Genomic DNA, 42877 nt, shown 5'->3' on the forward strand with positions numbered 1-42877 from the left:
CATGTCGATGAGCGTGTCGGTGCCGTTGCCATCCGCGCGCCGGTCGGTGAGCGTGGTGCCGCCCGGGCTCAGCGTCAGCGTGTAGCTCGACTGGTCACCGGAATAGACGGCCATGTCCCTGCCCGCCCCGCCCTCAAGCAGATCATCGCCCGCGCCGCCGGTGAGGGTGTCGTCGCCGAAGGCGCCCATCAGGCGGTTGCCCTGGTCATTGCCTGTCAGGCTCAGATCGGCAGCGCCCAGAAGGCGCGCATCGGTTGCCCCGCCGCCCAAAACGAGATTGCCCGAGCTTTGCAGGATGGCCCCATCCACGAGATCGAGCTTTACGTTGCCCGAGGCCAAAGAGACGGTGGCGTTTATGGTCCCCGACATGCTGGTCACCGATACGGGTATCGATGCCAGCGCCGACATGGAGAGGCTGTATCCCCCGGCGTCCCATGTGATTGCCTGGCGGCCGTTCGCGGCGAATTCTATCCCGCCTGTTCCCTCGCCAAGATCGTAGACACCGTTGCGGTTGATGTCGTCATAGCTCACGCCCGTGAGGAAAATATCGCTGCCGGATTTCGCGAATTCCTGCGTCAGCATGGAGGTATTGTAGGTCGTGCCGCTGACGTAGAATGGCCCCGTGCTCACGCCGACCCCGGTTTCCCTTTGGAGATCGTCGAGAAGGTTTACGCGGTGTCCGGGGCTTTGAAACAGGGTCTTGTAATGCGTGACGATGGCAGCGTCCTCGTCAAGCACACCCGTCGTGCCCGTATAGGAAAGGTTCTCCGCCCACCTCCATGTGCCGTCGAACTCGTACCCGGCCGCGGCCATGCGTTCCCCGGGGGAACTGTTGATTGGGTATCCCGGCGTGCCGGGATAATCGGGATGCCCGCGAAATTGTGGATCGCCGGCATGGGAAAAGCTGTTTTGCGCCAGCATCCAGTCGGAATGGAGCAACGCCGCATCCTTCAGGGCGGCATTCGGAGCCAGCACCTGCATGGGCCCGGCATTTCTCAGATCGTAGCTGGTGCCATGCCCGGCATTGTAGGCCGCGATGCCGGCGTTCAGATCGCCGCCCAGAAGGCGATCCGCCTCGGCCTGGGGATTCAGCCTGAGCCTGTTGGTCATCTCGACGAAAAGCTGCTCGTGCCGTGTCAGCATACCCGCTCCTGTGGGGCACTTGATCGATAGACCCTATCTACCGCGACGCCGCCCCGGCTACATAGCATCATAAGCCCGCATGAGGACATCAGCGGGTCGAGACAATGTCGAGACTGGGGCAATACAACTACAACAATGGAAAGCCAACAACCTTGGTCATCACACATTTCATGCAGGGTCTCCGAGGTTGATTGCTGCCTGGTATCGAGGGGGGTTTCCTGCAGATCGAAGATCTGTTGCGGGGAGACGCTGCAGACGGCACTATGACCCTCGAATAGGGTCACTTGTAGGGTCACTTGGGAAAGGTTGGTTTTCAGAGATTCCCTATCTTATCGCTTCCAGGACAGCAGAATTTCACATGCTAATAGACCACCTGAAAAAGACCGATGACCGTGCGATAACCAAGTGGCACCATTACTTCCAAGTCTACGAACGCGAGATGGGACGTTTCTTGAAAAAGCCGATCTCCTTTTTGGAGATCGGGATATTCAAGGGCGGCTCCATTCCGATGTGGAAGGACTACTTCCCCGACGGCAGCAGGCTCACTTTCATCGACATTGATCCCGCCTGCAAAGCGTTTGAAATAGAAGGAACAAACGTACGGATCGGCAACCAGGCAGACCCGGAATTCCTGACCTCTCTGGCTGAAGAACTTGGCCCCTTTGATGTCGTGCTGGATGACGGCAGCCACGTCTGCGCCCATCAGATCGCCAGCTTCGAGAGCCTGTGGCAGCATTTGACGAACGGCGGGCTCTACATGGTGGAAGACTGCCACACCAGCTACTGGCCGGGCTTTGGCGGCGGCTACCGGAACGAAGCGAGTTTCATTGAATATTCCAAGAGGCTCATAGATACGATGCACTCTTGGTATACCGACCAGGACGCGTTGTTCCCCTTTCAGGACATGGCCAGAGAGCTCAACTCGGTGCGCTTTTATGATTCCATCGTTGCCATAGAAAAGCTGGAGCAAAAGGAGCCGCCCACGTCACTGGTCTCGAAAAACGGCAACGTCGAAGCCTCTCGCAGGGCGCTCCAGGTCCGGGGACGGACGTCGGTTTTTGCGGGCAAGGACGGGAACTGACGAACCGGTTGGCTCGGCAATAGTGCGCCTGCGGGGCGACCCAGTTATCTTGCGGGCATTGCCGCCCCCTCCCCCGCCGCCCGAAAGACCGGCGCTGCACGGCGTCGGTATTCTGTCGGTATCGCGTCGGTGGCGCGGACGGGTCGCCTTGAAAGACCCCGCCACGACGAAAAACGCCGGCCCCGCGAGGCCGGCGTTTCCCTGTTTGGATGTCCTCAATCGCGTCTTCACGCAAAAGGAAGAGCTGCGGGCCTTATGGCGCGCGACCCGGTCTCAGGATTGAGATGACGCCTGCCCCAGGACACGCCGCATCTTCTCTTTGGCGCGCTGGTGTGCGCCTGCAAGAATCTGCACGAGCATGTTCATGTCCGCTCCATACTGAGCCACCCGGAATTCTGCCACCTTTTCAGCGAAAACCACGCCGCATGCGAGCTCCGAAATCTCGTGTTCCCGACCCTTTTCCATCATTTGTGCGAGCTTGCGCGCCTCTGCCCGACTGAGGTGCGGGAAAAACAACGTTAACAGCTCTTCGCGGATCTCTGTTTGAGCCTCCTGAAAGGCTTCGCGGCGGCTATAGACATGGCTGGCCTCATGCCGGCGATAGCGAACCAATGGTTCCTGAATATTGGCAAAGCGGGCGCCTGCTTTCATCCAGTCGTTCCAGAACATCTGTCCTTCCCCGGCTCGGACGACACGGAAGAAGATGCTGTGCTCCAACAGGAAATCCCGTCGCATCAGCACTGTCGGCGAATGAATCCCCGAGCCGGTTGCGCGCAGGAAATGAGCCTTGATCACCCCGTCGTTGGCCGGCACCGGAACGAGGATATCCTCTTTGCCATCTTCGAACGTGATGTACTGTGATCCCAAAACATGAACATCCGGATGTTCATCGAGGAAGGCGACCTGTTTTTCCAACCGCTCCGGCACATTCACATCGTCGGCATCCATCATCATGATGTAATCGCCCCGGGCTTGCGAAAAGCCCAGGTTGCGCTTGATCGCGGCTTCGCAAACGAAGGGCAGCTCGGTCAGCGTGATCCGCGTATCATCGAAGCTCTTGATGATCTCGAGCGTGTCGTCGGTCGACGCGGAGTCGAAAATCAGGAATTCGAAATCCTCATATGTCTGCGCAAGGATTGTCTCCATGGTCTCTCGCAAGAATTTTCCGGCATTGTACGTCGGCAGAACGATGGACACTTTGGGCATGAGCAAGCTCCGTTAGCGCAAATTGTACAGCCACTTATCCGTCTCTGAAGCAGAGATGCAATGCGCCTGTTGCGGGCAACCTTGCACCGAGGCTAAACCGACACTGAATATCCATGGCATGTGCGGGGCAAACCGATGAAAGTCGGGATACTGGCAGGAGGGCGCGGTGAGCGCCTGTCGGAGGAAACGCACCTGCGTCCCAAACCGATGGTCACGATAGGTGGTGCGCCACTCTTGTGGCACATCATGTTCCATTATGCCGCTTATGACCACCGGGAGTTCGTCATCGCGCTGGGATATCTGGGAGATGTTGTTCGCGACTGGTGCGCCGAGATGGCCAACAACCGTGGTGGCACCTACCGTGCATACGGAAATGGGCACGCCGAGGTCCATCTGAAGCGGCCTGACTGGATCATCCACCTCGTCGAAACAGGTCCCGAGACCAACACGGGCGGCCGGATAAAGGCGCTTGGCCCGTGGCTCGGAGATAATACGTTCTTTCTCACTTGGGGGGACGGTGTATCGGACGTAGACCTTGATGCCCTGTACGCGTTTCACCAAGATCACGGTCAACCCGCCACACTGACCGCTGTGCACCCTCCCCCTCGCTTTGGGCATTTGGTACTGGACGGTAATCGGGTAATGAGTTTCCAAGAAAAACCAAAAGGCGCCGAAGGTTGGATCAACGGCGCGTTCTTTGTGCTCGACCCGGAAGTCCTGGATCGTATCGCCGGGCCAGACACTGCCTTTGAAGGAGAACCGATGCAATCGCTTGCCGCCGATGGGGCTCTGCGCGCCTATCGTCACGAAGGATTTTGGCACTGTGTCGATACACTGAGCGACAAGGCTCGGCTCGAGGCGTTATGGGCCGCTGGTACGAGGCCTTGGATTCCGCGAAATGTCGAAGGCTGGGAATAACATGAAATTGCTCGTCACCGGACATCGCGGCTATATTGGCACTATCTTGGTTCCCCGTCTGAAAGCGGCCGGACATCGCGTGGTGGGTGCGGATATCGATCTTTACCGGGGCTGCGACTTTACCCCCGGCCATGCCGATACCACTCCCTGGTGCGGCCCCCCTGACATTCGCGATATCACTCCCGAACACCTGGCGGATATCGACGCGGTGATCCACCTTGCCGGGTTATCCAACGATCCTCTGGGCAACATCGACCCAAGCCTAACCGATGCCATCAACCGTCGGGCGACGCTGGACCTGGCCAGGGCCGCAAAGGCTGCAGGTGTGTCGCGGTTTCTGTTTTCATCCAGCTGTTCCAATTACGGGGCTTCGGGCAGTGATGACTGGCTGGACGAGGAGGCGCCCTTGCGACCTGTCACGCCCTATGCGCGCTCCAAGGTCGACAGCGAGGCCGATCTGGCAAACTTGGCTGATGAAACTTTCAGTCCTGTCTTTCTGCGCAGCGCCACGGCATATGGAGTCTCCCCGCGTCTCCGGTTTGATCTCGTGCTCAATAATCTCACGGCGTGGGCGATGGCCACGGGGCAGATCAGGTTGAAATCTGATGGCAGTGCGTGGCGTCCTCTGGTTCATATCATTGATATCGCACAGGCGTTTGAACGGGTTCTCGCCGCTCCGAGAGAGGCGATTCACGCTCAGGCGTTCAATGTTGGTCACAACCGGGACTGCATGCGCGTGCGCGACCTGGCCGAAAAAATCCAAGCTGCCCTGCCAGAAACACGCATTACCTTTGCCAGTGGCGCGATCGCCGATACACGAACCTATCGTGTTGATTGCAGCAAGATCGCGGATATCGGGTTCGCGCCATGTTGGTCCGTCGAAGATGGCATAGCCGAGCTCCGCAATGCTCTTTCAAGATACCCTGTCACGCCGGAAGACTTCGAAGGCCCCCGGTTTGCGCGTGTGGCCCATCTGCGGATGTGCATGGATACGGGACGGCGGACACAGAGCCTGCGCGAGACGGACATGACCGTCGCATGATCACGACCGCTCCGCACCGGAGTATCACCGCCTGCCGCAGCTGCGGGGCCGGCCCGCTTGAAACGCTCATGGCGTTCGGCCAATCGCCGCTGGCCGACAGGCTGACCGTGCCCGGCGGATCAGACCCGGAGTATCGCGCGCCGCTCACCTTGTGCCATTGTCCAGCCTGCAGCCTGTGTCAGTTGCGCGAAACCGTAGAGCCAGACATCCTGTTCCATTCCGCCTATCCCTATTTTTCCTCGGTATCTCCTGCTCTCGTTGCCCATTTCACCGACAGTGCACAATGTCTGATAGACAGTTTTTCTCAGGCGTCGGATGTCTTTGTCGTCGAAGCGGCGTCCAATGACGGAACCATGCTTGCCCCGTTCCAGGCCGCTGGCCATCGTGTTCTGGGCATTGATCCGGCCGCGGCCCCCGTCGCCGAAGCCCGCCGCAAGGGCATTCCCACGGACCAGGTGTTTTTCACGGCAGGGCATGCACGGCACATTCGTGATCGGCACGGACCGGCGGATTTGTTCATTGCCAATAACGTTCTGGCCCATGTCGCGGATGTAAACGACTTCGTTGCAGGCATTGCCATCCTGCTGAAGGATCAGGGGTGCGCGGTGATCGAGGTCCCCTCGCTTATGGCGCTCGTTGATGACTGCGCCTTTGATACGATCTACCACCAGCATCTTCTTTATCTGTCACTAACCGCCCTGGCGCCGCTTTTTTCCCGTCACGGGTTGGTGTTGACAGATGCTGAAAAGGTCTGGGTACATGGCGGGTCTTTCCGGCTGCGGATTGCACGCCACGGCGCTCCCTCGGCCCGGCTCCTGGATCTGATGGCAGAAGAAGCCCGGCGCGATATGGGGACAAGAGCCTTCTTTGATCCCTTTCTGCAGCGCATTCGCACGCTGTGTGACGAGACACGCGCCGCCGTGACAGACCTCGCAAATCAGGGCATGCGGATCGCGGCTTACGGCGCGGCGGCAAAGGGCACAACGCTGTTGCATATGCTCGATCTGCCCGCCGGGGCACTGCGTCACGTCTATGACAAAAGCCCTTGGAAGGCTGGCAAGGCAATGCCCGGCTCCGGGTTGGTTATCCGGCCCGCATCCGAACTCAGCCGCGATGATGTAGATGCGGTGCTGTTGCTTGCCTGGAATTTCGCGGATGAAATCCTGTCCGAGAACCGGCGCTTTCTCGAGGCGGGTGGCCAGTTCCTGATCCCGGTTCCCAAACTGCGTCACGTCAGACGCCCTGCCCCATGACCCCCTGCCCCTGCTGCTCTGCCTCGCTCGATCCCCCCTTCTACACGGGGCCGCCTGTGCCGGTGCACTCCTGCCTCATGCTCGAGACCGCGGCCGAGGCCCGGGCTTTCGCGACCGGGCCGGTTGTCCTGGCCGCCTGCCCGGCCTGCGGATTTGTCACCAACACGGCGTTCGACCCCAAATGGTCAGCCTACGCACCGAATTACGAGGATCAGCAAAGCTTTTCACCGACCTTCTCGCGTTATGCGGTGGAGCTCGCCCGTGACCTGGTTTCCCGTCATGATCTCGTCGGCAAACGCGCGGTCGAGATCGGCTGTTCAAAGGGTGATTTCCTCTATCTTCTCGCGTCCGAGGGCCGGATGCGGGGCGTGGGCATTGATCCCTCTGCCCTGCCCGGTCGCGTCGCAAAACCACCGCAGGGGCGGTTCCGGCTGATCCAGGCCCTCTATGACGACACGCACCTGACGCTGCCGGCCGACCTTTTGTGCTGTCGGCACACGCTGGAGCATATCGGCCCCGTCGCGGCCATGCTGGACCGTATGCACCGGCACATGCGCCGGAACCCCGGCGCCGTTCTCTTTCTGGATATCCCGGACGCCATGCGGGTCTGGGCCGAGGGGGCGTTTGAGGATGTGTATTACGAGCATTGCTCGTATTTCAGTCCGGGGTCGCTGGGCCGGGCGTTGCGCGGGGCGGGCTTTGCCGTCACGGATCTGCGCCGGGACTATGGCGATCAGTATCTCTCGGTCGAGGCGGTCCTCGACCCGGCGCAGGACAGATCCTTCGCAATCGAAGAGCCCCCGGACGAGACGGCGCGCCTGATCGCCCGTTTCGCGGATGCGGCCGAGACGCAGAAGGCCCGATGGCGCGCCTGGTTGAACACCGCTTCCGCCACGGGCCGGCGGGTGGCGATCTGGGGGTCCGGCTCTAAATGTGTGTCGTTTATCAAGGCAGTAGCGGCTGATGGGCATCATCCGGCGCTTTGCGGGATCATCGACATAAACCCGCACCGGGCCGGGAAATACGCGCCGGGTCTGGGGCTGCCGATCTCTGCGCCGGAGGCCCTGCCGAGGCTGAAACCGGATACCATCGTGGTGATGAACCCGATCTACATGCAGGAGATCGCGGCCCGCTGCGCCGGCGAAGGCTGGCAGGCGGAGCTTTTGCCCCTGCGCTGAGCCCGGCGCCGCGCGGCGCCGGGACGGCGGATCGGGGCATGCTGTATCCTGTCGGTATCCTGTCGGTATTGCGTCGGTGGCGCGGGCGCGCGCGGGCAGTGTCCGAAAACTCACCCCAAAGACCCCACCCCAGAACGAAAAACGCCGGCCCCGAGAGGCCGGCGTTTCCCTGTTTCGTATGGCGGGGCGGCGGTGGCCGCCCCGAACCCCTGGATCAGATGAAGCTGATGTCGCTTGCGGACACATCACCGTTGATCCCGGTCAGATCAATCGTGATGTCGTCGCCGCTGGCATCCTGAACAACGAACCCGTTGAACGAGGTGTCGCCCGAGACGTCGAAGCGAAGAACGTTGTTGATGTCGTCCCAGATGAACGTACCAGCCAGCGTCGTTGCCGCCACTGCGTCGGTATTGTCGTTCGGGGCGTTCCCGTTCTCTTCGAACGTCCGGAAGGCAACGGTGCTACCATCACCCACACCAGCGACAAACACACCGGTCAGAGACCCGGAGGTGCCGTTAAGCGCCGCCGCCTCGAACTGGATGCTATCGCCCTCGAGTGCATCGAAGTCGTTGATGTCACCGATCTGCGTACCGGTCGCAAAGACGTTGGTGCCGTCATCCGTGAGGATGAAGGTATCCGCACCACCTAGTCCGGTCACATTCACCCCGGTGTTATCCAGCTCGAACGTGTCGTCATACTGGCTGCCATCCGGCGCGGAGAACGCGTTCCCGGTGAGCGACGTCAGACCATCATCCGAGGACCGGATGTTGAGCCCGATATGCAGGTGGCCATTCGCCGCCGACGGGTTTGCGTTCGTGTCGGTCAGGAACCCGGCACCGAGGTTGACGACGGGATCGATGGTCGAACCCATGTTCTCACCCGTCTGGATGGTGGTCTGACCCGCAGCCGACAGGTTCACAACGATCTGCGTGCCGCTGATCGTGACGCTGTCGATGTCGCCAGCCGCCAGAGCAGTACCGCCACCGCCAGTACCAGAAATAGAGATCTGGGTCGCGTCCACGGTGTCATTCGTATCGAACGTACCGTTGAACACGATGGTCCCGCTCCCGGTCGTACCGCCCGTGCTGCTGTAGAAGACGGTGTCAATGGTGTTGGTGCTCGGTGGGGTGGCATCCTTGACGATGTTGAAGGTGTTGGTGGCCGTGTTACCGGCCAGGTCCGACACCGAGACATCCACCGTCACCACACCGTCGAGCAGACCCGTCAGGTTGGCCGAGCCAGCCGCGCCCGTCGTCGTATCCCACACCCCCGAGGCATCACCATCGGCGACGTCCGAGCTCACGGTCACGAAGTTGGAGGCCGTGTCCGTGTAGGTGATCGTCACGGTCTGACCGTCCTCGACATCCGTCACGGTACCGGCGAGTTCGACACTGCCATCCTCTGCCGCGTTGACGATGTTATCGCCCTCGATCGGCGTGGTGATGCTGATCGACGCCAGCGTGTCCTTGGTGATCACGCGATCCACGGCATCAGCGGCGTTGCCCTGCTGGTCCGTCACGACCGCATCGACCGTGATGGCGCCATCGTTGAGCGTGCTGATATCGACCTCGTTACCCGAAAGCGTCCAGGCACCACCCGTGACAGTCACGTTCTGGTTGACGGTGTTGACACCGTCCGTGAAGGACACCGTCACCGTCTGGCCATCCTCGACACCTGTCGTGGTACCGCTCACCAGGACGTCCGTCTGCTCGGTCGAGTTGACGGTATCGTCACCTTCGATCACGGCAGCATTGATCGCAATGGTCGCCGTCGTGTCGATTTTCAGAACCTGGTTGGCCGCAGCGCTGACCTGAACGGTCCCGAAGTTATCGGTGATCGTGGCCGACATGGCGTAGTTGGCATCCGCAATCGGACCCGCCGGCAGCGTGAAGTCCACGAAGCCGTTGGCAATATCCGTTGCGTCCAGCACCTTCTGCTGCGCACCACCCGGAGCACCGGTGACATCCAGGATGTCGCCAACCCGGGCACCGGTTCCGTCGGTCGCGGTCGAGAAGGACACGCGAACCACCGGAGCGGTGTTGTCATTGGTGTCGAAGTCAGTGGCCGAACCGTTCGGTCCCGCGCTGTCCACCGTCACCGACGTGAAGGTCGGCGCATCCGGAATGGCGGTGTCGCTCAGCGTGACCTCGCCACCCGCGAAGGTGCCAGCAAAGCCTTCCAGCTCGATCTGGATGTCCTGCGCGTTCAGCGTGCCATCATCGTTGACGTCGATCCACAGGGTCGGCGCCTCGACCGCGTTGCCAGCCTGGAAGACATAGTCCGCCACACCGTCACCCGCCGTTGCGGCGATGGTGCCCTGCGCCTGCGCAAAGTTCGGCGCATTGCCCGCGAAGGCAACCGAGCTGGCGGCGCCACCGGCCTGGAACAACACGTTTTCATCGATATCGATGGTGTTGTTGCCATTGCCCCAGTCGGTGATCACGTCGTGATCCAGACCGCGCGAGTCGCTGATCTCGAAGAAGCGGAACGTGTCATTGCCGTCGCCACCGGTCATCCGGTCGCCCTGGTTCACCGCCGGGTTCGGCGTTTCCTCGTTGCCGCCGCCGATGATCAGGTCGTTGCCAGAGCCACCGTCGAGCACGTCGATGCCGGTCCCGCCGTTGACGGTATCGTCATTGGCGCCGCCGTTGACCGTGTCGTTGCCGGTGTTGCCGGTCAGGTTGTCATTGCCGTTGCCGCCATCGACGCTGTCATTGCCAGCACCCGCATCGACGGTGTCGTTGCCGTTGCCGCCATCGACCACGTCGTTGCCGCCATTGGTGGACACGTTGTCGTTGCCGTCAGCGGCATTGATGGTGTCGTTGAAGTTGCCGGTGTTGCTGGTGGTGATGTTACCAGTCGCACCGCCACCGCCGACCTGGCCGTTCAGCAGGATCGCACCGTTGTAGTTGGCACCGTTGACATTGAACGTCTCGCCATCCCACGGGTTTCCACCTTCGCTAAAGAAGCTGTTGAAGGAGGAGTTCTCGTTGATGGTCAGCAGGTTGTTGGCGTTGTCGTTGGTGGTGTTGCCCAGCACGAGCGTGAGGGTGCCGTTCGACGTTTCGGTGATGTTGACCACCTCGACACCGTTGGTGCCGGACAGGTCCACCGTGCCGGTGCCGTTGTTGTCCACCAGGATGCTGTCATTCGTGCCGGTCCCGCCGGTCAGGATGTCCGCAGCGGTGATGTCGTTGCTGCTGGACCGCCCGAAGAATGTCAGCGTCGAGCTGCTGGCCCCACCGTTGATGGTGTCATCGCCGCCCTGGCGGATATCCACCATCAGGTCGTTGGTGAAGGCCGCGTCGAGCAGGACGTTCTCGTTGAGGTTGGTGCCCAGGATACGGTCGATCCCGGCTGCCGCCGCGTTGGCGCCAAGCGTGGCGACCAGCGGGCTTTCCGCCGTCAGACCCTCGACATTGCTGACGTTGATGAAGTCGTCATCCGTCCAGCTCCCGCCCGTCTGGCTCAGCCAGTCGATGCCGGTGCCGCCGTCGATGGTGGTGGTTGCCCCGAGATCGCCGTCGTTGATGGCCACGGTATCGCTACCGGCGCCGCCGTCGAAGGTGATCTGGTTCGCCAGCCCGGCATTGGCCTTTTCAAGGCGGTCATTGCCCGCCGTGCCGGTGATGTTGAAGCGGTAGTCCACGTCCACGGTGTTGGCCAGGCCACCGTTGTCGACACCGTCGATCAGGATGGTCAGGCTGTCATCGGTGTCGGTGACGGTCGCGCCGTTGATGTTGATGTCGGTCACCGTGCCCACGGTGCCACCCTGGAAGGTCAGCGAGGCCGTATCGGTGAACCCGTCGTTCCCGTTGGTCAGGAAATCGTAGTTCTCGATACCCGTAACATTGTCGAGATTAACCACCGCGGCAATGTTGGTGCTGGCACCAAAGGTGTTTCTGAACACAACGCTGTCATCGCCACCGTTGTCGGTGATGGTGTCGTCGCCGGTCAGCTCGCCATTGTCGATACGGATCACATCATCCGCAGAGCCGGTGGTGATGTTGTCGTTACCACCGCTCAGTTCCAGCGTCAGAGGATCGCTGTTCGGCCCGAGAATGATGTTGTTGCCAGCCCCGTCGATGATGGTCAGCGGGCCGGGGAAGTTCGACGCGTCGATGGTGATGTCACCAGCCACGCCACTGGCATTCACGGTCGTGATGCCCGCATCAAAGGCCGCCTGGCCCAGCGTCACGGTGCCGCCAGCGCCGGTGTTGTTGAGAATCAGCGTCTCGACATTCGTCACGTTGGTGAAGTCGGCATCGGCGGTATTGCTGTCCGAGTCCACGCGCAGGGTGTCGTTCCCAGCCCCGCCGTCGATCGTGTCGCCGGCATCCAGCGTGTCACCCATGTTGAAGTTATCACCCAGCGCACCACCGGTGATCTGGATATCGACGTCGGCGCCTTTGCCTTCGCTCTGGTTGTTGTGGTTGACGGTCAACGTATTGTTGGTCAGCGCGCTGCCATCGACGTGCAGCGTCGTGCCGCCATTGGTGAAGTTATCGGTGATGTTCAGGATGAAGTTGCCAGAACCGTTCTGCTCGACCTCGATGGTCTCGATCCCGGTGACGTTGTTGTTGATCGTCGAGTTGCCGCCAAAGCTACGATCCTGGACGAGGATGCGGTCATTGCCGCTTCCGCCGCTGATCGTGTCACCGCCGTCCAGCTCGTAGGCATCGCCGAGGAAGGTGTCGGCACCGCCGTTACCGGTCAGGACATCGTTGCCACCGTTGCTGCCACCTTGGTCGCCGTCGCCGTTGATGGTGTCGTTACCCGAGCCACCGATCAGTGTGTCGTTGCCATCGCCACCGATCAGCGTGATCGCGCGCGACAGGGTCGAAGCGTTGAAGTTGACCGAGTCAGCGCCGGTCTTGCCAACATCCGAACCATCCACAACCACCGACGTGCTGTCGTTGTCGAAGGCCGAGTTGTTGTCGATGATATAGGTGTGGTTGCCGTCGTTGAGATCGATGTTCTCGAACTGGGTGACATCGTTCATGCCGTTGTCATTGGCATTGCTGGCACCGTTCGCCATCGTGACGATCAGCGTGTCGGTGTCGGCGCCGCCGGACAGGACGTCTTTCTTGTTGGAAAATGCGGGGTTCGCAATCGGGAACGGATCCGACCCCACCAGCTGCTCGCCGCGGGTATGGACGATGTCGTTGCCCGCGCCGCCATCGACGGTCTCGTTGGAGTTGTCCGAGGCATCGCCAGTCGAGATCGAGTCGTTGCCGTCACCGCCGACGAGGCTGTCATTGCCGTCTTCGCCGAAGATCAGGTCATTGCCCGCGTCACCGAAGAGCCGGTCGTTACCGGACCCGCCAAGCAGCGTATCCTGACCCTCGCCACCGCGCAGGGTGTCGTTGCCGGCAGCCGGCAGGGTGTCATCGTCACCCATCAGCAGGTCGTTGCCGTCCTGGCCGAGCAGGCTGTCACTGCCGCCTGCGCCGCTGAGCACGTCATTGCCCTCGCCGCCCGACAGGTTGTCGTTCAGCTGGCTGCCGAAGACGGTGTCATTGCCACCGTCAAAGGTGCCGGTCACACCCGAGGACCGGGCTGCCGTCGCGCTGTCGCCATCGTCCTGCAGGCTGAGCGCGACATCGCCGTCGCCCGAAGAGGTGACCGTGGTGATGGTGTTGCTGAGCGCGTTCTCAAAGCCGAAGAGGAGGCCGGTGGCCGTGCCAGCCGCGAGGTTGGTGGCCACCGTCGTCCCGACATTGCCCGGGATGTTCTCATCCCCGATGGTCAGGCCGGCCGCGCCGGGGCCGGTATCCGTGGCGATGTTCACCGTGGTGCCGCCGGGGGTGTTCAGATCGTTCAGGAACACGTTCAGCGGGCTGCCCATGACCGACAGGTCAAAGACCTCGATGCCGGAATTGGCCGTCCCCGGGGCATTCCCTTCGGTGTCGCCCGGCGTGCCGAAGAAGCTCAGCTCGCCGATATGAGCGTTGTTGTCGAGGTTCGTCATCAGGACGTTGGCCTCGTCATCACCGGCCACCACTTCCGCGGGGCGGGTGGTGAAGGTGGTCGCGGCGCCCTGCGTCACGTTGCGCAGTTCGACATCGAGCTGCGTGGTGCGGGTGTCCGCGTCGGGGCCATCGGGGTTCATGTTGACGCGGTCATAGGTCACGTCAGCCGTGCTGTTGGTGTTGATGAAGGTGTTGCCGGTGATTTCCGAGCCGGACATGTCGAAGACGGCGCCAGTGCCGGAGGGGCCATCGATCGTCGTCTGGAAGGTTTCGACATTGGCCACGAAGCCGGCGAAGGTGAGCAGCGACTCGAGGCCCATGTTCACGTTGACGATCAGCGTGTCCTCGCCATCGCCGCCCTCGATGCTGTCGCCAGCGTTGAGGGTGTTCTCGTTGCCGGTGACGATGTCGTCAGCCACGCTGCCCTGGAAGTTGTCCACGCCAGCGGTCAGCTCATCGGTGGCCGCCGCGACGGTGAGGGTCACGGTTGCCGTGGCGGTCGCACCCTGGCTGTCGGTCACGGTGTAGGTGAAGCTGTCGGTGCCGTTGAAGTTGGCATCCGGCGTGTACTCGAACGAGCCGTTCTGGTTCATGGTCACGCCGCCGTTCGACGGGCCGTCACCGGCCTCGACGCTGTAGGTCAGCGTGTCGCCACTGTCGACATCGGTGGCCACGGCCAGGCCGGCGATAACCGTATCCTCGACACCAGCAGCGGCCACGGCCTGCGCGACCGGCGCGTCATTGGTGCCGGTCACGGTCACGGTGATGGTGCCGGTGTCGCTCTTGCCGTTGGAGGTGGCGGTGTAGCCCGCGACCACGACCTGCGTCTGGCCCGCGGCCAGGCTCTGGTAGGCCGGAACGGTGGGGTCGAAGCTGTAGGTGCCATCGCCGTTCACGGTCAGGCCGGCCGGGGCCGCAGCGTTGAGCGCGTAGGTGATGTTGGCATTGTTGTTGTCGATGTCGTCGGCGTCGAGCTGGCCGTTCACGACAGCACCGTCCTCGGTGGCCGTGGCGGATTCGTCCTGCGCGACCGGCGCATCGTCGACCGGGTTGATGGTGATGTTCACCACCGCCGTGTCGGTGCCGCCGTTGCCGTCATTGACAGTGTAGGCAAAGCTGTCGGTGCCGTTGAAATCGGCATCCGGCGTGTAGGTGTAGGTGCCGTCCGGGTTCATGGTGACCGACCCGTTGGCAGGGCCCGAGGCCACGCTGTAGCTGGGCGCGCCACCGTCGACATCCGAAGAGGAGACAGAGCCGTTGACGGCGGTGTCTTCGGCGGTGGTGGAGACGATGCCGGCCTGCGCGACGGGCGCGTCGTTGATCGCGTTCACGGTCAGGAACACGGTGCCGGTGTCGGTGCCGCCATTGCCGTCATCGACGGTGTAGGTAAAGCTGTCGGTGCCGTTGAAATTGGCGTTCGGCGTGTAGGTATAGGTGCCGTCCGAGTTCATGCTGACGGTGCCGTTGGAGGGGCCATCGCCGGCCTCGACGGTGTGGGTCAGCGTGTCGCCATCGGCGTCGTCGGTCTTGTCGCTCACATCGCCATTGAGCGCGGTATCCTCGTTGGTGCTGTCGCTCTCGTTCGCCGCGGTCGGCGCCTCGTTGAAGTAAGCGTCGGTCGTGTCCTTGGCGTCGTTGACGCTTTGCTGGGTCTCGTCGACACCGTCGAGGATCGAGCGCGCCTCGGCCTCGTCCGCGGGGCCAAGGTTGAGCACGCCGTCGTCGATGGCGCTCTGGGTCCAGTCGCCGGCAACCTCGAGCTTGTTGTTGAGAACGTCGATGTCGGTCCCTTGGGCACCGGCAATGATCTTGAGCAGGGCTTCGGCAGGGCTGATGTTGCCGTTGTTGATGTTCTTGACCCAGTGGTTAAGACCATCCGTGTCGGGAAGGCGACCGAAGAGGTTGATATAGACCTGGGTGACGAAAACGCCGGGGTTGTTGCCATCGGCGATACCGTCGTTGTTGCTGTCGCCCAGGAAGTCCGGGTAGACCGCCTTGGATTCAGCCGCTGCGGCGAACTTGTCCGCGATTTGTCCAAGGCTCAGACCGGGATCGCCGTCATTGTCGTTCGCGAGGAACTCTTCCAGCCGGGCCGTCCAGAACGCGAGACCACCGGGATCGGGAGCGCGATCGTAATAGGCAATGTAGAGCGCCGTGATTTGCTCTTGCGGGGTCAGTGCGCTGATATCGTAAGCCATGGACGTTTATTCCCTCTTTGCTCAACCCTGTCGGGCCAATTGGATCTGTTTACAGCCTGCCAATTCTTCCACGCGTTATACCGCGCATACGATCCGCAGACGGATTCCCGCAGTGGATTACAGACTGTTCAGTGATTTTTCTACCCCTCAAAGGGGCGCGCAGCAAGGAAAAGATGTATAGTGAAACTTATACCCTGATGGGGAAGTGGCCTAACATGTTGTTTTGAAACGATAATTTTTCTTCCATGTCCCGGCCAAGTTGCGAATTCGCAACAGGTACACGCACAGGGAAATGGGCGGGCTCCACGCATGTTGCTTAAGGTCGCGCCACGACGGCGGCCCGCCAACATGACGCAGGCATCGAATGGGTCCGGCGGCCAGCGTTCGCTCCGAATCCGGAGGGACGCACCGCACCCTGCCCCGTCGAACCGGCTGGCTTTCAAGACCCCCAGTTGACAGCTGTCAACTCTGGCCCCCGGATCACGGCACCGCACCGTGTTGACAGCTGTCAACCGCGCGCCGGTCGGGGCTGAGAAGCGCCATGACCATCGGCCCGGGTGAGAAGGCCCCGTCCGCCGCCTTTCGTGTCAGGCTGCGCAAGTATCCGCCCGGGCTGCGGATATGCTGGATCCGCTGCAGGATGCAGACCAGGGCAATCGCCGCCGTGGGGCGCCCCATCGTTTGGATGGCCTCCTGCCAAGCGTCCGGTGACACGCCCATCATGCCACGCACGAAATCCGCAGCATGGCAGAGATCGGACCAGCGCCTTATGCCGTCCTCGGCATAATCGAGAATATCTGGGCACGCCTTGACCACCAGCATCAGTGGCAGCCTTGGCTCAATTGACTGGGGTGGCGCCGCACCCGCCGCCGCCCGTGCATTTTCCATACAGGGTTCAAGACAAGAAGAGTCTGGTTTTGAATTCTGATAGTGCCGCTCGGAATCGCTGTCATTGCCGCTCATATTTTCTGATTCAGAGGCCGCATTCGACGCGATCAAATCCCGGAGCTGCGCCAGGAATGCCTTGAGTTCGTCGCGAAGGGCATGGGCCGTCTCGATATCCGCCTTGTGGCGGGACCGGCGGTGCAGGTCGAGCAGGGTGGCGCCCAACCCGTCCCAATCCGGGCCTTTCAGCGTTTCGGTCCCATAATCCAGCAGCTTGATCGCATCCCGCTTGAGCAGGGTGATCTCTTCGCGCAGGCGGCGCTTGCGTTCCTCGGTCTCGCGCAGGGCCTGGGCGGCGCGGGCGATTTCCTCGGCCCGCACCAGGAGCGGGCGCAGGTCGAAGCCGAAGGCGCGGGCGATCGACCCGTCAGCGCCCCGCGCGGCGTAGCGTTTGCCGTTGGGGCTGTCATGGCGGCGAATCACGCCGGCCCGCACCAGCGCGGCCAGATGGCGCCGCAGGGTGCTCTCGGCCATGCCGTGGGCGCGCTGCGACAGGGCGGCGTTGGACGGGAACACGATCAGCGCGCCGGCATCCTCGAGATCCTTGCCGGGGTGAAAGGAGAGCAGGGCCGAGAGGACGGTGAGATCACGATCGCTCAGGCCAAAGGCCGTGCGGGCGGCGCAAAGCTCGCGAAACAGGCCCCATTTGTCGCTTTGGGGCAGGGGGGCGGGCGCCGTGGCGGCCGTTTCCTGTTTCAGCAGCTCATAGCTCATCCGCCGCGGCCCGAAGGGGGTCGTCGTCAGAATTTCCATGTTCAGTTTTCACAAGACAAAACTTTTCCGCCCGCCGGAAACCGACGCTTGTTGACAGCTGTCAACAGATGGCCCATGTTCTGAAGTGTGTAGATTCAGACGACCGTTTCGGTCATGGGCCTCTCGGGATACGTTCTCGGGGGGCTTTCTTTTTGCGTTCTGTCTGTCTGTGCCTCCTTGTGGTTTAAGGTTTCGTTAACCGGCCGCGCGCGGGGCGCGGACGGGCCTAGCCATCATCGCCGTCCTTCCAGCGATGGTGGAGCTCCGGCAGCGCCGCGATCAGCCACTCGGCAAATCCCGGCGCGCCCTTGTCCGACAGTTTGAGCAGCGTGGCGCCCGATTTGCGCCGCACCTGCCCGATGGGCTCGCCCGCCGCGCCCCTGAGTGGAGTGTCTGGCGGGGTATCGGGCGGGGTGTCGCTCCGCTGGCGCCCGGGCTTGCCACGGTGACGCCCGATCGCCGCGTAAAGCGCCTCGAACCGCGCGTCGGAACCGGTCCCGTCCCGCGCGAGATTGACCGTGGCGATGGCCTCGTCGAGCGAGAACACATCCGCCTCGATCCATTCGGCCAGGGTCAGCCAGCGCTCGCGCCCCACCGACGGTGCCGCCCCGATCACCTCGATCAGGTCGGGCGAGAGGCGATCAACAACGGAAAACATGCGTGAAATCAATGTCTTATCTATATGAAGCGCGGCGCAGATCGTGGCCCGGTCATAGCCGAGATCGCGCATCTGCCGGGCGAAATTCGCCTTCTCGATGAAGCTCAGATCGCGGCGGGCGGCGTTCTCCTGGCCCTGGGCGAGGATCAGTTCGCGGTCGTCGAGTTCGCGTACCAGCGCCTTGACCGGCTGGCCAAGATCGCGCAGCGCCAGAACCCGGCGGCGGCCATAGACCACCTGGTAGCGGTCCTTGCGGTCGGGATGGGGCCGCAGGAGCACCGGCACCTGCTGGCCGTGATCGCGGATCGAAACCATCAGCGCCCGGTGGTCGGCCTCGTCGAAATCCAGCCGGTCGCGCAGGCCGCCGGCCTCGATCTGGTCGGGATCGATCTCGAGCACGGAGCGCGATTTCAGCCCGGCGATGGACTGGCTGACCGCCCCGATCGCCCCGCCGGAATAGCGCGGCCGCCCGGTATCGACGCGGGCCCCCTCATTACGGGCCTCCCCATCCGCCCCGCCATCGGACCGCGGCACCTCCATGAGACCCTTGAGGAGATCCTTGCGCGCCATCCTCTACTCGCGCCCCCACGCCGCCTGTATGAGTCCCTCGATCTCGCCATTGACCGCGTTGAGGCTTTCCATCGCGCGCTCATAGGTGGTGCGGGTGAACTGGCTCTTGTCGATCTCGTAAAGCGTCTGCTTGGTGATCCCCGCATCCGAGATGGCGGTGGATTTCAGCACCGTGTGATTGAGCACGTGTTCGCCAAACATCGAGCGCATGAAGCTGACCATCTGGTTCTGCGGCCCGTCGCCGGGCTCGTAGCGGGTGATGACGTAGCGCATCCAGTCATAGGACATGCTGCCGCCCGCCTCCGAGACCACGCCCAGGAGATTGGAGGTCATCAGCAGGAACTGGCACATGCTCATCACGTCGAGCATCTGTGGATGCACCGTGACCAGCACCGCGGTCGCCGCCGAGAGCGCCGACATGGTCAGAAAGCCGAGTTGCGGCGGGCAGTCGATCACCACCACGTCGTAATCGCCCTCGACCTCGGCCAGCGCGTCGCCGACGCGGGTAAAGAACAGCGTACCGTCCCGCTCGGCCAGCGCGCGCGGGGTTTCGTGCTCGAATTCCATGACGTCGAGATTGCCCGGCACGATGTCGAGATTGGTGAAATAGCTGCGCCGGATCACCTGGCTGAGCGGCACCGGGTTTTCGTAGCGAATCGCGTCGTAGAGCGTGCCGCCGTCGAGCAGGTCGAATTCCGGCTGGAACCCGTGCAGCGCCGAGAAGCTGGCCTGCGGGTCGAGATCGATGCCCAGCACCCGGTAGCCGTCGAGCGCCATCTTCTGCGCCAGGTGCGCGGCGGTGGTGGTCTTGCCCGAGCCGCCCTTGAAATTGATCACCGTGATGACCTGCAGGTGGTCGCCCTCGCGCCGCCCCGGCAGGTAGGTGCCCGGGCTCTTGGCACCCGCCTCGAGCAGCTCGCGCAGGTTCTGGATGTCGGCGGTCGTGTAATAGCGCCGCCCGCCGGTGCGAATCTCGGGGGAGGGGCCCTTGCCATCGAGATGCAGCTTGCGCAGGTAGGCATCCTTGACGCCCAAGAGCCGCGCCGCCTCGCCGCTGGTGAACTTTCGCATCTCCTTGCGGGAATCGGGCGGGAAGAGCTGTGCCCGATGGGCCTGCAGCCGCTCCGAGAGCCTGAGCGCGTGCTCGCCGACAAGAAGGTCGATCCGCGTGCTGTTCATCATCCCTCACCCTGGGGCGCAGTCGTTAGTTACGGTTTGCCGCGCCACAACACCCTATAAGCGTAATGTTATGCCGGGACCGGCAAGGGCTGGCAAGTGATTCTGCAGGATATTGTGGGTCACATGCGGCGATACACTATAGAGGCCATCCAGTTTTTTGCCCGCGGGCCGGAACGGACGCGGAACATCATGCGCGTCGCCGCGATCCGCACCGGAACCGGAGCGAAATCCGCGCCGCGCGCCGAATCGTCTTGCCCACAAGATCGCCGCATCCGTCACGGGGACGCAAAGGCGCCGCACGGTTCGGTCATCCGACAAGGATCGTCACTCTGCCAGATCGTCCAGCATGACCCCGAGGGCGTGCGCCAGGGCGCGCAGTGTCGTGACAGACCCCTGCTTGCGACCGGTTTCGATCTCGGCAATCGTGACGCGGCTCACACCGGCCTCCTTGGCAAGCGCCGCCTGGGTCAGGCCGCGCAGATCGCGATAGACCCGCAGAGCGCTTTCGCCATTGAGCAGACGATTCACGTACTCTGCCGGGATCAGCTCATCCTCACCCGCGGCCAGGTCTGCCTTGGCACGATCATAGGCCTTGAGATCTGCCAGGTCTTCGGCAATGGCCCGAAGCCGGTCGTACTCCTCACGGGGGATGGTCACCATTTCGCTCATGTCATGTCCTCTCAATCGTAGATACCGCCACGGGGCCCGATATCCAGGATCGCCAGAATGTTGCCCTGGTCATCCATAATGACCCGCCAATCGCCCACTCGCAGCCTGATACCCTCTCGACCCTTCAGGGATTTCAGGTTGTTGGACTGCGAAGCCGGGTTCCGCGCATAAGCCTCGATCCTGCTCTGGATACGCCTGGCCGTGTTCGCAGGCATCCGGCGCAAGGCACGGATCGCGGCTTTCGTATAGCTGATCCGCTTCATGATGTCTCTTTAAGCTACATGCGCAGCCCGATCAACAGAAATGTCGCCCACAGCTACATGCGCGCCCGTTGGCAGTGACTTGCTGACCTGCCACGCGAGATTTGCCTCGGGAAAGCAAGTGAGGTATAGTGATCTACTAAACGTTTATGAGGCCGCAAGCCTCATTGACCTGAACCCCTCAAGACTGCTGCCCACGAGGATACCGAAATGTTGGCCGAACTTCACAAGACCTCACCCGAAGAGACCAAGGAACAAAGGGTCACGCTTGGCCTGTGGCTCCGTTCGCTCCGCGAAGAGCAGGGGCTGTCACAGCGCGAGCTGGCTGATATCCTGTCGCTCGATTACTACACGTTCATCTCCCAGCTGGAGAACGGCCGGGGCAAGATCCCCACGCATCGATATGTCGAGTGGGCCAATGCGCTGGGTCAGAATCCGCAGGATTTCGTTCGCATGCTGCTCAAGCATTACGAGCCGATGACATACAGGGTTCTGTTCGAAGACGAAGCGTCGTAATCAGGAGGCCGGCAGATCAGGCAAGCCGAATTCGCCCCGGTTTGAATCGAGAGAGCAAGAGCACCATCACCCATGGCCAACATCCTGAAATTTCCTGAAAACCATGCGGGAACGAAACGCCAGGCGTTTCTTCAGGACAGTGATGATACCCTGCATTTCGACGATCAAAGCGCCGCAGGCGACCACAGGTTCCCGCTGCCCACGAAAAAATCCTACCTCGAGTTTGGAAAACTCCGTGCCAAGGACTGGTCCAACCAGGAGCTCGCCAACCTCTTTCGGGTCAAGCGGCTTCTGGATGCGGCGGGCGTCCCGAACGAGATCGACCGGGGGATCACCGACGAGGGCGATCCCTGGTTTCTTTTCTGTGACGCCAATGGCGACGTCTTCATCCACCTTTGCCGCCTCGACGGTGTCTATGTCCTCGACAGCCCCAACATAAACGCCCCTTTGCGGGGCCGGGATTTCAATGCGCTGATCGAGGAATTTACCGCCCGGAAGGTGACCGGCGAGGCCGCCACATCGGATACTCAGCGCGTCGTCCGGCTGGAACGTAACGGAAAGGTGTTCCTGCATCCCTCCACGATGCTGGCGGCGCTTGTCTGGACCCTGTTCATGGCGGCCGAAGACCTCGTCGTCATCATGCCGGAAGAGGGCGCCGGGGCCTCCGAGCCCGACCTCTCGGACGACCTGGTGCCCGTCTCGGGGACCGGCGGCCAGGACACCGATTTCGATCCGCTGCAATTGGCCCTGCAAGACCGGGGCATGCAGGACGACGACGCGACGCCGGGCAGTTTCATGTCTCAGAATGCGAACGACATGGACGCATTCAACGAGGAAAAAATCGGCCAGAACACCTATGCGATCGGGTTGAGCGCCATTGCCATATCGCTCGGGTTCATGTCGGAAACGCAAGTCACGGACGTCGATGCGATAACGCTGGAGAGCATCCTTGCCATGATCTCCGGGCAAGACAATGCGGCTGAAGCGGGTATTGGTATTCTGGATGATTTCGGGCTTGTCCAGAATGGCGCCCAGGAATTCCTCGCGGCCCTGACACAGTTTTTCGATGAAGTCTCGCTTGCCGCCAGGGATGAGAAAGAACCGGGTGCCCTGGATCTGGACGCGCATCAGGGTCCTGACCTGATGAACCAGGTCCAGGCGTTTATCGACGGCATCGAAAACCAGGTCAGCGCATTCCTGCACGAGCAGGAACAGCCCCGGGACGCGCAGCCGTCGGTAGAGGTTTCCCAAACCGCTCTGGACACCGAGACCGTGCAGGAGACGCTCGCGGAGCAAACCGACGCCTCGGCCCAGGAAACGGTCCAAGTGGTTCAGATGCTCTCCAGGTTTGGCCTGGTGGATGTCTCCGGAAACCTCGAGACCAACGCGCGTGAGTACACGTTCGACAACAACACGGTGGTGGCGACCTTCGATGTGAACGCCCGTGATCTGGAGAAGGCTGCGGACCTGATCACCGGTTCACTGGAAGCAGGAGAGCCGGAGCAGGATGTCATCAACGTGGACCTCGGAGCCCCATCCGGTCAGCAAAACCAGTTCCAGGCGTATGACGATGCGGCATATGAGTTCATCACCTTCCTCATGTCGAAGGACAACGACCTGGAAATGATCGCGACCGGCAATGAGCTGATCCTGCTTGATCCCGAGGTCTTCAACGTTGCCACGGAAGATACCTTCACGGCATCCTGGACGCTGGAAAACGGCGACGTCATCTCCACGATCGGCCTGCGCAGCGATTACGAGGCGTATGATCTCGTAGGCTAGCGAACGCCTGGTCAATCCGTTTGACCGGGGGACTCATCGGCCACCCGGCAGGCGGTGTGAGGGCTCAAACAGAGCGTGTCGTGTTTAATCAGGTCTCTGTATCCTGCGGCTCTCGCCGGATGCTTGCGATGCAAGGGGACACGCGCCCTGATCGACGGCAAGCGTCGCGCCTAAACCCGAATGAGTTAGAGCGGGAAGCCTGCTTCCTTCTGGTGCCGGATTGCGAGGATCGTCACTGTCTCGTCGGCGATGTGATACCGGACGACATAACCGCTGTCGCCAAAGTCGATAAGCCATTCCCGAAACTGTTCGGGAAGGTCATCGGCCATCCGGCCGAGGCGGGGCTGTGTACCGAGGATTTTCACGCCCTGCCGGATCGCCTCACCAGCCCGCCGCGCAGCATCCGCGTTCTTCGGGCGCAGGAAGCCCCGCAGCCGTTGCAAGTCCCGGATCGCCGCCGGGGCGAATATCACTTGCGGCATTCGGGGGCAGGCCGTTCGTTTTCAGTCCCCCAGCTCTCCAGCCATTGATCGACCTCTTCAGCGGTCGCGTGCAGCCCGGTTTCCCGGAATTCTTCCCATGCCTTGAGGGTTTCCTGCCGCAGCGCCTCGCGCTTTTCTTCGCGCTCGACATACTGCGCAATGGCTTCGCGCATGATCCAGTGCGATGTACGTTTCCGGGCCTCGGCGAGATGCCGGACCCGCCCCTTCATGTCGTCATCCAGCTTGATGGACGTTGCCGATACCATGCGACCCTCCGAGCAAAAGGTAATACCTTGCACTACTATATGGCGTTTGCATCTGACTTGTCCATTGGCCCGCAACAGCGCGGCCAGAGCCTACGTCGTCAGGCAGGCCCGGATCGCGAGGGTAGGGGAACCGGGCGGACCCTATCGATGGCGCGGATGTCCCTCCCGACGGCGTCGCAATGTGCCAAGACTGGATCGCTCGAATTCCGGCCTATTTCTTACGGCTGGGGCAGCCTTCGTAGACTCGCTTGACGTCACGGGCGACATCCCCCCAGGTGCGCAGGCTGGCGGCGGCCGCCGCGATGCGCGCCCGAAGGTCTTCGACAAACTGGCGGTCGTTTTGCAGGCGCGCGATGATCTCGGCAAGCTCTCCGGGCTTGTTGGGGTCGAAATAGAGACCAAGCTCCCCACAGACCTCGTAGAGCACGGGCGCCGTTGAACAGATCGCCGGCGTTCCGTTCCACAAAGCTTCTCCTGCCGGCAATCCCCATCCCTCGATACGGCTTGGCAGGACCAGCGCCATGGCATTCCGGTAGAGCTGGTTGAGCTTGGTCTGGTTCGGGCTGGGCACCATATCGATGAAGGCGCGGATACGGTCGTAGCGATCCTTTTTCAGATAGTCCCGGACATGCTTGCGGGGCGCGCCCGCGAGGACAAGCCGCGGCAGGGGCGCGCCGGAGTCTTCCAGCAGGCACATCGCTTCGAAGACAGCTTCCAGGTTCTTGCGGCCGATCGTGGCCCCCACTGTCAGAAGATATGGCGTGTCCGGAATGTCGTCGGCCGCAGGTTCCGTGCCGTCACGGGATTCATGGCACAAGGGCACGGTAACGACCTCCGGCAAAGGCGGCAGAATGCCATCGCGGGAGAAGTTCTCGATGTCGGATTTCGTGAACCGGGAAATCGCGATGATCCTGGAGGCGCGGCTGATCACGCGACGATTGTCGCCGATGAAGTTCAAGGGAAACGGCTTGGGGTTCTGCGGCGAGAAATCATGCAGCGGGAACATGTCGTGCAACAGCGGAATGAACTCGTAGGACACACCGGCATTATCGAGCGCATTCAGAGCCGCGACCATGTGTTTCGGACGCCCCGTTGAAACGAGCGTCTTGCCGTTCATGTCCAGCTCTTCGAGCGACAGCTTCGCGCGTCGCCACCGGGACCGGTTGATCCCGCGAATGAGCATTTGCGCGAGCGGCAGCAGGGCGTCGCGGACCCGGTTCCTGGAATAGAACGTCTTGCGCAGGTGATGTATCTGCCTGACGCCTTTCGGGATGTTGAGCTCGACCCGGCCGCTTTCGGCGTCGATGCTCGGATGGACCTCGTAGAAGGTGTCATGCGCGTGCGAGAAGATCGCGAAGCGCAGATCCGGATCCGCCAGGTGAAGCTCGCGACCGATTTCCTCGACGACGCGAACGATGCCGTAATAAGGGTATTTCCCCGTGGAGGCCACGAACACTTCCGTCAGGTCATAGACGACATTGGCCATGGGGAATTTTCTGATCCTTCGTGTCCTCCGCTATCTGATACGGGATAGGAAGAAGGAGTTACAACCAATCGGGTGAGGGGTCGCGTCTTATCGGCTTAAATTCTCCTGCCCGGGTGACGGTCGAGGCTCGTCACCGGGGCGCATGACAATCCCGCCCGGTCAAGCGAGACAAACCTCATCCCAGAAGACATGCCGCCGGGGCGTCCTTCCCCCGTGACCGGCAACCGGTGCGCCGTTACTTGCACAGGTGCGCGGCCTTATCCGCCGACAGCCGGTATGCAAAGCTTCCAGCAGCAGAGCTGGCGGAGACGATTCCGATGACATCGCGTGAGCCCGTCAGCGTCACCGGCGCGCCGGATGTTCCCGGGGGCAGGGGGCAATCGAGCCGCATCAGGGTCTCTCCGGACATGGATTGAACCGAACAGGCGGTTTTCTGCAGCGCATGCGCCCTCGGCGCGCCGTATCCCTGCACCTCCACCCGTGTGCCCGGCGTCGGGGGCGCGTCGGTCAGGCGAAATCCGTCAGGATCGCCTTCGAAGCCGCACAGGGCGGCGATGTCGCGCCCCTTCATGATCCGGTAGGACGTGGCCGGTGTCCGGATATGTTGCTCTAGCCGACCGGTCTCGTATCCCAGCAGGATATGAACGGTATCGGTCCGTACTTTCGGCAGGCAATGCGCGGCCGTGACCACCTGTCCATCCCGCGTGGCGAACCCCGTGCAATACCCTCTCGTCTTGAAACCGGCATGATTCAGCCGGGCGATCCGGGGGTCGGGGGGGATGCGGGTCTCGCCCCACGCGCCGGGTCCGCCAACAAGGATCAGGGCCATGCAGACAAGGACCAAGCGGCGCACTGCTGGTGGCACGAGACGGGCTGTATTCAGGAAACGGATCGCTTTATTCCCTGGGCAATCTGTCATATGGCTCCCCCTTGTCAAAGGACACGCGAGCTTGAACGGGATCTGTGCGGGTTTGGCGGCGTAGCGGGCCTTCCGGTCCTTGATACAGGAACAAGATGGCATGGTTTTCAGCAGATTCCGCAAGGCCAAACCTCTCTTTTCCGAAAAGGACCGCGAGAACCTGCGCTGGTTCTGGGACAACTACCTGAAAAGCAAGTCCCCGTGGCTCCTGGTGGTGCTGGGCACAATCCTGGTCCAGGGCGTGGCCTACCAGCAATTCCTGGCCCTGACGGAAACCGGCCTGCGGGTGATTTTCGAAAGCGGCAGCGCCTGGGAGCTTGCCCGCGTTTGCGTCATCGTGTTCCTCCTGTTCGCCGTGCGCGGGGTGATGTCCTATCTCAGCCCGCGGCTGTCGGTCTGGCTGGCCAGCAACGCGGTGCTGGAGATGCGTGACGACATGATCGACCACCTCATGCGCCTGGACCTGGCGTTCTTCGAGCGGACAAAATCGGGGCATATCATTCTGCGGCTGGTAAACCAGGCGCAGGAGCTGAGCACCTTTGTCGGCCAGGCAACGGTCAACGCGATCCGGGATGCGGTGACGGTCCTGATCGTCTCGGGGTATCTCATCTATCTCGCACCACAGCTGTTCCTGGCGGCGGTCATGGTCATCCCGGTCATCATCATGATGATGATCCTGGTCTCGGAACGCATCAAGCATATCCAGGCAAACGCAGAAGCCGCCTTGGGAAATTACATGACCGGCATCGAGGAAATGGCCGGCGGGATGCGCACGGTAAAGATCGCCAGCCAGGAACCGAGCGAGAAATCCCGCATGCAGAAGGCGGCCCGGGATATCCGCAGCCTTTCGATCCGGCTGCAGGCGGCGCAGGCCCTGGTTCTGCCTTCGATCGATTTTTCGTCGGCGTTCGTCTACGTGCTCGTGATCGGGGGCGGGGGGTACATGGCGCTGCACGCCGAGTATGCCCTCGACAGCGCCGGCGTCATCACCTTCCTGCTTGGCCTCGTGCTGCTTTTCGATCCGGCCAGGATGGTTGCGCAGTTCTTCGCGCGGCTTCAGGCAAGCCTGATTCTGCTCGACGGCGTGCGCTCTCTTTTCCGGGAAACGCCGACGATCACGGATGCCCCCGATGCCGTCGAAGAGTTTGATCGGGAAGGTGATATCGTCTTGCGGGACATCACTTTCGGCTATTCGCCAAGAGCGCCGCTTTTCAAGAATCTCAACATGACGTTCCAGGGGGGCAAGACAACGGCCATCGTCGGGGCGACGGGTTCCGGCAAGACCACGATCCTCAGCCTGATCGCGCGTCTCTACAACGTCAAGGGCGGAGAGATTTCCATCGGGGGTCAACCGATCGACAAGCTCAAGATCCACGCCCTGAGAAATGCGTTCTCGGTCGTGGCGCAGGATATCGTCATCTTCAACAACTCGATCTGGGAAAACATCCGATACGTCAGGCCCGATGCCAGCGAAGAAGAAATCTGGGCCGCCGCGGAAAATGCGGCGATCGCGGACCTGATCCGGGACCGGGGGGATGCGCCGGTCGGCCCCAAGGGGGCCCAGCTTTCCGGGGGGCAAAAGCAGAGAATTGCCATTGCCAGGGCGTTTCTACGCTCGGCACCGATCCTTCTGCTCGACGAGGCGACCTCGGCTCTTGATCAGCGCACGGAGCAACGTATTCGCGAGACGCTGTCCAGGCTCACGCATGAAAAAACGACGGTCGTGGTGACGCACCGCTTGTCCTCGGTCACGGAAGCTGACTGGATTTACGTGATGGAAGGCGGCCAGGTGGTTGAAGAAGGCACGCACAAGGAACTCATCGCCGCAGGCGGGCTTTACGCCTCCATGTACGAGGCGCAAAAGCGCGGATACGATTAACCTCCTGGCCAATGAGCCGAGCAGCACGATGATATACCAGCATGACAGTTGTTTCCTACGCCCAGAACTTTGAAGACATCATGCTCCTGAGGGCGTTGGATGATGTCTCCGAGGGCTTCTATATAGACGTCGGAGCCTGCTCCCCGGATGCCGACAGTGTCACCCGGCTGTTCTACGACAGGGGCTGGCGGGGGATAAACGTAGAGCCGCATCCGGGGCACCTTCAACAGCTTGAAAGCAAGCGTCCGGATGACACGAACCTGGGCGTCGTCGTGGCCGGGAAAAGCGGAACCGCCCTCTTCCACCAGGTGGGCGATACCGGGTTGTCCTCCACGAACCCGGAGATTGCCAGAACCCACGAAGCAACCGGTCTGCCTGTCACCGAGTTAGAGGTTCCAGCGACAACGCTCCGTGACTTGTGGACCGCGCATGTCCCCGAAGGGCAGGCTGTTCATTTTCTCAAGATCGATGTGGAGGGGGCAGAGGCCGATGTCCTCGCCGGGGGTGACTGGGAAGCCCACAGACCGTGGATTCTCGTCATCGAGGCGACCGCCCCCAACAGTCAGACCCCAAATCATGCCGAATGGGAAAATGTCCTGTTGGAGCACGACTACAGCGTTGTCTACCGGGACGGGCTGAACCGGTTCTACCTCGCGAACGAGCATCGGGAGCGGGCAGGGGCGTTTTCGGCGCCGCCCAATGTTTTTGACGATTTCACCCTGTATTCGCAGGTTCTCATCGAGCAGCAGGCACGCGCGCTCGTCACCGAGGCACGCGGCCTGCGCGAGATACTGGAGCAGCAGCAGCAGAAGATCGCGAAACTTCGGGGTGAGCTTGCCAGGGAAAAGAACAAGCGGGCCGATCTCGAAAGGGAGGCCCGGCACCTCACGCGGCCTCTTTGGCGGCGCATCCTGTTTCACACGGGCGGAAAGCCCCGGCGGCTCTTGTGGCGAGCGCTGTTTCACAAGAACGGGAAGCCAAGAGGCGTGTTCCGTGACCTGGTTCTCCAGAAGGATGGAAAGCCAAGGGATGTCTTCTCTCAATGGATGACGAGCCCGGAGTACCAGGCGCTCCCGCGGGCCATCAGGTTGATCCATCAATCGGACGACGGCCCGCCCTATGAGCAGATGTCGGTAAGGTCCCGGTATTTTTTCGATCGTTTGAGTGCGGGACAGGACCAATAGATGCGTATCGTTATCGACTTCCAGGGCGTCTCGGAGACGTGGCGCGACACGCCCGCTGAACGCCGGCAGATGGACTTGCTCCGTGGTATCGCACAGGGCGGCACGGGGCATGACATCGTCGTGGCCCTTGCCGCTTCTGACAAGCAGCTTGTCAGGGATGTGCGGGCGCTTCTTGGTGACGTCCTCCCCCGGAGCGCGCTTCGCACCTGGAGTGCGCCTGACCCGGGTGCACCCGGGAGCGCCGACACCCTGGCGCGCCGTGAAAGAGCAGAGCTCATCCGCGAAGCGTTTCTGTCCTCCCTCGCGCCCGATCTCGTTTTGGTTAACGGCTTTCATGCAGGTCACGACGACCGCAGCGTCGCGAGCATTTCAAAACTGGTATCCCTGCCGACGGCCGTCATGGTTTATGCGGCTGAAGAGGACACATCTTCGGGCCCCAAGGCCGGAATGCTGGAGCAGGTTCGAAACAGGCTGCGCACCGTATTCCAGGATCCCAGGGCGCTCTGGAGAGGAACGCCGGAACCGGGCCGGTCTCGCAGGCCCGGATCTTGCCCGGGCTTCACGGACGAAAAGCGGGAATGCCTCGAAAAGGCCGACCAGGTCTTCCTGATCGGCAATGATCCAGACCCGGGGCGTCTCCTGGCCGAGACTGGCGACGGCTTGAGGGTCACGACGTTCAACCTGGCCGATACCAGCCTTGAGCAAATCGCACAGGGCCTGCTGGAGAAAAGTGAAGAGCTCGGGCGCCAAGACGCCCGGCCTGGCGCGGAACCTGTCGCGCACCGCGAGAAGCTGGCCTATGTTTCACCCTTGCCGCCGGCAATGTCCGGCATCGCGGAATACAGCGCACAGCTCGTCCCGGAACTCGCCCGGCACTACGAGATCACCCTGGTTTCCAATCAGGAGCATATCGACCTCCCGGACCTAGACCCATCCATAGAGATCCGGGGCGTCGACTGGTTTCACCGCAACAGCGGGAATTTCGATCACGTGCTCTACCATTTCGGAAATTCCCCGATGCACGGGTACATGTTCGATCTTTTGCGCAGCATACCCGGCGTGGTCGCGCTGCATGATTTCTTTCTGCTCGATGGCCGGGCGCGGTATAATCCGAACCATCTCCGGGACGTTGTTCTCCAGGGATATGGCCTGCAACAGTTTGCCGCCGCCGCGCGCTCCGGCAAGGGCAGGCCGGACCCATCGAGCCTGCCGGGAAACCTGGACGTTCTTCAGAATGCGACAGGGGTCATCGTGCACAGCGACCAGCCCTTTCAGCTGGCGCAGGAGTGGTACGGGCCCGAGGCGACAAGAGGCTGGCACAAGGTGCCGCTTCTGAGACCGTCTGCGGATTACACACCTTCGGACAAAGTGGCGGCACGCAAGAAGCTCGGGTTCTCGGAAGACGACCTCGTCATCTGCAGTTTTGGCCACATCGTGCCATCCAAGCTTGGGCTTTCCATCCTTGAGGCCCTGCAAAACGCGCCCCTGGCCGAAGACCCCAAATGCACGCTCGTGTTTGTCGGCGATGCCGAGGAGAAATACGAGCATGAGCTGCGTCAGGCGGCGAGCGATCTTGGGGCAGCCCGCTTCAAGATAACAGGATGGGTGAGCTCGGACACGTACCGGGAGTATCTGCTTGCAGCAGATATCGCGGTTCAATTGCGCGGCAACAGCCGGGGAGAGACCTCCGCCTCCGTTCTCGACTGTCTGAACTTCGGTGTTCCAACCATCGTGAATGCTCATGGGAGCATGCGCGAGCTCGATCCCGAGTGTATCTGCCAGATTGCCGATCCGGTTGATCAGGCAGAGCTTGCAGAGGCGCTGAAAGACCTCGCATCCGATCCATCACGCCGCGACCGCCTCGGGGCGCGCGGCCGCCAGATGATCAGGGCACAGCATGGCCCGATGGTCTGCGCAGAGCTTTATCACAAGGCCATTCAAAGCGCGGAGAACGCCAACGGAAAGGCGGTGGCCCGCCTGCCCGACAGGCTGGCCGCACCCGGCCTGGAGAGGCGGGAGACCGCGTCACTGGCACAGTCCCTGGCGCAGAGCTTTCCGCCTCATCCCCGCCGTCCCAGCCTGTTTCTCGATGTGAGCGTGGTAGCGGACAACGATATTCATACGGGCATCCAGAGAGTGGTGCGGTCCGTTCTCCAGGCCCTGCTGTTGAGGCCGGATATTCCGTACCGGGTTGTCCCGGTGCGCTTTACCAATGATGGCGAGTATCTTGCAGCCTACGCTTATGCCCAGAAGCTCATGGATATTTCCCTGGGCGGGGTGCAGGACGAAATCATCGATGTCTATCGTGACGACCTGTTCGTCGTGCTCGACCTGGATTTCCGGTACAACACGCTCCGGCGCGAAGTGTTTGAAACCTTCCAGAACAGGGGCGCGCGTATCTGGCACGTTGTCTATGATTTGCTGCCCGTCAAGCTCCCTCAGTACTTTCCAAGCGGCGCGCCGGCCAACTTCTCGGACTGGCTGTCTCTGGTCGGCTCGTTCGATGGAGCCATCTGCATCTCGAAAGCCGTTGCAGACGATCTGAAGGGCTGGCTGAAAGAGCATTCGACGGATAACAGAAAGCTCCCGGATGTCGGCTGGTTCCATCTTGGCGCCGACATAGAGAACTCCCGTCCAACGACAGGCTTGCTGCCCGACGCGGACAGCCAGCTGGCCCAACTGGGACAGAGGCCGACCTTTCTGATGGTGGGAACCATCGAACCGAGGAAGGGCTACGCACAAACGCTGGATGCGTTCGAGATGCTATGGGCAGAGGGCATAGAGGCCAACCTGGCGATCGTCGGCAAGGAGGGGTGGGATGTGGACCCGCTGGTTCGGCGGCTCAGAGAGCATTCCGAGCGTGGGGCCCGGTTGTTCTGGTTCGACAATATCAGTGACGAGTACCTCGAGCGGATCTACCAGGCCAGCACCTGCCTTATTGCCGCAAGCGAAGGGGAGGGGTTTGGACTTCCACTCATCGAGGCCGCACAGCACAAGCTTCCGATCCTGGCGCGCGATCTTGCGGTGTTCCAGGAAGTTGCCGGCGATCATGCCGTGTACTTTACCGGTCTCGAGGCTGCAGACTTGGCCGATGCGGTCCGGGACTGGCTGACAGCATGGCAAAGTGACCAGGCAGTGGCGTCCGACCGGATGCCCTGGCTGACATGGGAAGAGAGCGCCGCGCAGCTCTTAGGGGTGATCACACCCAAGTAGGCGTCACCTGTCGCGAAGGAGAATATCGATGTCGAGCAAACATTCAGGCCTGCGCGGTATTCTCTCGGCGGTCACAAGGCGCCGCGCGTCCGGGCCGAACTCTGCCAATGAGAGAACGGCCCGGGATGTGCCGCCCATCGACCTGGCCCAAGCGCTTGGGCCACGCAATGACGCGCGGGCGACGCGTGACTGGATAGAAAGAATGGCCGCGCATTTCCTGGGGCCAGATGTCGATCCGGGCCTGATCGACGAGATCGAGGAAAGAAACCTGACCATTGCGCAGATGGAAGAGGCGCTTTTGGCCCATGACGATCAAAAGCTGTCTGGACCCATCATATCCAGGTACGACCGTAGTGCGGGCCAGCGCATGCACTTTACGAGCGATCGCATGTTGATCTACATACCCGCCGCCAAAATCGTGTTTTGCCCGATTGGAAAGGTGGCCAACACGGCCGTCAAAGGCTGGGCGATTGAGCTGTCGGGACGACAAGTGGAGTCCGAAGGCGCAATACACCGCAGTATCGATCAACAGGACGTGCCTTTGCAGGTGCAGGCATGGACAAGATGGCGGTTCGACCAGGTTTGCCAGGACCCGAAATGGGCCTTTGTTGCCCTGGTCCGGGATCCGGCCCTGCGCCTGGTCAGTGCATATTGGGACAAGTTTGTCATACAACGCGCCTTCGAGAACACGCTGCAACATACCCGGCCCGTGCTCGAATGCGTCTACGGGACAGAAAATCTCCGCGAAGAGGACGTGGAGAAGGGCATCACGTTTCGTCAGTTCTGTCAGTACCTGGACGCGGCGTCGCGGCAAGCCGTGGATTCACACTGGGCACCCCAATACCAGTACCTGGAAAACTTCCACTGGGACCGTCTATTCAATCTCGACCGCGTGCAGGATTTCGAGAGATTTGTCAGAAAGCGCTGCGCGCCCGAGTATCGCGGGTTTCCTCTTGGCATGAGAAACGCTGTGCCCAAACACAAGGGCAACAAGCGGAATGTAGAGCCATTGGTCGATGTCTTGCCGAACGAGCTCTTGTCCATGTCGGCAAAGCGCCCGTCGGTCCATGCCTTCCTGACGCCTGACATAGAGAGATTTATCTCGAACTATTATGCGCTGGACTATGTCCTGCTGAATGCTGCGGGTCGAACCCGTACCTGGCCGCTTGGCTCAAGATTCTGAAGCCGGGCAAGAAGGCCCGCTTCCGCGCGGTCCTTTCCGGCCATCAAACCCTGTAAACTGTCGCTCGGCTCACCTTGAAGGTGCGCGCGATCTCGGCCACTGACCGGCGCTCCTGGTCGCGCATCCGGATGATTTCCTGCCTGGCCTCTTCAGACAGGGCGCGAGGCCGGCCCCCTACCCGACCCCGGCGCTTCGCCGCGGCCAACCCTTCCCTTGTCCGTTCGACGATGCGCTCCCGCTCGAACTCGGCAATTGATCCGAAGACATGAAAGATGAGCCGTCCGGTCGGCGTCGTCGTGTCGATATCCTCGGCCAGCGATCGGAACCCTGCCTGCTTCTCCCGGATGGTTTCCACCAGATCGATAAGATCCCTGAGCGATCGGGCCAGGCGGTCATACTTGGTGACCACGATCACATCGCCCTCGCGAATCTGCTCGAACAACCTCTCGAGCTCTGGCCGCTGGCGCGACTTTCCCGTTCGCTTCTCCTGGAACACGCGTTCGGCTCCCGCCTCCTTCAAGGCGTCGATCTGGGCAAAGAGGCTCTGGTCTTCCGTCGAGACCCTGGCGTATCCGAAAATCATGATCTCACTGTATCAAAAACGTCTCAAAACCAAAATGGTTTTGGACAGCGTTTTTGCAGCATCTCGCGGCCTGAAAAACAAGGAGGTGCCAAGAATGTCTCACAAACGACCGTTTTTGACCGATCCGCATATTATCCATGTTGCCTATGGTTGCGCGGCTCAATCGAAAGAACCGCTGTCTGATTGATATTCTACAGATTGGGGAGCAGTATAGAATTTGCGGTAGTTCGGATGGAATCGTGAGACATCGGGAGAGCATGGTTTGCCGCGGTTGTGGCGGAACTGGGATAGTAAAGCATGCAGACGGTCGTACTGTGTGCATGTGCCCTACATGTGGAATGATACTTCACGAAGGTCGACTAGAGGTGAGTGGCTCAAACCATGAAGAAGTCAAAGAGGTCGCTGAGGCGCTTTCGAAAACAGCTCAGGAGTATATCAAAGTGGGGGAACACTTAAACAATGCGAAGGGGCTGCTCTATCTGATAATTGGGGGCACGCTGATTGCAGCGCTTTGCTTTATTGGCGCGGGTCTCACACTTGTGTACCTCGGCGCAACGGGCCAATCCACGGTGGAGATCTTTGGTTCGACTATCAAGTCCGAGAATGCCGGCATAGTAAGTATCTTCTTTGGAGCAGTGACGTTGGTCATCCTGTTCCGGCAAGCCATGCAAAAGATTGAGGCAATACTCCGCATTCAGCGTGGCCCCGACGATCGATAGTCAAACCGGCGATGCTGGCCATAGTTCTCCTAAGAGTTGCAGCTTCGATATCGACCTCAAACGGCCGTTTATGAGACGAAAAGCCGTGCCGGTCTGGGCATTCGCCCCGCAGGCAGCCGCCGAAGCTCTTGAAGACATTATCCGGCACCGGCTTTTCGGCATGATGTGGTCACGTTGACCTTTCAATCTTCCGGCATCAGGATCGCGTTGCTGGTCACTCACTTCCTGCGTCTTGCGCACCCTTAAGGCGGGATCGATTATGTTTATGCCTGAAGTCTTGCGCCGGGTCAGGAGGTTTGTCTCTGGAGACCGGAGAATGCAGAAGACCTCGATGGGTGATCATGCTCCGCCATGGCCCTTGTTCATTCTGGGCATGCCCAAATCGGGCACGACATTCCTGACCCACTCGCTCTTGGAGTGTGGGGCCGCACGCGACTACAAGAGCCTGCACAAGGAAATACACCTGTTTTCTTCGAGGACGGCAGAGCCCTCGGCGGAGGCGTTTTTTGCCCATTTCGAGAGTAATTCAAAAGCAGAATGGGCCTGTGACGCGACGCCGACATACATCTTTGATCCGTCCGCGATCGAGAGGATTCATGCAGCCTTCGATCCCGCACCATTGTTCATCATCTGCTTGCGCGAACGGGTCGACCAGATTTTTTCCTGGTATGTCCATTTCACGCTCAACAGGCTTATCCCTGATTTCTGGGCAAAGAGCGATTTTGCCGAGATACAGGAGCCAGACCTCTTCGGGCCGTTGCCAAACTACCGGGCGATGTTTGCGCGCTCCGCGCCCGGAATAAGACGGTGCATAGAGCTTTTCGGCCGTGAGCGCATTCTGACATTCAATCATCATCGGGACTATTCTGCCGAGTCCGGGTTCTGGGACATCCTTTCAGACAGGATCGGGTATCCATGTCCGCCTCATCCCACGGTCAAATGGCACCAGGACTTTCTTCCCGAGGCGATTTATTTCGAGGCGCCGACAGAGAGATTTATAGATGGTCGGCTCTATCAATTTGCACAGGGCGACCTGCTTGTCGTCGCGGGCCATGCTTCACGGCTTTACAGAGACGTTTCTCCCGACCGGGGGCACGCTGTCATGGACGGGTGTGCGAAGATGATGACCAGCCTGGAAGACGGCACCATCTCGGTGATCAAGTCGATCATCTATGATGATTTCCTTGAATCCCTCGACCTGCTGGATGTTCCGAGAGAACAAATGCCACCCCCCTCGACAAGAACCCTGAAGCGCGCGCAGTTGCCTCAGACGGCACTCGATGACGTGTCATCGAGACCTTTTCACTGGACAGCAGGTCAGTCGGAACCGCGCGTTTGAAGCGGGGAACGGGAGCAGCAGAACACAGAGGCGTGCCGGCACGCATGTTCCAGCCGTCACGGCTTATCCGGCACGCTCGCATAACGACTTGCGATGATAATCGAGCACGGATTTCAGCATGTCGACGGTATCGTATTTCGGCGTCCAGTTGACCGCATTCCGCAGAGCAGACGCATCCCCGATAAGCTTTGGCACCTCGCTTGGACGAGACAAAAGGTGCGCCTGCGGCTCGATCTTAACATCGACACGGCTCTGCGAGATGAGGATCTCGACGAGTTCGTATATCGGTCGCGCATGCCCGGAGGCGACATTGAATATACAGCCCGGCTTGAGGTGGTCGCTTGCTTCTATCACCCTGGTGTAGGCACTGACCACGTCCCGGACATCCAGGAAATCCCGGGCAGCTTCGAGATTGCCGACTTTCAAAACCGGGGCCTGCAACCCGGCTTCGATCCGTGCGATCTGTGCTGCAAAGGACGGTATCGCGAAGGTTTCCGGGTGTCCCGGGCCCGTGTGATTGAACGGCCTGAGCCGCAGGCATCGCAGCCCGCGCCCTGCAAGCACTTCGAGCGCAAGATCTCCCGACGCCTTGGTCACGGAATACATGTCCATGGGGGCCAGTATGTCTGTCTCGCGCAGCGGGCCGTTGTTCGCAGTGCGCCCGTAAACAAGCCCCGAGCTTGCATGAAGAAGCCATGTCTCCGGCAGCTCCTCGAGAATAATCCTGCCGAGGGCCTCAACCGCGGACGCATGGATGTTCCATGCCTCGGCAACCTTGCCTTCCACTTCGTTGGGTGAGGAAATGCCTGCCAGGTTCACGATGTGGGTGGGGCGTTCGCGTATCAACAACTCCCGAACCGCACGAGCGTCGGTCAGGTCGAGCGCGATTTCATCATGTCTCGGAGTGCGCGCGGTGGCGATGATACGGGCGGTTGCGCCGAAATGCGCTTCCAGATTTTCCAGGAGGTGCCGGCCAACGAATCCACTGGCACCAATCAGCAATATGCACCGCGTCCGATCCGTCATTGAAGGACGCTTGCAGCCATGCCGTGATGCAGATCAGCATTCACCATTTTCACCTGTCTCCTGTAGCGAGATCGCTGATCTCCCGCGGGGGGCGGGCGTGCGCTTATCGCCTGCTCTGGCTGCCTCGGGAAACACGTGGACCGCTCTGCTTCCGGTTTCGAGGTTCTTACATATCCGCGGTCTTCTGTTGTCAAGGCGGCAGGCAACGATCCTGCCATGCATCGCTTCAGTCGCCAGATGTCCCCGTCCGGTCTGCACCTGTCCGGGCGCTCCGCTGGCAACGTTCACTCTTCGATCAGGCTCTTGCGGACCGCGTCGAGCAGGGGTGACGCGATGAAATTCAACACCGTCCGCTCCCCCGTCGTGATGATGACATCGGCCGGCATCCCGGCCGTCAGGCGGCCTTCGATGTCCTTGGGGACATCTTTGTCATCCACGTCGATACGGGCCAGGTAATAGGGCATCTCCTGGGGGTTTTCCGGCGTGATGACGTCATTGGAAACGGATTCGACCTTGCCCAGCATGATCGGTGTGAGTTTCGTCTTGAAGGCCGTGAACCGGACCTCGGTCTCGAGCCCCGGTGACACGTTGTCGATATCGCGTGGCGACACCCGTGCGTTCACGATCAGCTCTTCGTTCTCGGGAACCAGCTCCATGAGGACATCGCCCGCCCTGATCACGGATCCCACGGTGTGAACCTTCAGGTTCTGGATCGTGCCGGACCCGGGGGCACGGATCTCCGTGCGGCCGAGAATGTCTTCGGCGACCGTTTTCCGCTGTTCGAGTTCCGATATCTCGGAGCGGACTTCTTCCAGTTCGGAATTGGCGCGCTCGCGGTATTCCTGCTCGATCTGGAGCGCCTCCAGCTCGGTTTCGCTGATGACGTTGCGGGCTTGTGCGATTTCGGAAATCACCTGCCCGAGGGACGCCTCGATCTGGATCATCTCGTCTTCGCGCTGCGACAGGACATTGCTCTGAACCAGGCCTTTTTCCTGGCCGCTGCGCATCCGTTCGACCATGTGGCTGAAGTTTTCGACGCGGCGTTCCAGGGCGGATTTCTGAAGCTCGAGCCCCTCGATCTGTTCCTTCGTCTGATCGACCCGGCTGGACAGGATGTCGGTCCGGGATTTCATGATGGAGCGGCGGGCCTTGAAGCGATCCCTCTGATCCGCAATCACCGCCTTCAGGTCTTTCGATGCGGTATCGGGGTCAATGTCGTCCGGCAAGTCGATCCGGTCCGCCATCTTGCGTTCTGCCAGGAGGCGGGCTTCGGCGACCCGGGCCATGTTCAGCCGGGTTTTGATGACCTCGAGGTTGGAGTATGCCTCGACACCGCTGAGGCGCAACAGGACGTCGCCTTCATTGACCATGTCGGCCTCTTTCACGCGGATTTCTTCCACGATCCCGCCTTCGAGGTGCTGCACGACCTTGCGGTTGCCCTCCAGAGAGATCGTGCCCGGCGCGAAGACGGCGCTGTCGAGCTTGGCGACGGCGGCCCAGCCCCCCAATACGCCGAACGTGATGAACACGATCGCGTATCCCATGATGGCAATCGGTTTCGGGCTCGGTTTGATGGCCATGTACGGCACGTCCTTGTGTGGCTTGGTCCGGTTCCGATATTGTCCGGAAACCCGTTTTTACAAGCGGGCGCTGTCAGCTCTCATCCTTTTCGGATGTGGACAGCTGAACCACCGCGGGCGAGTTCCCGGACGCGGCTTTCTGCGCTTTTTCCGCAGCCGGCGCGGCTTGCGGCTGTTGAAAGAAGTCCTTGGTCAGGCCGAATTTTTCGACTGTTCCGTTCATCAGCATCAGGGTCTTGTCGGACAGGGCAAGCAGATTGGTCTTGTGGGTTACCAGAACGACGGTCTTGCCCATAGCCTTGAGTTCCTGGATGCAGGAAACGAGCGCTTTCTCGCCCATGCTGTCCAGGTTGGAGTTGGGCTCGTCCAGAACCACGAGGCTGGGATAGCGATACACGGCCCGGGCGAGGCCAACGCGCTGCCGTTGCCCGCCGGACAGGAACATGCCGCCATCGCCGACATTGGTCTCATAGCCATTGCTCAGCTTCTGGATCATGTCATGCGCGCCAGCCAGGGTAGCGGCGGCGACGACATTGGCGTCCTCCGGATCGTCTTCGAACCGTGAGATGTTTTCAGCGACAGACCCGCCGAAGAGCTTCACATCCTGCGGCAGGTAGCCAAGGTAACGCCCGAGCTGTTCGGGGTCCCAATGGTGCATCTCGGTCCCGTCCAGACGCACGGCACCGGCGGCCGGCGTCATGGCCCCGACAAGATGCCGGACCAGAGAGGACTTGCCCGATCCGCTGGGGCCGATGATCGCAAGCACTTCCCCCTGGTTGATGGAGAAGCTGATCCCCCTGAGCAGCGCGTCCCGGGTGCCCGGAACGGTCGCGAACAGTTGCTCTACCTTCAGGTTTCCCTTTGGCTCCGGCAGTTCGGTCCGCTCTTCCTGTTCCGAGATGTTGGCGAATAGTTGCTTCAGCCGCTTGTGGGAGGACCGCGCGTTGACGAACTGCTTCCACTGGCCGACGGCCTGTTCCACCGGCGCCAGCGCGCGCCCCATCACGATCGACGCCGCGATCATGATGCCGGGCGAGATAAGCTGCTGGATGGCCAGCAAGGCCCCTGTCCCCAGGATGGCCACCTGAAGGCTCATGCGCACGAATTTCGACGACGCCATGATCGAGCCGGCGCGATCGCTGGCCTTTGCCTGGTGGACCAGCATGTCGTCATGCTGGTTGAGCCAACGCTTGGTCAGTTGCTTTTCCATGCCGAGCGCGCGGATGACCTCGGCGTTCTGCATGGTGGTGTTGACGAAATGGTTGGCCCCCTGCGACGCCTTGCTGGCATCCTGCAGGGCGTTGCGGGTCGCGAATTCATTGGCGAGCGCCAGGCCAAAGATGATGACGGCCCCGATGGTCGCCACGAGGCCCAGCCACGGATGGAACGCGAAACACAGGGCGAGAAACAGCGGCACCCAGGGCGCGTCGAAAAACGCGAGAATCCCCTGCCCGGTCATGAATTCCCGCACCTTGTCGATATCGCTCAGGGCGACCTGCGCATTGCTGCCCGGCAGGGCTGTCTGCTGCTTGACGACACGGTGGAACACGGGATTCGCGAGAACCTCGTCGAACTGCATCCCCGCGCGCACCAGAAGGCGCGAGCGTGTGAATTCGAGCAACCCGTAGCTGACCAGCATGGCAATCGCGATCGCCGAGATCATGATCAGGGTCATCTCGTTCCGGCTCGACAGCACCCGGTCGTAGATCTGCAGCATGTAGATCGGGCCGACGAACATCAGCAGATTGGTGAAGAAACTGAAGACGACGGTCGCGATGAACGTGGACCGGAACCTGCCATAGGCTGTCTCGAGCGAGGTTTTCTGGCGCATTTTCACGAAGTCTCCGCAGCCCGGGGCATATGAATTTCGCTATACACTAGCATAGCCTCGAAATTGTTTCCATCGGCACAAGTCATCATCCCGCCTCATTGGCACGGAGAGTGGTATCCGCGCATGCGTTGCCGACTCTGGTCAATTCATCCGCGCCATGTTGGCCGGGGAGTGGTCCGGGGTGATCCAGCCGGGCCAGAAATCGCCGCCCCACCCGGCCTGGCAATAACACTTGTGCAGCACACCCAGCCATTGCCGCAGGGCGTCCCCGGTGAAGGGGACCGCCTCCAGCACATGTTTGCCGCCCTTGAATTCCACGCACAGCCCCCCCTGCCCGTCGCGCAGGCCGATGCTGGTCACGAGCATCGCAACCCCCGCCTGCCGGGCGGTGGTCCCGACCCGGACGGGCTCTTGCGGCTTCAGGGATGCCTCTGCGGCCTGCTGGGTGAATCGCTGCTGCGCCCCGCTTTTCAGCGGCCTGTCCGTGGACACGCCCGACGGCGCGGCGGCATCGATCCGCCTGACCAGTTGCACCACCAGCTTGTTCAGCAAGGGGCGTGTCAGCCACAGGATACGCACGGCCCCGTCATCCCGCTCCAATGAGAGCCGCATGCGGTCCTCAACCGGCACGTAATCCGTGGTAAAGCGCCGGATACCGGTCATCGGGGCGCGCTCCGCCCTCAGCTCGTCTTGCTGGTTTCGGCGGTGAGCATCTCGCTCAGCGAGCGGGCATAGGCGTTGCGCGCCGTCTGGATGACCGCCGCCTCGTTCTTGAGCTCCTCGATCTTGCGATCGCAATAGGACACGTTCTGCACCTGCCGCTTGACGTCGTCCGACAGCTCGTCGGTCTCGTATTCGGTGCCGTCGATGGTGATCTTGGCCATTGGGGGCTGCCCTCTTGTGTGATGAAATCCGTTGGCCGTCCTCTATCCGATGAGGGCGGCCGGATCAACATCATGCACCCTGGACCTGCGTTTCGGAGTCGAAAGACGCAAAATTGGAACACCCCGCCATGCCTGGCAAAATCCGCAGGACCTCAGCCTTCATAGATCTCGCGGATTGGACGGTGTCGTCAGGCAATGGCGAACGGGTCGTCCAGCACGCCGACGAGCGGCATGAGGAATTCGCCGTTCGTCGGGTCCAGCGCATCTGTATAAAATTGATCTGTCGCGCCGATCGCGTCTTCGATGCTCTGCTGTGATCCATCGAACAGTTCCATGACTTCGAGGCCATTCAGAGGGTCCGACATGCCTTTGATGACGGTGAAGTAGATGCCGATATCGACCTTGTTCTCGATATAGTCGATATCCGTGCCTTGCGCCCCGTTGAGAAGTCTCGAAATAAAGACGTCCCGCGGGATTGTCCCCGAATTCAAATGCCCCAGCCAGAAGTCGAAGCCGCCTTGATCGGGATCGCGCCCGAGAACGTTGTTGTAGACTGCCTCGACAAACTCAGCGTTGGACGAGTCGTCCGGGTACAGCGCCCGGGTCTCGTCTGCGGTATCGAACCGGGCGGCGATCTCTTCCAGGGTCCGTCCGTTACTGAACGCCGTCGCCCAGAAATACAGGCCCGTCGCGTCCGGGGCCCGGTTGAAATACGCGATGTAGAGCTCGATCAGGTCCGCGAACTGCGCCTCGTTCAGCGCCACCGGCCCGCCGAACCGATCCAGGTTCATGGGATTGCCCCCCATCGCCGGTATCTCGGTATCGAAGTCCAGGAATTCCATGTCGATGAGCGTGTCGGTGCCGTTGCCATCCGCGCGCCGGTCGGTGAGCGTGGTGCCGCCCGGGCTCAGCGTCAGCGTGTAGCTCGACTGGTCACCGGAATAGACGGCCATGTCCCTGCCCGCCCCGCCCTCAAGCAG

The 42877-nt window shown here is 61.2% G+C and carries 33 protein-coding genes; 14 read left to right on the top strand and 19 right to left on the bottom strand.

The genetic code is table 11. The features are described from left to right. The coding region (locus tag AC13D8_RS07070; RefSeq protein ID WP_482968270.1) for a hypothetical protein at positions 1–1143 on the bottom strand (1143 nt) is incomplete at its 3' end. A 358-nt stretch (positions 1144–1501) separates the two neighbouring features. On the opposite strand from AC13D8_RS07070, the gene AC13D8_RS07075 reads away from it, so the two are divergent. Then, positions 1502–2224 carry a class I SAM-dependent methyltransferase gene (locus AC13D8_RS07075; RefSeq protein ID WP_482968271.1) on the top strand — a complete coding sequence of 241 codons (723 nt, stop codon included), beginning with the start codon at positions 1502–1504 and terminating at the stop codon, positions 2222–2224. 273 nt (positions 2225–2497) lie between these two features. Here the strand turns inward: AC13D8_RS07075 and AC13D8_RS07080 are convergent, their stop codons facing one another. After that, entirely contained in the window at positions 2498–3430 is a 933-nt protein-coding gene (locus tag AC13D8_RS07080) for a glycosyltransferase family 2 protein (RefSeq protein WP_482968272.1), read from the bottom strand. A 135-nt stretch (positions 3431–3565) separates the two neighbouring features. On the opposite strand from AC13D8_RS07080, the gene rfbF reads away from it, so the two are divergent. From rfbF to AC13D8_RS07100, 4 genes are all read left to right on the top strand, one after another. After that, the gene (rfbF, locus tag AC13D8_RS07085; protein WP_482968273.1) at positions 3566–4348 is read left to right on the top strand and encodes a glucose-1-phosphate cytidylyltransferase; all 783 of its coding nucleotides are present in this window, start codon (positions 3566–3568) and stop codon (positions 4346–4348) included. Position 4349: 1 nt separating this feature from the next. Further along, positions 4350–5390: an NAD-dependent epimerase/dehydratase family protein gene (locus AC13D8_RS07090; RefSeq protein WP_482968274.1), complete on the top strand. Its 1041-nt coding sequence runs from the start codon at positions 4350–4352 to the stop codon at positions 5388–5390. Next, complete coding sequence (locus tag AC13D8_RS07095; RefSeq protein WP_482968275.1) at positions 5387–6643, top strand: methyltransferase domain-containing protein; 1257 nt, start codon at positions 5387–5389, stop codon at positions 6641–6643. The genes AC13D8_RS07090 and AC13D8_RS07095 overlap by 4 nt, the downstream gene beginning before the upstream one ends. 77 nt (positions 6644–6720) lie before the next feature. Continuing rightward, positions 6721–7821, top strand: coding sequence for a class I SAM-dependent methyltransferase (locus tag AC13D8_RS07100; protein ID WP_482968276.1), 1101 nt, complete (start codon positions 6721–6723; stop codon positions 7819–7821). A 214-nt stretch (positions 7822–8035) separates the two neighbouring features. On the opposite strand, the gene AC13D8_RS07105 is transcribed toward AC13D8_RS07100, so the two are convergent. The 6 genes from AC13D8_RS07105 to AC13D8_RS07130 all read right to left on the bottom strand — a co-directional run bounded on the left by AC13D8_RS07105 (position 8036) and on the right by AC13D8_RS07130 (position 21028). Beyond that, positions 8036–15991 (bottom strand): beta strand repeat-containing protein, encoded by a 7956-nt coding sequence (locus AC13D8_RS07105; protein ID WP_482968277.1) that lies wholly within the window; start codon positions 15989–15991, stop codon positions 8036–8038. A gap of 480 nt (positions 15992–16471) precedes the next feature. Beyond that, positions 16472–17689, bottom strand: a complete 1218-nt coding sequence (gene repC, locus AC13D8_RS07110) for a plasmid replication protein RepC (protein ID WP_482968278.1) — start codon at positions 17687–17689, stop codon at positions 16472–16474. A 226-nt stretch (positions 17690–17915) separates the two neighbouring features. Next, the gene (repB, locus tag AC13D8_RS07115) at positions 17916–18917 is read right to left on the bottom strand and encodes a plasmid partitioning protein RepB (protein WP_129435135.1); all 1002 of its coding nucleotides are present in this window, start codon (positions 18915–18917) and stop codon (positions 17916–17918) included. Between the two features lie 3 nt (positions 18918–18920). Next, positions 18921–20099: a plasmid partitioning protein RepA gene (repA, locus tag AC13D8_RS07120; RefSeq protein WP_104019688.1), complete on the bottom strand. Its 1179-nt coding sequence runs from the start codon at positions 20097–20099 to the stop codon at positions 18921–18923. A 321-nt stretch (positions 20100–20420) separates the two neighbouring features. Then, the gene (locus AC13D8_RS07125) at positions 20421–20765 is read right to left on the bottom strand and encodes a helix-turn-helix transcriptional regulator (RefSeq protein WP_482968279.1); all 345 of its coding nucleotides are present in this window, start codon (positions 20763–20765) and stop codon (positions 20421–20423) included. Positions 20766–20776: 11 nt separating this feature from the next. Then, a complete protein-coding gene (locus tag AC13D8_RS07130; protein ID WP_482968280.1) occupies positions 20777–21028 on the bottom strand; it encodes a type II toxin-antitoxin system RelE family toxin in 252 nt (83 codons plus the stop codon). A gap of 207 nt (positions 21029–21235) precedes the next feature. Between AC13D8_RS07130 and AC13D8_RS07135 the strand changes: the two genes are divergently transcribed. Both AC13D8_RS07135 and AC13D8_RS07140 read left to right on the top strand, forming a co-directional pair. Next, positions 21236–21541, top strand: a complete 306-nt coding sequence (locus AC13D8_RS07135; protein ID WP_104019685.1) for a helix-turn-helix domain-containing protein — start codon at positions 21236–21238, stop codon at positions 21539–21541. A 72-nt stretch (positions 21542–21613) separates the two neighbouring features. Further along, positions 21614–23323: a hypothetical protein gene (locus AC13D8_RS07140; protein WP_482968281.1), complete on the top strand. Its 1710-nt coding sequence runs from the start codon at positions 21614–21616 to the stop codon at positions 23321–23323. A gap of 185 nt (positions 23324–23508) precedes the next feature. Here the strand turns inward: AC13D8_RS07140 and AC13D8_RS07145 are convergent, their stop codons facing one another. The 4 genes from AC13D8_RS07145 to AC13D8_RS07160 form a co-directional block, all read right to left on the bottom strand. Beyond that, positions 23509–23805 carry a type II toxin-antitoxin system RelE/ParE family toxin gene (locus AC13D8_RS07145; RefSeq protein WP_482968282.1) on the bottom strand — a complete coding sequence of 99 codons (297 nt, stop codon included), beginning with the start codon at positions 23803–23805 and terminating at the stop codon, positions 23509–23511. Further along, positions 23793–24071 carry a CopG family ribbon-helix-helix protein gene (locus tag AC13D8_RS07150; protein ID WP_482968283.1) on the bottom strand — a complete coding sequence of 93 codons (279 nt, stop codon included), beginning with the start codon at positions 24069–24071 and terminating at the stop codon, positions 23793–23795. The genes AC13D8_RS07145 and AC13D8_RS07150 overlap by 13 nt, the downstream gene beginning before the upstream one ends. A 211-nt stretch (positions 24072–24282) precedes the next feature. Further along, positions 24283–25557, bottom strand: a complete 1275-nt coding sequence (locus AC13D8_RS07155; RefSeq protein WP_482968284.1) for a glycosyltransferase family 4 protein — start codon at positions 25555–25557, stop codon at positions 24283–24285. Between the two features lie 235 nt (positions 25558–25792). Next, entirely contained in the window at positions 25793–26386 is a 594-nt protein-coding gene (locus tag AC13D8_RS07160) for a trypsin-like serine peptidase (protein ID WP_482968285.1), read from the bottom strand. A 190-nt stretch (positions 26387–26576) separates the two neighbouring features. On the opposite strand from AC13D8_RS07160, the gene AC13D8_RS07165 reads away from it, so the two are divergent. From AC13D8_RS07165 to AC13D8_RS07180, 4 genes are read left to right on the top strand one after another with little or no spacing between them, the layout of a single operon-like run. After that, positions 26577–28355 (top strand): ABC transporter ATP-binding protein, encoded by a 1779-nt coding sequence (locus AC13D8_RS07165; RefSeq protein ID WP_482968286.1) that lies wholly within the window; start codon positions 26577–26579, stop codon positions 28353–28355. A gap of 41 nt (positions 28356–28396) precedes the next feature. Then, positions 28397–29539: an FkbM family methyltransferase gene (locus AC13D8_RS07170; protein WP_482968287.1), complete on the top strand. Its 1143-nt coding sequence runs from the start codon at positions 28397–28399 to the stop codon at positions 29537–29539. Further along, positions 29540–32752 carry a glycosyltransferase gene (locus AC13D8_RS07175; protein WP_482968288.1) on the top strand — a complete coding sequence of 1071 codons (3213 nt, stop codon included), beginning with the start codon at positions 29540–29542 and terminating at the stop codon, positions 32750–32752. 28 nt (positions 32753–32780) lie between these two features. Beyond that, on the top strand, positions 32781–33935 hold the full coding sequence (locus AC13D8_RS07180; protein WP_482968289.1) for a sulfotransferase family 2 domain-containing protein: 1155 nt from the start codon (positions 32781–32783) through the stop codon (positions 33933–33935). Between the two features lie 43 nt (positions 33936–33978). On the opposite strand, the gene AC13D8_RS07185 is transcribed toward AC13D8_RS07180, so the two are convergent. After that, positions 33979–34518, bottom strand: coding sequence for a recombinase family protein (locus tag AC13D8_RS07185; protein WP_482968290.1), 540 nt, complete (start codon positions 34516–34518; stop codon positions 33979–33981). Here AC13D8_RS07185 and AC13D8_RS07190 point away from each other — a divergent pair. The 3 genes from AC13D8_RS07190 to AC13D8_RS07200 all read left to right on the top strand — a co-directional run bounded on the left by AC13D8_RS07190 (position 34517) and on the right by AC13D8_RS07200 (position 36576). Then, complete coding sequence (locus tag AC13D8_RS07190; RefSeq protein WP_482968291.1) at positions 34517–34705, top strand: hypothetical protein; 189 nt, start codon at positions 34517–34519, stop codon at positions 34703–34705. The two genes, AC13D8_RS07185 and AC13D8_RS07190, sit on opposite strands and share 2 nt — an antisense overlap. A gap of 178 nt (positions 34706–34883) precedes the next feature. Further along, entirely contained in the window at positions 34884–35237 is a 354-nt protein-coding gene (locus AC13D8_RS07195; protein WP_482968292.1) for a hypothetical protein, read from the top strand. A 316-nt stretch (positions 35238–35553) separates the two neighbouring features. Beyond that, complete coding sequence (locus AC13D8_RS07200) at positions 35554–36576, top strand: hypothetical protein (RefSeq protein ID WP_482968293.1); 1023 nt, start codon at positions 35554–35556, stop codon at positions 36574–36576. A gap of 63 nt (positions 36577–36639) precedes the next feature. On the opposite strand, the gene AC13D8_RS07205 is transcribed toward AC13D8_RS07200, so the two are convergent. From AC13D8_RS07205 to AC13D8_RS07230, 6 genes are all read right to left on the bottom strand, one after another. Next, positions 36640–37602 carry an NAD-dependent epimerase/dehydratase family protein gene (locus AC13D8_RS07205; RefSeq protein WP_482968294.1) on the bottom strand — a complete coding sequence of 321 codons (963 nt, stop codon included), beginning with the start codon at positions 37600–37602 and terminating at the stop codon, positions 36640–36642. Positions 37603–37886: 284 nt separating this feature from the next. Next, positions 37887–39182: an HlyD family type I secretion periplasmic adaptor subunit gene (locus tag AC13D8_RS07210; protein ID WP_482968295.1), complete on the bottom strand. Its 1296-nt coding sequence runs from the start codon at positions 39180–39182 to the stop codon at positions 37887–37889. Positions 39183–39255: 73 nt separating this feature from the next. Then, on the bottom strand, positions 39256–41013 hold the full coding sequence (locus tag AC13D8_RS07215) for a type I secretion system permease/ATPase (protein ID WP_482968296.1): 1758 nt from the start codon (positions 41011–41013) through the stop codon (positions 39256–39258). Positions 41014–41154: 141 nt separating this feature from the next. Beyond that, positions 41155–41676, bottom strand: coding sequence for a hypothetical protein (locus tag AC13D8_RS07220; RefSeq protein ID WP_482968297.1), 522 nt, complete (start codon positions 41674–41676; stop codon positions 41155–41157). A 17-nt stretch (positions 41677–41693) separates the two neighbouring features. Next, on the bottom strand, positions 41694–41897 hold the full coding sequence (locus tag AC13D8_RS07225; RefSeq protein ID WP_482968298.1) for a DUF6447 family protein: 204 nt from the start codon (positions 41895–41897) through the stop codon (positions 41694–41696). A gap of 188 nt (positions 41898–42085) precedes the next feature. Further along, the coding region (locus AC13D8_RS07230; RefSeq protein ID WP_482968299.1) for a DUF4214 domain-containing protein at positions 42086–42877 on the bottom strand (792 nt) is incomplete at its 5' end.

The organism is Roseovarius sp. B-10 (assembly GCF_056859295.1).

Coding starts and splice junctions, on each gene's coding strand:
- AC13D8_RS07090 (WP_482968274.1), top strand. CDS start 4,350: ATGAAATTGCTCGTCACCGGACATCGCGGCTATATTGGCACTATCTTG.
- AC13D8_RS07135 (WP_104019685.1), top strand. CDS start 21,236: ATGTTGGCCGAACTTCACAAGACCTCACCCGAAGAGACCAAGGAACAA.
- AC13D8_RS07145 (WP_482968282.1), bottom strand. CDS start 23,805: ATGCCGCAAGTGATATTCGCCCCGGCGGCGATCCGGGACTTGCAACGG.
- repB (WP_129435135.1), bottom strand. CDS start 18,917: ATGGCGCGCAAGGATCTCCTCAAGGGTCTCATGGAGGTGCCGCGGTCC.
- AC13D8_RS07200 (WP_482968293.1), top strand. CDS start 35,554: ATGCAGAAGACCTCGATGGGTGATCATGCTCCGCCATGGCCCTTGTTC.
- AC13D8_RS07075 (WP_482968271.1), top strand. CDS start 1,502: ATGCTAATAGACCACCTGAAAAAGACCGATGACCGTGCGATAACCAAG.
- AC13D8_RS07215 (WP_482968296.1), bottom strand. CDS start 41,013: ATGCGCCAGAAAACCTCGCTCGAGACAGCCTATGGCAGGTTCCGGTCC.
- AC13D8_RS07155 (WP_482968284.1), bottom strand. CDS start 25,557: ATGGCCAATGTCGTCTATGACCTGACGGAAGTGTTCGTGGCCTCCACG.
- AC13D8_RS07160 (WP_482968285.1), bottom strand. CDS start 26,386: ATGGCCCTGATCCTTGTTGGCGGACCCGGCGCGTGGGGCGAGACCCGC.
- AC13D8_RS07105 (WP_482968277.1), bottom strand. CDS start 15,991: ATGGCTTACGATATCAGCGCACTGACCCCGCAAGAGCAAATCACGGCG.
- AC13D8_RS07170 (WP_482968287.1), top strand. CDS start 28,397: ATGACAGTTGTTTCCTACGCCCAGAACTTTGAAGACATCATGCTCCTG.
- AC13D8_RS07205 (WP_482968294.1), bottom strand. CDS start 37,602: ATGACGGATCGGACGCGGTGCATATTGCTGATTGGTGCCAGTGGATTC.
- AC13D8_RS07210 (WP_482968295.1), bottom strand. CDS start 39,182: ATGGCCATCAAACCGAGCCCGAAACCGATTGCCATCATGGGATACGCG.
- AC13D8_RS07140 (WP_482968281.1), top strand. CDS start 21,614: ATGGCCAACATCCTGAAATTTCCTGAAAACCATGCGGGAACGAAACGC.
- AC13D8_RS07095 (WP_482968275.1), top strand. CDS start 5,387: ATGATCACGACCGCTCCGCACCGGAGTATCACCGCCTGCCGCAGCTGC.
- AC13D8_RS07225 (WP_482968298.1), bottom strand. CDS start 41,897: ATGGCCAAGATCACCATCGACGGCACCGAATACGAGACCGACGAGCTG.
- AC13D8_RS07150 (WP_482968283.1), bottom strand. CDS start 24,071: ATGGTATCGGCAACGTCCATCAAGCTGGATGACGACATGAAGGGGCGG.
- AC13D8_RS07185 (WP_482968290.1), bottom strand. CDS start 34,518: ATGATTTTCGGATACGCCAGGGTCTCGACGGAAGACCAGAGCCTCTTT.
- AC13D8_RS07125 (WP_482968279.1), bottom strand. CDS start 20,765: ATGAGCGAAATGGTGACCATCCCCCGTGAGGAGTACGACCGGCTTCGG.
- repA (WP_104019688.1), bottom strand. CDS start 20,099: ATGATGAACAGCACGCGGATCGACCTTCTTGTCGGCGAGCACGCGCTC.
- AC13D8_RS07190 (WP_482968291.1), top strand. CDS start 34,517: ATGATCTCACTGTATCAAAAACGTCTCAAAACCAAAATGGTTTTGGAC.
- AC13D8_RS07180 (WP_482968289.1), top strand. CDS start 32,781: ATGTCGAGCAAACATTCAGGCCTGCGCGGTATTCTCTCGGCGGTCACA.
- AC13D8_RS07165 (WP_482968286.1), top strand. CDS start 26,577: ATGGTTTTCAGCAGATTCCGCAAGGCCAAACCTCTCTTTTCCGAAAAG.
- repC (WP_482968278.1), bottom strand. CDS start 17,689: ATGGAAATTCTGACGACGACCCCCTTCGGGCCGCGGCGGATGAGCTAT.
- rfbF (WP_482968273.1), top strand. CDS start 3,566: ATGAAAGTCGGGATACTGGCAGGAGGGCGCGGTGAGCGCCTGTCGGAG.
- AC13D8_RS07220 (WP_482968297.1), bottom strand. CDS start 41,676: ATGACCGGTATCCGGCGCTTTACCACGGATTACGTGCCGGTTGAGGAC.
- AC13D8_RS07080 (WP_482968272.1), bottom strand. CDS start 3,430: ATGCCCAAAGTGTCCATCGTTCTGCCGACGTACAATGCCGGAAAATTC.
- AC13D8_RS07100 (WP_482968276.1), top strand. CDS start 6,721: ATGCTCGAGACCGCGGCCGAGGCCCGGGCTTTCGCGACCGGGCCGGTT.
- AC13D8_RS07175 (WP_482968288.1), top strand. CDS start 29,540: ATGCGTATCGTTATCGACTTCCAGGGCGTCTCGGAGACGTGGCGCGAC.
- AC13D8_RS07130 (WP_482968280.1), bottom strand. CDS start 21,028: ATGAAGCGGATCAGCTATACGAAAGCCGCGATCCGTGCCTTGCGCCGG.